This is a genomic window from Bradyrhizobium sp. sBnM-33 (assembly GCF_032917945.1).
In the GTDB taxonomy this organism is placed as follows: Bacteria; Pseudomonadota; Alphaproteobacteria; order Rhizobiales; family Xanthobacteraceae; genus Bradyrhizobium.
In genome coordinates this window covers 8,267,873-8,325,543 of record NZ_CP136624.1, presented here as the reverse complement: position 1 = coordinate 8,325,543, position 57,671 = coordinate 8,267,873, and the positions used below count along the sequence as shown (strand labels likewise).

The window sequence follows — 57,671 nt, the reverse complement described above, 5'->3', positions numbered from 1 at the left end:
TGCTGCCGTTCTTCTGGATCAGATATCTCGATGCGTTCGGCCGCGGCCGCGCCGCAGCGGATGCCGCCAGTGGCTTCTTCTTTCTCGGGCGCCGGGCCGAACAGGCGATGGATCCGCATGACATGCCGGATTACTACAACCGGCAAAAATGAAGCGGTGGCCGGATGACGCACAAGATCAAGAAAGCCCCTTGATCTTCTTGCATGGCGTGGAGGAGGTCGACGACATCCGTGCGACGTCGGTTACGGAGTGTATGGAAAGCTTTTCCTTGCGGGTGATGAAGCGGAGCACGCCGCGAGGATAGGCGTCGCAGAACTGAGCCAGCGTGGCTGCCGTCGCTGAAACGCTGTCCTGCTTGGGGACCACGGCGATGCCGCCATCCCGCAGAATATACGCATCCTTCACGTTGGGCATGGCTGACGCCGCGACGCAGATCTTGAACAGGTCGTTATAGGCCTGCGGCGTCAGGGACAGGTCCCCGCCGGGCGTTCCCAGGAGATACTCGCGGCTCTTGCGGCAGTTCTCGTTGTCCGCCCGCGCTGCGCCGCTTGCGAGCGTCAGCAGCATCGCGGTCGCGACCAGCAGCTTCATGCCGTTATTCCGATGGCACGGTCTGCAGATGCCGGCTTGCCGGCGTAGGGCAGGCCATAGGTTATCGCCGCGCATCGTTCCCATGAAAGGGCACGGGCATGGGAGGATGCGCCTGCCGCGAGAATGGCGCGCAGATTCCGATCGGCGGCCAACTCTGCGATCGCCCGCGATATGCTCTCGGCCGAAGGCGGCACGAGAATTCCAGTCTCATCGGCGAGCACGGCGTCAGGCACGCCGCCGACGTCGGTCGCGACGCTCGGCAGGCCGGCGGCCCCGGCCTCGAGATACACCAATCCAAATCCCTCCACCCGGCCGGTCGTGTCGGGGAGACCCGTCAGGCAAAAGAAATCCGAGGCGGCGTAGAGATCGCGGATGTCCTCGTTCGATTGCGGGCCGAGGAACCGAATGTCGCAGGCCGCCGCTTCGGCGTCGCGCCGCAGAGCATCGACATACTCGGCTTCTCCGTCCGGGCCGATCACGAGCCACGTGATGCGATTGCGCAGATCGTCCGGAAGCTGCGACAACGCGGCAAGCGTCAGATGATGCCCCTTGCGGCGCGTGATCCGCGCCACAGTGATCATCACGAGCCGATCTTCCGGCAGACGATGGGCCAGGCGAATCTCCCGGCGCGTCCGTCGTCCGCCGAACCAGAACTCCGATACACCGAGATTGATCGCGCTGATCCGGCGCGGATCGACGGCAAACCGCTCGCGGAACAGCATCTCGGTAAACCCGCTGTTGGCGACGACCTCCGTCCGCGGCCCGAACACGCCGGCGCTGCGGATCGCCATGCGCTTCAGCGGGGTCTGCGTTTCGTTGATCTCGGTACCATGTACCGTCATCAATACCCGCGCCTGCGTTCGCCATCTCGAAAGCGCGACCGGAATGAAGAACGGCCAATCGGCGGCGTGGACCACGTCATATCGGTCGCAGCGGACGCCGCGGCGTGCCAGCATGATCTTGCGCGGCATGTCGCGCATGGAGTGGAGGCCGCCGCTGTAGCGAACGACCTCGAAGGGCAGGATGCGGTCGTCGTCGGCGGTTTGCCGTCCGTAGTCCGGCGCCACCACAGTGACCTTGGCACCGAGCCGGCTCGCCGCCGCCGCAATTTCGCGCGCGTAAGTCCCAATTCCTCCCATCGCGGGGGCGAACTCGCTGGTCAACAGAAGAATGTTCAACCCGGCGCCCTCAGCAAGTCGGCGCCGCAGCGGCAAGTCCGCGGGCATCCTGAATTTCCTGATGATAGCGGAAGACCCGCGCGAGTTGGGTGCCCGGCGTGAACGCTCGGATGGAGTCGGCGATTTGTACCGGATTCATCGTGCCCGCATCGATGGCGTTCCGGACGTCGACGAACCGCTGAGCGAGCGCATCGGCCATGTCGTCGCGGCTGCCGCTTCGCGCTACCAGATAGCCGCTGACGCCAGAATGGATCACAGGTTCGAGCTGCGGCAGGTGCATGGCGACGACCGGCCGGCCGACCGCAAGTGTCTCGAGCACGCAGCGCGGCATGCCTTCGAATTCGGATGTCAGGATGCCGGCATGCGCGCTTGCCAGCGTCTCCGCCATGCCGGCGGCGTCTTTGAAGCCGTGGCGGACGGTGATGTCTTCGATCGCGGCGAACTCTTCGAACCGGTGCGGGTCGCTGGTGCCGATATAGTGAAACCGTACGTCGCCGTTCAATCGCCGCCGCAGGCGGTCGATCGTGCGAAACATCAGCGGTGGATCCTTGAATTCATCGAGCCTGCCGGCGAACACGACCTGGAACGGCGACGAGTTCAACGGCCAGAGTTGCGGCTTGAAAATATCCGTGTTGACCCATGTCCAGAGCGTGTCGATCTTGTCCTTGCGGCGCGGATAGGTCCGCTGTAACCGCTCGGTGATGAACGGATTGACGCAGAGAAATTTCTCGCTCATGGCGACGGCAAACCGCTCGCCGGTATTGTGAACGAAGGCGTATTTCCGCAACAGCGAATCCATCTGCAATTTCGGCGCGCCCTCGCCGTGAAGCATCTGCACGAACGGCAGCCGCAGGATCGCCGGCAACCAGGAAAATTCCACCCGCCGCAGATCGACCGAGCACCGCCTCGCGCGGATCAGCCTTGCGATCGTGCCGAAGTGACGGAGCAGCGCCATAAAGAATTGCCCGGTCAGCGAGGTGCGGATGCTGCGGGCAGCTTCGCGCGCCTGCTGGTCCGAATAGTGCAGGATCGGAAGGAAGTCGAAGCCGCGGCCTCGGAATGTCATCCGGTGAAGCTTGCCGAGCTCCAGCTCGCCCGTCGAGTCGACGCCGATGAAGAGGATGTCGGTGTCGGTCGGATGGAATGTAATGAAATCGCGAATGTATGTTTCGAGGCCGCCGACTTTCTCGCCGCGCGGATCGAACGGGTGGATCAGGCAGATCTGGTAACGTGGCTTGATCCGGTTGGCGTTTCGCGCCCGTAGCGCCAGGGTCAATGTTGAAGTCATGCCGCTTTCCTCATGCGTGCCTGGACAATTTGCGGAATGGTTCGCGCAACAAGACGCGGAACAATGGTCATGCATTTGATGTAGCGGGGGCCGAGTCGCCGTGGCTCGCGCAACATGCGCCACGCCCATTCGAGGCCGGTTCTGCGCGCGATGGACGGCGCGCGGCTTTGCGTGCCGGCGATGAAATCAAGTGCGGCCCCGATGCACAACACGCCGGTTCCATCCAGCTCGTCGAGGCATCGCGCCGCGAACAGCTCCTGCCGTGGCGCGCCGAGCGCAACGAAGCAGAGTCTGGCGCCCGAGGCGCGAATGCGTTCGATCGCAGCATCCGCTTCGCTGGAATAGGGATCGAACCCCGGTCCCGGCGCGAAGCATCCCGCGATCTGCAATCCCTTGAAGCGTTCCGACAAACGCCGTGCCGTTAGCTTGAGCGTAAGATCGTTCGCCCCTAGCAGAAAGACCGGGAGTCCTTTCTTGCGGGCTTCCGCGCAAACCGGCTCGACGAGATCGGCACCGGTCGTGCGTTCGATTCGCACGCCCATGAGGCGGCTCAGCACGACAATGGGGAACCCGTCGGCGGTGACGAATCGGGCACGACGATAGGCCGCGCGAAAATTGGCGTGGTGTTGAAGCTGGACAACGTGGTCGAGATTGAGTGTGCAGACGCTGAAGTTGTCGCCATGTTGCGCGGCTGACACGATTGACGACACAGCTTCCGGAAGTGAGGGAACATTGATCGTTATCCCATCCACAGTGAGGCTTGGCTGCAACTGCGCTGGTGGTTCCAACATGTCGACTCCTGCTGCTGATGATGTATCGAGAGACGCACTCGTGGGGACTATCGACAGGCGCGTTGCTTCGCGACGGGAACTGCGTGCCGAAAATTTTCTCGACCGACATTCGTCACGAAATCGAACTAATGCGACGCAACGATGGCGATGCCGCGTTGCGAAGGACGAGACATCGCGGCGAATCATTCACATGATGGAGATCAGCTATGCAGGAGTGGTCGAGGCGAGATGCGCTCGCTCTCATCGCAGGAGCAAGCGTTGCTTCGTGCGGGAAGGAAGTATTCGCCGCACAGCCTGCGCAGAGTCTCGGCGTCATCGCCGCTCGTAACGGAATCGTGTTCGGCGCGGCTGCAGGGCCGGTGATTGACAAGGACCTTGCGTATCGCGAGCTGTATCAGACGCAGGTGCGCATCGTCACAACGGACGTTGCAATGAAGATGGGCACCATCGCGCCGCAACCGGGACCGAAGCGATTCGAGAGCGCAGATCGTCTGCTGCAATTTTGTGCGAGCCACAACATTCCGATGCGCGGCCATTGCCTGATCTGGAACGAATGGGTTCCGCAATGGATCAAGAGCATGAGCGGTGCCGAGCGTGAGAGGTTTTTCGATTCCTATATCGACGAAGTGGCTGCCCGCTATGTAGGCAAGTTGCATTCATGGGATGTCGTTAACGAGCCGTTCTGGCCCGGGCACAAGGCGCCCGGCGGCTACCGGCTCGGTCCGTGGTACGACACGTTCGGTACCGGCTATGTGCGCCGCGCCTTCGAGCGCGTGGCGATGATAGACCGCAAGACAAAACTGGTTCTCAACGAGGCGCAGAGCGAACGCGACGACGATGTCGGCCTGGCCGTTCGCCGTGGCCTGCTGCAGCTTGTCGACGAATTGAAGCATGCCGGCGTGCCGCTGCATGCCGTCGGCTTGCAAAGTCACCTGCAGCCGCGCTACCCGCACGACCCCGGGCGCTTCTCCGAATTCCTTCATGCGCTCGCCGGACGTGGTGTCGATATCTATCTGACCGAGTTCGACGTGCGCGACGACACGTTTCCGGACGACATCGCAGCGCGTGATGCCATGATCGCTGAGACGGCGGAGAAGTTCCTGACCAACGCGCTTCGCGTGCCGGCCGTCAAGGTGGTGATCGCGTGGGAGCTTGCCGATAACTACTCGTTCTATACCGATGCGGCGAAGAAGAAGGATCCCGTCGCGCAACGGCTGCCTCGGCCTCTTCCGTTCGATTCGTCGATGCAGAAGAAGCCGCTTTGGTTCGCGATGGCGCGCGCGTTCGAGAATGCCAGAAAATCGTAAGCGCCGATCGTTTCGAATGCGCTCACGCCCCTGAATGTTGGGGGCGTGGCCGAAGTATCCGCACCAGCGACGGTGCATAGAGTAGGGCAAGCGCTCCGAAATAAGTGGCTGCGCCTGCCGCAATGTGGCCCGCCAGAATCGTGATCGTCCGGGCCTCCGGAAATATCCGCAGCACGGCCGCCATGGCGATGGTGGCCAATACGATGCGCACGAGATGACCGACCGGAAGCCGCAGGCCAAACCGTGTAAACCCGATTGAAAAACTCACGGTGGCGGCGGCCAGTGCCGCCAGAACCGTGGCGCCGGCGACGCCGGGCAGTCCCCATCGCGGCAGGAACAAGGCGCTCAACACCACGGTCATCGACGCGTCGATTGCGGCAATGGCCATCATCCAGCGCGTGCGGTTTTGCAGTAGAAATACCTGGTCGCCGAAATGGGCGCGCAGGTTGCGGATTGAGCCGGCGAGCGTTGAGAGCGGCAGGATGGCGAGCGTCACCGCTTGGAACGGCGCTGCGATCAGGAGATGCACGATCTCCGTTCTCAGTAGGATGATGCCGGCGAGGCTTGGCGCCAGGACTGCGACTAGGAGAGCGCTGTTGTTGGCGAGCTGGCGCATCCCGGCCTGGTCGCCGTGTTGCTCGATGCTTTTCACCGCCAGCGGAAACGCCGCCGCCGTGACCAGCATGGCTGCGACCGCCGCGGCCCGCTGGCCGAGGCCGTAGCCAACGGCGAACAGCCCGGCGGCGGCCACTCCGGACATTTCGTTGACGATGAAGCGCGAAGCGTTGAGGCCGACCCAGCCGAGCGCGCCGCCGACAATCAGCGGAAGGCCGTAGCGCAGGGCGTGGACTACGATCTCCCGGTCGATCGGCCACAGGCGGTGACCCCAGCCGATCCAGGGCAGGACGATGAGCGCGGCCGTCAGTTGCGCGACGGCGTAACCCGCAAGTGGCCAATCCGGGGATTGGCCAAGCAGTTTGATTAACACCAGGCCAACAACGAATCCGACGGATGGCCCGAACACCTGCTGGATCGTGTAGACCCGGATCTGCTGCCGCGCGCGGGCACGTTCACCGATATAGAGGTTGAGCGACCGGGTCATCACATAGGCGACGGCGGCCAGCAAAAGTCCCGTTCCGGCGCCCGGCGCGATGACCAGATGCAGAATTCCGATGACGGCCGCGCTTTGCAAGGCAAGAGATGCCAGCAAGACCGCGTTTTCGGTGCGATAGAACCGAGGCGCGTCGTTGACGTCTTGATATCGTCCGAGGAAACGCAACGCAAATTGCGACCACCAGGCGAGAAAGCCGATCTGCAGCAATTCGTGCGTGGCCGTAATCAGCGTGATGACGCCGAGCGTGTGCTCGTCGACGACATGCGTCCATACGATCATCGCCAGAAGCTGGAACAACGGTCCGACGAATTGCGCGGGCAGATAGAGCAGCGTGTGCTTCAGGAGCATGGCTCAAGCCCCCAGCCAGCGGCAGATTCGGGGCGAGGCAAGTTGCCGTACGGCGAGCAGCGCGGCGGTAGAGACGAGGGCGGTCACGCCGCAGAAAACGGCAAAGCTGGCTATACCGCCGAGCTGGCGCAGCCCGGCGTGATCGCGCAGCGCCATGACGATGAAAATGTGCCAGAGATAGATGAAGTAGCTCCCTGAGCCGATCCACCCGAGTAGCGGCGATTTCGGCTGGATCGCGAACAGTGAAATGCAGAACAGGGCCGCGTAGACAAAGAAGGCAGTCGAATCGTAAGTGGCGGCATCGCCGAGGTGGAAAATGCGCACGGCGGCATAGAACAAATAGGCGGCCAGCACGGCGCCAAAGAGCGCACGGCGCATATCCTGTTCGAGCAGGTCTCTGAACATCGCGGTCAGCGCGCCAAGCGCGGCGAACGAGAACCAGAACGGAATGTCGCGCATGCGGATTTCGTCGAGCAGTCCTTCCGACGCTCCGAGCCTGGACATGGCTGGGTCGAGATAACTACCGGAAAGCAAGCCGCAGCCGATCGAGAGCAGCAGCAGATTGGTGATCCGTTGCCTTGTTTGCTGGCCGTCCCCGCCAGCTGCAAAGACGAGCCACAGGCCGAGCGTGCAGCAGACATACACAAAGACGTAATAGTAGACGAACACATATCCCAGCCCGAACCGGGCGAGCGTCGTGCCGATGCGATGGTCCATCGCCGGATTGTGCAGGGCCATGTAGATGTAGGCGGCGGTGAACGCGATCGCGTAAGGGACCAGGGCTGCCTTTAATCGCTTTGCCAGCGGCACGCGGCCGGAAAGCGACGTGAGATATCCGGAAGCGAACAGGAACACCGGCACGCAGGGCCGCAGCGCTGCATCGAGCGAATTTGCCCAGATGGCGTCGAGCGGCTGCGGCAGCGAATGGATGCCGATCACCATCAGAATGGCGATGCCGCGCATGGTGTCGACGACGCCATCGCGGCTTTGGGCCGTTGCGCGCGAGACGCTCAGAGACGGCGGGTTTACTGATAGGCGTTCGACGACCGTCATCATGTGCTCTCCTGCCGCGAGATCGCTGGAGACGGCATATGTTTGAAGGCGCGGCGGTCGTAAGCTTCGGTCAGATATCGCCGCAGCGGCGTTTCGAACGTGCGCAGCGAGACGACGCTCGCGAATGCAAGAACGATGATCGCCAGCGGCGCCAGAATCAGTCGTTCATGCTCCGATAAGGAGAACAGGCGCGATCCAAGGGTGATGACGACGGTCGCAACCGGAATGTGCAGCATGTAACAGGAGTAGGTCAGCGCCGACCAGCGATCGAAACCGAGCCGCGACAGCAGCGTCTCACGCCCGGTGCAGTCGGCCTGAATCGCAAGCATCGCGATGGCGTAGATCGCAAGCAGCGCGGTCATCGTTGGCAGCAGGGAGCCGAGCACGATAAAGGCCGCTAGCGACGCTGCCAGCGCGCCGGGCATCGCGGGCCAGCGCGCGATCCGGTCGCGAAACAGATAGCAGGCGATGCCGAGGTTAAAGGCAGGCAGCGCCCTGAAGGCGCCGCCTTGATTGATCCAGTCGGCCCACGGCGCCGTTCCGGCAGCCGATACCCAAAGGGAATTGGCGAGAGCGGCAAGGACCACAAGCGCAACAACCGCCTCCTTGCGGCGTTGCGCAATCAGCGCGACCAGCGGAAAAAGCAGATAACAAAACATCTCCGCCGAGAGTGACCAGCTCGGGAAGTTGAACGTCAGGCGCTCGCCGACAAATGCATGAAGCAGCAGGAACTGCGCCGGCAGATCGGAAAGCGGGTAACGGGCCGGGTTGTCCGTCCGGGCAGCGCCGAAATGGAGTGCGCCGGCAAGCGCCACATAGAACGCAAGCGTGGCGAGATGTAGCGGGTAGATGCGGGCGAGGCGACGCCACAGGAAGCGGCCGATCGATGCGGCATTGTCGACGCGGTCGAAATACTGACGGGCGATGACAAAGCCGGAGACCACAAAGAACAGGTCCACGAACAGATTGAAATGCCAGGTGCGCGCGACCATGAAACGGCCGATTGGCAGGTCCTTGAAGTAATCGGAATAGTGAAGGATCACCACGGCGCCGGCCGCAATGATCCGCAATCCATCCTGATGCCTGGTGGCGCTGGTGTCATGCAAGGCGGCGGTACTCCGGAGTAGCGCTTCCCTGGAGGTGAGCAAGGCGGGCAATCAGGCTGATGACATTTTCGCGGTCGCCGCGGGCCAGATCGTTCCAGCGCGCCAGATTCCGTATTGCCTGCGCCACGTATCGGGCGCGCCATTCCTCGTTCGAGAGCGCAGCCGCGATCCGCGCGGCCGCCGAAGCAGGATCAGCGGTATCGATGTAGATGCCGGACGCGCCCAGCACCTCGCGAAAGATGGAAGCATCGGGGGCGATGATCGGCAGGCCGGCGTATTGCGCCTCCAGCAGCGGCAATCCCAGACCTTCGTCATGGGAGGTGCAGATGAACAGGTCGGCCGCGTCAAGCAACTGATTGACCCGGTCACTAGACTGATATCCGTGCAACGTAACGCCCGGTTGCCCCTCGAGGGCTTGCCAGTCGTTACCCCATCCCGGCCGTCCGACGATATCCAGCGTAGCGTCCGGAAATCCCTGCATGCGCAACGCGTCGAGGATCTTCGCCGCCGCTGTAAAATTCTTGCGCGGCTCCACCGTGCCGAGCGCGATCAGCCGAAGTAGTCGCGGCTGCGCGCTGCGTTCGCCGCGCTGTTTGGGATCGAGGCCAAACACATTGCGCACCGCCGGCCGATAGAGCGTCACTTCGGCATCGGACCGGCAATGCGCGGCAAGTTTGCGCCTGGTATCGCCGGAGTTGGCTAGAAAGCGCGGATAGTGGCGCAGCGCGAGCTTGAAGGGGCCGGCCATGTAAAGCCGCGCCCGCATGTTGAGCTCGGCGCGCCGCGTGATCAGGAAATCATCGTGGATATAGGGCAGCACCCGCGATGCGAACGGGCGCAGCAGCGGACTGGGCGGAAAGCCGGGACAGAGCAGGATCGAGGACGACGCGGCGAGCCGCATCGGCAGACCCAGGGTCTGCGTCGTCAGCATCTGGCGAAGACCCTTCGCCGTCACCGGCACGACCTCGAGCGGCGCAAGCGCTGCGGCGGAGAACAGCTCCAGCGTAATGCGTTCGAGACCGGTGACGTGGCGTCCAAGGTGGGTGTTGTCGACGTAGATGGCCATACGAAAGTGGATCCTAAAGTTATGCCGGAACGGACCGGTAGGTGACAGGCGCGCGGACTTGCGGGGACGCGGCGATGCGCCGCTGCTCGCGCGGCAGCAGGACCGAAATGAGGATCACGAATTGCGCGAGCTGAATGTTCTTCGACGAGAAGCTCACTGAACTCGCGGCGATGACGATGATCAGCAGCACGGTGGCCCACACGGCGGCGCTCGAACGGCGCAGCAATTCGACGAAGAAGCAGACCAGTCCGATCGTCAGGACGACGGTATGGATGAGTCCGAACTGGACGATGGCGGAAATCCAGAAGTTCTCGATGCCATAGTTGAGGCCGAGTTGCGACTGCAGCGCATTCACCCGGACCGGATTGGGGCCGAGGATCAGTTCGTGCCAATCGAAGTGCGAGAGCAGGTTGAAGGTGGCAAAGCGCGCCAACGCGCTGCCCTTATCGGAAGAGAAGCGCAGCAGCATCTTGTCGAAAATGCCGAGGTCAAGCGCGGCGAATATGATGGCACCTGCAGCGAACAGAACGCAGATGGCCAGGATGGCCGCGGGAAGCTGCGTTCGCTTTCCGCGCATCAGACGGAGCGCCTCGAAGGCTCCGATCAGCCCGAGGACTCCCAGCACCGTGACCAGCGCCGTTCGGCCGCCGAAGGCCATCAGCGATCCCAGGCAGAATGCGATCAAGGGCAGCCGCAGCAGGATCGGTGGACAAATCGCCGGACGGAGCGCCAGCGCCAACACATAGGCGCCGACGATACCGGATGCCGTGAGCGGGTGACCCAGCAGTGCCGCGGAGCGCCATTCGCCCATCACCACGACGTCGCCGAGCGTCAGCGGGATCAGCCGATGGCCGGAGAAATACTCATAATATCCGAGCACGACATTCAGAAGGATCGTCAGGTGAATGGCCCAGGCCAGCGGGCGCCTTTGCGCCGGCGACAACTGCCACGTCACCATCGCGATCAGGATCGGCAGCAGAAACGTGTCGATGATGACCGTGAACGGGCGTTCGAGCACGATGACTTGGACCAGCAGAAACAGCCAGCAGAGCAGATAGGCCAGCAGCAGCTTCGATTCGGAAAACATCCGGTTGATCTCGCCGACCGGTCCGCGGCTGCGCATCAGCAGCAGGGAGAATGCCAGCAACGTGAAATAGGTTGTCGGGTGCAGCTTTTCGTAAAAATTTCCGCCCGCGGTCAAATAGTGGATCTTCCAATTGGTCAGCACGGACGACGACAGCGTGAATGTCGCCATGACGGCCAGCAGCATCAAGCCGGTCGCGATCCGTTCGATGAACGCGTCGGCGTTCGTGACGCGCCCGCCAACAGGGGAAGCTGCCCGCACCGCCGGTGATGCAGGGTGGCGAGGATGCACCCGTGCGACACCGGCCGATCCGTTCAACGGTCCGCGCGCTCTCACCGGGCCGCTCCGGCATGCAGGCTCGCGGTGCCGTATGGCTTCAGGTAGGCCGAGCTGCGGTAATAGTCATAGAATTGCAGGCGGCTGAGATCGACGCGGGTCAGCACCGTTCCCATGATCCGGTCGCTGACGGGGGACAGCAGGTCCATGGCATGGGACAGCACCTCGCGGGGGGTCTGGTCCCAGGCCAGCGCCAGAATGATGCGATCGGCCAGTTCGGCGAGCGCGCGGCCATCGACCAGAGGCACCAGCGGCGGCGAGTCGATCACGATCAATTCGTAGCGGTGGCGGAAATAATCGAGCACGTCGACGATCCGGTCGGAGAACATCAGCTCCGTGATGTATTCGACCTGCTTGATCCTGGTCGACGGCAACACGGAGAGCCCGGTGCTTTGATCCACCAGGACGGCGTGTTCCGGAGCGACCTGGCCGATCGCGACCTCCAGAAGCCCGGCATCAGCGCGCGGACACAGGGATCGGGTCACTTGCGGATTGCGGAGGTCGCCATCGATGAGCAGCGTTCGAATGCCGAGGGTCGCCAGCGACTGCGCCAGGTTGATGGCAAGCGTGGTTTTGCCCTCGCTGTCGAGTGCCGAAGTGACCTGCACCACCTTCACCGGCTGCGACCGCATTGTCCGTTGCAGCGACAGGCGAACCGCGCGGATGGCCTCCGCGAAGAACGTGCCGGGCTCGTCGATGGCGTAACGCGTCAAAGGCGGCTGCAGCGCCGGCGGCAGCAGTTTCGTGGTCTTGGGGTCGTAGCGATCGAGTTCGCTGCGCCCACGCTTGGCGAGGCGGGCCAGCTCTCGCGTGCCGATCAACGGAACCGCGGCAAGGGCCGGCACGCCCGCAATGGCTTCGGCCTGTTCGAGCGTCTTGATGCGGCCGTCGAGATAGTCGGTGAGAAATGCCAGCACGCTGCCGGCCCCGAGCCCGAGCATCACGGCCAGGCCCAGGATCAGCATCGTCTTGGGCGACGATGGCCTGATCGGAATGCTAGCCTTGGTCACGATCCGGGAATCCGGCATCTCCAGGCTCTCTTGCGCGGTGGTTTCCTTGGAGCGCGCCAGATAGGATTCGTAGAGCGTGCGGCTGGCTTCGGCCTCGCGCTGCAGTTCGCGTAAGCGTACCTGGGCCTGGCCGGAGGAAGTGGACACGCCCTGGAGCTGGTCCAGATTCTGCTGCAGAGACACCTCGCGCGAACGCGCGACGTCATAGTCGTGCTTCGTGCTATCCAGTATCCGCCGGATTTCGTCGTTGATCAGCTTCTGGGTGTCGCGCCGCTGCGCCCGCACATTGGCGACGAGGGGATGACGTGCGCCGTATTTGCTCGACAGATCCGCCTCGTTCTTGGCAATGTCGGCATACTGGGTACGCAGCTTGGTGATCATTTCCGAGGAAATGGCCGCGTTGATGCCGCCGGGATCGCCGCCTGATCTCGCGATGTTCTGGACCTGCTCGTACTTTGCCCGCGCCTCCGCCGTTTGCACGCGCGCGGCGATCAGCTTGTTGTTGAGATCGGTGAGCTGCTGGTCGTTGAGGGTTACGCCCTGCGAGACCATCAGGTTGTTGGCCGAACGAAAGTCCTCGACCGCGTTCTCGGACGCGACAACTCGCGACTTCAACTCGTCGATCTGGCCGTTGAGCCAATTCGCGGCAATCCGCGTGGCGTCGTGTTTGGCGCGGACCTGCTCCTCGAAATAGGCGTCCGCAACTGCGTTGGCGATGGTTGCGGCCTTCTGCGGCGATTCCGAACTGACGGCGATGTCGACGAGGAAGGTGGTGCCCTGCCTTGTTACCTTCATCCGTCTCTGAAGGATCTCGACCGACCGCGCCCTGGCGGCGTTTTCGGGGCTCGCGCCGTTACTCGGCCCGCTGCTGCTGAACAGCCGTCTGATCGGATCAAGGAGGCCGGGTTTGGGCTTGAACTCCGCATCCTCCGTCAGCTTCAGCTTGCCGACGACGCGCACCAGGATCGCAACCGACTGAATCAGGAGCGTCTGGCTCTCGATGGTTGCATCGTCCGTGCCGAAATTCGACAGCACGGACTGGTTGGTCTCGACGACATTGGCGCGACGCGGATCGACCAGCACGGTCGACGTCGCGGTATATAAAGTGGTCGTGAGCATCAGGTACGTCAGCGCCAACCCGAGCAGGGCCGCAACCGGAAGCACTACCAGCTTGTAGCGACGGCGCAGGATGCGGCCCATCTCGCGTAGATCGACGGTCGGATACTGCCAGCTTTCCGCAGGGCGAACCGGAGGCTCGTCGGGAATGACGTAGGGTAGGTCAGAATTGCGCTGTAACATTCATTCCTACCAGGTGTTTGTCGAAGGTGAAGACCGGAATGTCGCTATCGCGCTTGGTGTAGCGGTAGTAGGCGGAAACGGCGCCGAAGCGGTTGATGAGATATTTGACCCGAGTGTCGGACGTCAGCACGTTGTCCTTGCGGATCTGGCCGAAGAACCGGTCGTTCTCGTAGCCGCCCGCCACTGACAAAATGATGTTGCGGCGTAGCTCGTAGTCGACGCCGAGTTGAACCGCATTCGCAAGCACGCCGGTGGCGCTGGTGTCGGTGGTCTGCGTGACGAGCTGTTCGGCATTGAAATGCACGTCGAGCAGGCGCGTGGGCCGCCACGTCAGCCGCGCGCGATAGGAAGGACCTTCGATCATCCCGATCGACGGATCGTCGAAACGTTGCTGAACGTAACCGGCACCGAACTCGCCGGTGACAAGGTTGCTCAGCCCGACGGTGATGCCGGAAAGCGCGCGATAGCCTTGCGAATCCAGGGTGTGGCCCGGCGTTCCCCTGATGTCGCGCTGATTGCCTTCCACGCCGCCGAACCAGCCGAGGGTGGAAGAGATCGCATAATCGATGCGGCCGTGCAGTGAATAGATCTGCCCGTCGCGGGCATCCTGGTTGATGACGTTGCCGTCCTGCGCGCGCGTCGATTGGTAGTCGTAGGAATCGGTGCGGAAGCCGATCGAGGTCGTCAGCCGGTTGAACTCCCTGCGCAGCGTGACGTCGCCGGACATCAGGTTATACGGCGTTGGCGATATGGCGTTGCTGGGCGAGCTGAGCGTGCCGACGCCTTCGTTCAGATGCGCGACCTGAAAGCTGCCGAGCAGCATCGTGTCTTTCGTAATGTCGAGCCAGCCGTTGCCCTTCAGGCTGGCATTGGTCTGGTTCAGGCTCGAATTCTGGTTATAGACGGTCTGCTGCGCATTCAGCTTCAGATCAACGCCATGCCGTCCCCATAATGAGTGCGCGCGAAGGGTGGGCTCGATCACCGCCGCGATGTCGGAACGCTGGGTGGTGTTCGACGCAAAGACGTTGCTGTCGTAAAAAGTGCCGGCAGTCAGCGACGGGTTGAACATCCAGGAGCCGGCGCGAATACCGACGGGTTCATAGCCAGGCTGTTGTCGCTGTTTCACCGGCATGTCCTCAGGCGGTATCTCTTCGCGGTTGTCCGGATCAGCCCTGTCCGGCAGCGACGACGCTTCAAAGATTTTCTGCGCGTTCCAGGGTGAAGCGAACTCTCCGCTGGTCCACGGAATGGCTTGTGCATGCGCTGACGATCCGAGACCGAGCAGGATGGCCGCCGCCGGAGCGGGCAACAGGTTGAAGCGGCATCGGCCGGGCACGCCTATGGAACGTGATCGCTCTCCACTTCCCTCAGACGTATTCAGCGATGCAGACTCGAATCTCATCACCCATCCCTTGCGGGAACGCGAAGGCGGCGAACACTTACCGGGCGAGGCCCATCGCTCAAATAATGATCGTCGACTGCGCATAATAACGGCAGGCCTCATACTCGGTACGCGGGCGCAAGGTTTTTGAGTTGTGAGATTGAAGTGATGCGCACGCTTGCAACGCGCCTTGCCGGAAAAAGTTTTCCTCGCGTCGCAAAATATTTCGCATGTGCAAAATGCGAACTGTGATAACAGCGCAACACGCGCCATCATCCGCTCACGAGCGGCATCACCTCATCTGCAATTCCGAAGCGCTAGAAGTAGCGCTCCGGAATCCGAATGTTGTCGCCGGGATAGACCGGAACGGGAGCATCGAGAGGGTAGGTCTCTTCCACACCGGCGCCTGCGCGGCGGAGAAAGACCTTGTTTTCGTTGGCGCGGTAGGTGAATCCGCCGGCGCTCGCGACCGCGTCCATCACCGTCAATCCATTGCGGTAGGGATACTCGCCGCTCTTCTTCACTTCGCCGAGAATGTAATACGGGCGATACTGCGCGATCTCGACGTTGACGCGCGGATCGCGCACGATTCCCTTTGCAAGCGCGGATGCGATCGATTTTTCAAGCTGCCGCGTCGTGGCGCCTGCAGCCTTGATGTGACCGGCGAGCGGAATCGAAACCTGACCGCCATTGTCGATTTCATACTCGCCGGTGATGTCAGGTTCGCCGTAGACCTTCAGCCTGATTCGGTCGTTCGGGCCGAGAACGTAACGTTCCGCGGACGATGCGGGCGGTGGCGTCTGTGCTGAAGCACGAATTGAAAATCCGGCACTGATGCCGGCGATTACAAGGACGAAGAGAAGAGAGGGAAGCGTTGGGCCGGCGCTGGACGACCGTTGCTGCATAGCTGCATCTCCATGAATGCACGTAACAGCCGCGGATCATATGGAAGTAAAAACGGCGAAAGAATGTGATGACGAAGTTCCATGTGCCCAATGTGCGCGCACGCGTTAACGAAACGTTGCATGCGAGTCACAGCAAGAGAATCGCCCGAGTCACAGAAAGAGAATCGTCGACTCTTCAATCGCAACGCAGGTCAACGTTCCCGTCCGCCACGCAGCAGTATCGATGTTGATTCGGTTGTGCCTGATATCCGGATGCGGCACCGGCGTATGGCCGTGCACGATGAATTGTTCGTGATCCCGCGTAGAATCCAGGAACGCATCGCGAATCCAAATCAGATCGTTGGGATCCTGATGCTCGATCGGGACATCCGGACGAATGCCGGCGTGCACGAACAGGAAATCGCCGCAACTGAATTGATTGCGTAAACACTGCATGAACAGTTGGTGAGTGCGCGGAAACGCTTCGAGAAAGCGGCGATGCAGATCGTTTGCCGTCTCGGTTCCATCCTGCAGCTCGACTCCATATGATGCAAGCGTCTGCATGCCGCCCAATTGCAGCCAGTATTGCAGGATGGCCGGATCCTGCAGGAATCCTTCCATCACCGCTTCGTGGTTGCCGCGCAGACACACCGCGTGATGGGCAACGAGTCGGACTGTGAGCAGATCGATCACGGTCCTGGAGTGTGGCCCGCGATCAATATAATCGCCGAGATAGACTTCGACCGTGTGCGCGATCGGTCTCCGCCTTATGTCCTCGTCGATACGTGCAATGATCTCGCTCAGCAGATCGGCACAGCCGTGGATGTCGCCGACCGCATAGATGCGTGTATCGGCAGGCGTTGAAGCGTTAACGGCGCGTAAAAGTCCCGCAGACGTTCGGTGCATGGTGTGCGATGTCGATCATGGAACCGCGCGGCGGTCAATCCATGACACCATGTGCCGAGATGCAGCCACAAGTAATAGATTAGAAGAAGAGCAGGCAGATCAGCAGCACGATCGCAATCCACGCAATCGCGTTCGCGATGAGGATGCGGTTCCTCAGTTTGCGGTCGGGCGACAATGTGCCGTGCGGCACCAGCGCACGGCTCTCCAGACGTTCGGCCATCATGAGCGCCTCCCTGGAAGCGTTCCGCAAAGTGGACGGCTCGCGAATCGCTGCCGTCTCTGTTTTCCCGAAGCTGCGACCATCGTGCTCACAGCCGTTCGTCAGGCTGCGGCCAATCGCTTTAGCTTCGATGAACAATCTCGTTCAAATCAACGACGTGACGGCCATTTGTTGCCCGCGCAGTGACGCTGCACTGTTCGATTGGACGTCGAGAATCGAATAACGGATTTTGTTCCGCGCTTTTCGAATGTGCATAGCAGTGTCGAACGACGCGCAGCCCATTAACCAGGCAAATCGAGTCTAAGCGTCTCCGAACAAATCGGAATATCGCGTCGCACAAATCTCGTTAACGATTCAGTTCCGTCGTGATCCGACATCGCTTTCGCAGTCGCGCCAAATTTCGCTCAAGATTCTGGAAAGTGTTAGCGACCGCGAAGTGCGGACGTTCGCTGCTGCGAAATCGTTACGCTCGTGTCGAGCAACCGAGCTGCTCGACTCAGATAGTCCGGTTCCCCCAGAGAGGAGAGTCATGACCTCCATCGTGACAGCCAGCTTCGATCGGAACAGCGTTGCGCCGATTCGAAGAGAGCGAACTGAGATCTCAGTCCGTCCTGTCGAATTTGCCGGCGGTGGTACGCATGGCGCGTATCGAGCCCGCCGGCGGTCGCGCCGAAGGGCGCGAACTGAGCCGTCCTCGTCGATCGCAAAGCGCATCTTTGATGTCACGGCGGCCAGCGGCGCGTTGCTGTTCTTCGCGCCTCTCCTTATCGTTATCGCAGTTGCGATAAAGCTGACATCGCCAGGCCCGGTGCTGTTCTTTCAGTACCGGTATGGCTACCGAAATCGCCGCTTCAAGATCTACAAATTCCGCACCATGCGCGCGGATGCGGGCGATGTGCGCGGCGTAAGGCAGACGGTGCAGGGTGACGCGCGCGTGACGCCGGTGGGGCGAATTCTGCGCAAGACCAGCCTCGACGAAATTCCGCAACTGATCAACGTGATCAAGGGCGACATGTCGCTGGTCGGGCCGCGGCCGCACGTGCCGGGGATGCTGGCAGCGGATCTGCCCTACGAACACCTCGTGCCTTATTATTTTCAGCGGCATACGGCGCGGCCGGGCATTACCGGGCTCGCGCAGGTCAGCGGGTGCAGGGGAAGCACGGCCGAATTCGGTCCCGCGGTTTCGCGGATCGATTACGATCTCGATTACATCGAGAGATGGTCGCTGCGCATGGACATCATGATCATCATCCGCACGATCCGCAAAGAATTCCTGTCGGGAAGCGGATTCTGACCGATCTCAAAGTCGCAACATCGAAGGACCATGCAATGCCGATGATCGAGCCGCGCGGCCGTATCGTACCCGTTCTCCTGTCCGGCGGCGCCGGCTCGCGGCTGTGGCCGCTTTCGCGCGAAACCTATCCCAAGCAACTGCTCTCGCTGCTCGGCGAGAACACCCTGCTGCAGCAAACGGCGCTGCGGGTCGACGATCGGTCGCTGTTTACCGATCCGATGGTGATCGCAAATGCCGAGCATCGTTTTGCGATCGGCGAGCAGTTGCGCGCGGTCGGCGTCGATCGCCCGACCATCGTGCTCGAGCCGTTCGGACGAAACACCGCTCCTGCGGTTGCGGTTGCAGCGTTGCTTGCCAGCGAGGCCGATCCCGACGCCGTGATTCTGGCAATGCCGGTCGACCACTGGGTGCACGACCACGCTGCGTTCCGCGCCGCCATATCGACGGGCATCACGGCCGCGCGTTACGGCCGATTCGTCCTGTTCGGCGTGCGGCCTTCCTCGGCCGCGACCGGCTTTGGCTATATCCGGATGGGCGACGAGCTGGAAGCCGCTTCTCCCATTCGTAACGTCGCCAGCTTCGTCGAGAAGCCGGATCTGGTGACGGTCGAGCGCCTCTTGGCCTGCGACGAACACGTCTGGAACAGCGGGATATTTCTGCTGCCGGCGCGCCGGTTCATCGACGAACTGGCGCTTCGCGCGCCGGAGGTCCTGGCCGCCTGTCGCAAGGCGTTAACGGGCGCCAGCCGCGATCTCGATTTTCTTCGTCTCGAGGAAGGCGCGTTCGAAGCATGTCCATCGATTTCGATGGACTACGCGATCATGGAGAAGACCGATAACGCCGTGGTCGTTCCCGCCACGTTCGACTGGAGCGATGTCGGAAGCTGGTCGGCCCTGTGGTCGATGGCGGAGAAGGATTCGTCCGGCAATGTCGTGATCGGCGATGCGGTAGTGCAGGACGCTTCGGGTTGCTACGTGCGGGGCGACGGGCAACTGGTCGCGGCGCTCGGAGTCGAAGATCTCGTCATCGCCACGTCGCCGGACGTCGTGCTGGTGACCAGCCGGAAGCGCGACCAGGATGTCGGAAAACTGGTCGAGCGCCTGAAGGCAAACGGCCATCGCTCGGCAACCCAGACCCACAGCGTCCATCGTCCCTGGGGTTATTATCAGTCGATCCACGCCGGGGAGCGGTTTCAGGTCAAGCGCATCACCGTCAATCCCGGCGCCAAGTTGTCGTTGCAGAAACATTATCATCGCGCCGAACATTGGGTCGTGGTGAACGGCACCGCGATCGTCACGCGCGACGACGAGGAAATCCTGTTGCGCGAGAACGAGTCGATTTTCGTACCGCTGGGATGCATGCATCGGCTGGAGAATCCCGGCAAGGTTCCCCTCAACCTGATCGAGGTCCAGTCGGGCAGCTATCTCGGGGAGGACGACATCGTACGCGTGCAAGATATCTATGACCGCGTTTGAGGTGTGGTGGGGTGGGAGGCAGCATCCTCATCGAGGACGACGCACGCCGCAACGAGGCGTTCGCGCGCGACACCAAGGGAGGCAGCGATGAACACAAAGCAACACGTCAAGGAGCTGGTGAAGGATGCGTTTCCTTCGATATGGCTGCAATGGCACTTCATGAAGCGCCCCAAATCGGCGGAGCGGGAACTGTCCTATCTCGACAAGGTCATTCCCGACGACGCCGTGACGGTGGACGTCGGCGCAAACTGCGGCCTCTACACGCGGCGGCTGGCGCGCCTTTCCCGGCAGGTTCATGCCTTCGAGCCCTCGCAGCAGATGGCGAGGTTGTTGCGCCGAACCTCGGCGCGCAATGTGAGCGTCCACGAGATCGCGCTGTCGGATCATGACGGCGATGCCGAGTTGTTCATCCCGCAAGGCGAAGACGGTTTGGTGTACGGCCTTGCCTCGCTCGAGGCGCGAGCCGATTCACCGGCGAGGGTCGTTTCAGCCCATGTGCCGATCGCGCGGCTCGACGCTGTCATCGACCAGGATGTGGCGTTCGTGAAAATCGATGTCGAAGGCCACGAATTAAATGTGCTGAACGGCGCCGTCGAACTACTGGACCGCTGCCAGCCGGTATTCCTGGTCGAGGCGGAGGACCGCCATCGCGCCGAGGCGACGCGCTTGGTGTTCGAATTCTTCCGGAATAAATCCTATCGGGGGTTCTTCCTGAAGGATAACGAGGTGATCGGAGTGGAACAGTTCGATTCCCGCAGGCTTCAGGATGCCGACGCGCTGCGGCCGGACGGCGGGCGCAAGGATGGACAGTTCTACGTCAACAACTTCTTTTTCTTTCCCCGTCATCTCGACGGCGAATCGATATTGAGCAGCTAGCTCGTCGTTTCACCGCCTTTCCGCCGGCGCGGCCTTTGGGCCGCGCGGCTTCTCAGACAGGAACCGTAATGCATATAGCGATGATTGGCGCCGGCTATGTCGGGCTGGTGTCAGGGGCGTGCTTTTCCGATTTTGGCCATCAGGTCGTCTGTATCGACAGCAATGCGGAGAAAGTTGCGAGCCTCAACAACGGAGAGATGCCGATCCATGAGCCCGGACTGGCCGAACTGGTGGCGCGAAATGTTGGCCAAGGCCGCCTTTCATTTTCGAGCGACCTGAAATCTGCAGTCGGAGATGCGGAAGTGGTGTTCATCGCGGTCGGCACGCCGTCGCGCCGCGGCGACGGCCATGCCGATCTTTCCTATGTCTACGCGGCGGCGCGCGAGATCGCGGGTGTGCTGCCCGAGCACGCGGTGGTGGTCACCAAATCGACGGTTCCGGTCGGGACCGGCGACGAGGTCGAGCGCATCATCCGCGAAGAGAATCCCGACGCCGAAGTTGCCGTCGTTTCCAATCCCGAATTCCTCCGCGAAGGGGCGGCGATCCGCGACTTCAAGCATCCCGACCGGATCGTGATCGGAACGGATGATGCGCGCGCCCGCAGCGTGATGGCTGAGGTGTACCGGCCGCTTCACCTCAACGCCTCGCCGATCCTCTATACCGACCGCCGCACCGCGGAGCTGACGAAATACGCCGCAAACTCCTTTCTCGCCACCAAGATCGCCTTTATCAACGAGATCGCGGATCTTGCCGAGAAGGTCGGCGCCAATGTGCAGGAGGTCGCGCGCGGAATCGGGCTCGACAACCGGATCGGGCAGAAATTCCTGCATGCGGGGCCGGGCTTCGGCGGCTCCTGTTTTCCAAAGGACGCGATGGCGCTGATCAAGACCGGTCAGGACAATGAAGCGCCGGTGCGCATCGTGGAAACGGTGGTCGCGGTCAACGACCAGCGCAAGCGGGCGATGGCGCGCAAGGTGGCGAATGCGTTCGGCGGCAACATCCGGGGTAAATCCATTGCGGTGCTCGGTGTAACGTTTAAGCCGGATACCGACGATATGCGCGATGCGCCGTCGATTCCGCTGATCACGGCACTGCAGGACATGGGGGCCGAGGTGCGAATTTTCGATCCCGTCGGCATGGAGCAGGCGAAGAAGGTGTTCGAGAACGTCACCTTTTGCGACAATGCATACCGATGCGCCAAGGGATGCCACGCGCTCGTCATCGTCACGGAATGGGAGCAGTTCCGGGCACTCGATCTCAAGGAAATGTCCACCATCATGGCCTGTCCTGTGATCGTCGATCTGCGCAACATCTACTCTCCGGAGGAGGTGGAGCGGAACGGCTTTCTGTACTGCGGCGTGGGGCGGCCGAAATCGGTGGCGTACTGACAAGCATGAGCCGTCATGACATCGGCTGGTGGAGGGTGCACGCATGATGCCGGATCAGGCAATTCTGGTAACCGGAGCCGCGGGCTTCATCGGATTCCACGTGGCGCAGCGGTTGCTGCAGTCGGGCCATCGCGTAGTCGGGCTCGACAACCTTAATTCATATTACGATCCGCAACTGAAGGCGGCCCGGCTCGCGATCCTGCGCAACGAACCGCGTTTTCAGTTTGAAGAGCTGGACGTGGCGGATCGCGTCGCGATACCGGCGCTGTTTGCGCGCCATCGATTTCCCGTCGTCATCCATCTGGCTGCGCAAGCAGGCGTGCGGTATTCGCTGCAGGATCCGCATGCCTATGTCGACGCTAATCTGGTCGGCTTCACTAATGTTCTGGAGGGATGCCGGCACTACGGCTGCCGCCATTTGTTGTTCGCATCCTCGTCGTCTGTGTACGGGGCCAACAGGAAGTTGCCCTTCTCGGTGCATGACAATGTGGATCATCCGATCAGTCTTTATGCCGCAAGCAAGAAGGCCAACGAACTGATGGCCCACTCGTACAGCCATCTTTACGGAATCCCGTGCACCGGCTTGCGGTTCTTCACGGTGTACGGCCCATGGTATCGGCCCGACATGGCGCTGTTCGTGTTTGCGGACGCGATCGTTCGCGGCAATCCAGTCAAGTTGTTCAACGCTGGGCGGATGCTTCGCGACTTCACCTATATCGACGACGTGACCGAAGCGCTGGTCCGCCTGATCGATCGCCCGCCGCAGGTCGGGCAGCCCGGGCCTGGGCTGGACGGAATTCAGGACCCGGGATCGAGCATCGCGCCTTGGCGCATCTACAATGTTGGCAACAACAAGCCGCAGGAATTGATGCTCGTGCTCGACATCCTCGAGCGTGAGTTGGGGCGCAAGGCTAACAAGGAATTGCTGCCAATGCAGCCGGGCGACGTGCCGACCACCTATGCCGATGTCGATGACCTCGTGCGCGACGTTGGCTTTCGCCCGGCAACCCCGATCGAGGACGGCATCCAGAGGTTCGCAGCCTGGTATCGCAGCTATCACGAAACAAGCCAAGCGATGGCCGCATCCTAGAACCGAACCGGCACGCTTGCGCGAAAATCCCGCGGCGTGATGCCATGCTTGTTCCTGAACGCGCGCGCGGCATGGGCGGCATCGGCGAAGCCGCACTGATGGGCAAGGCTGGCGATCGAAACGGTTGCCAGCGAAGGCTGCCGCAGCAGGTCTTTGAACAGCTCGGCACGCAGATGCAGGACATGTCGTTCGAACGTGGTCTCGCGGTCGGCGAAGATGCGATGGAAGGTTCGCTCCGAGATGCCGAATTCGGCGGCGAGCGCCGGCACTGGTCGGACAGCGGCGATATTGGCTCTGAGATAGGTGTCAATCAGGCGGAACAGGTTGGGACGGGTGAGTTGATGGCTGGCGCCTGCGGCGAGACGCAGCAGGGCCGACAAACAGGCGACGATATCGGGTTCGTCTTGTCGTGCCGGTGCGTCGGATAAGGAAATCGCGTCGCGGACCATCGCGGCAATCGAACGCGCAACCGTCCCGGATAGCGGCACCGGCCTGGCGCATAATCGCTCCGCGCTGGGAATGGACCGCAACAGCGATGCGGCGGGGACGGTTGCGATCAGCAGTTCTGCGCGCTGTTCGGGACCGAACAGCCGATCCTCGAATGGGCGCCGTGCATCGTAGAGCACGCCATATCCGGGATCGATCGTGCCTTCGTTGCCGGCCTGCACCATCGAGCTTCGCCCGCGCCGCTGGAAGTCGAACATGAATTCGTCCGAGCCGGCCCGGCTCACCAGCCTGGCATCGCGGGTGTAGCATTGCGGGCTGCTGTCGAAGCGGACGAGCTTGGCATCGCCGATCTCGACGAACTCGAAGTGGCCGCTGATGACGACGGAGCCGAGCGGCTTGGTCTCGATATTGGCGAAAGACCGGCAGATCGCCTCGGTCCAGAAGGCCTGACGCTCCGTCGGACGGATCGGGTCGGTGGAGACGCTGATCGGCATCGCGTGACGACATCCGGTTGATGAACCCCCAGCGTCGCGCAGGATTGGTGGCTCTGGCAAGGCCCGAACCAGGGCCGGACGTGGCAGGTTCATTCAAGACGCGCCGTCTCGGACCGCCGTAACCTGCGGCCCGTCCATGGAAGTTCGGTCCGATATGATACCTACAAGCACAGATGCCGATCATCCGCTCGACCCGCTCAGCGAGGCCGAAGTCGCACTGGCGTCCGAAATATTGAAGAAAGAAAAGAGACTCGGTCCGCATGCGCGATTTACCCATGTGCAACTCGAAGAGCCCGCCAAGTCCGACGTCCTCGGATGGACGCCAGGGGCCGGACTGCCACGCCGGGCCGCCGCCACCCTGTTCGACTGCAAGACCGGCGCGACCCATGTCGCCACCGTGGACCTTGAATCAAAGTCCGTGACAGCGTGGCGCGAGTATTCGACCAAGGCCCATCCTTACGGCCAGCCGCCGATCACGATCGAGGAGGTGTTCAAGGTGGGCGACATCGTCAAGGCCGACGCGGACTGGCGGCGCGCGATGAAGCGGCGCGGCCTCGATGACAAGGATATCGAGCTGGTTCAGGTCGATCCGTTCTCGGCCGGCTATTTCGACCGCGAGGTGGAGAAGGGCCGCAGGCTGGTCAGCGCGGTGTCCTATTGGCGCAAGAATATCAAGGACAACGGCTATGCGCACCCGATCGAGGGCGTAGTCGCGCTGGTCGACCTGATCGAGAACAGGATCGTCCATCTGGTCGACGAGCCTGACGTTATCCCGATCCCGAAAAAGTCGCGCAACTATGACCGGGCGTCGATTCCGCAAACGCGCAAGGACGTCAAACCGCTCGACGTCGTGCAGAAGGAAGGCCCGAGCTTTACGGTCGAGGGCTGGAAAGTCGCTTGGCAGAACTGGTCGTTCCGCGTTGGCTGGACCGCGCGCGAGGGCCTTGTGCTGCACCAGATATCGTTCCGCAACGGTGCGCTCGAACGGCCGATCATCTACCGTGCCAGCGTCACCGACATGATCGTGCCCTATGCCGATCCGACCGCGAACCACTTCTGGAAATGCGCTTTCGATGCCGGCGAGTATGGGCTGGGCAAGCTCGCCAACGCGCTCGAACTCGGCTGCGACTGCCTCGGCCATATCCATTATTTCGACGTGCCGGTCGCCGACGATTACGGCAAGCCCGGCATCATGAAGAACGCGATCTGCCTGCACGAAGAGGATTACGGGATCCTCTGGAAGCATTACGAATTCCGCAACGAGACGTTTGAGGTGCGGCGGTCGCGCCGCCTCGCCATCTCCTTCTTCACCACTGTTGGAAACTACGACTACGGCTTCTTCTGGTATTTTTATCAGGACGGCACCATCCAGCTCGAAGTTAAACTGACCGGCATTATCCAGACCGCGGCGATCGCCGCAGGCAAGGACTACCCGTGGGGCGGCATGGTTGCCGAGAATCTCGGCGGCCCAACCCATCAGCACTTCTTCAATGCCCGCCTGCACATGATGCTCGACGGCGAAGGCAACACCGTCACCGAACACGAATTCCGCCCGCGGCCGTGGGGCACGGACAACCCATACGGCAACGTCTTCGATGTCACAGCCCGAACGCTCTCGCGCGAGCGCGATGCGGCCCGAGAAGCCGACGGGCGGACCGGGCGCTACTGGAAGATCAGCAACCCCAACCGAAAGAATAGCGTCGGCGGTCCGACGGCGTATAAGCTGATCGTGCACAGTGCGCCCGCGATGCTGGCGCAGGAGGGCTGCTACATGACCTCGCGCGGCGGCTTTGCGACCAAGCACGTCTGGGTGACGCGCTATGCGCCCGACGAGCGCTACGCGAGCGGCGAGTTTCCGAACCAGCATGCCGGCGGCGATGGTCTGCCGAAATATATCGCCCAGAACCGAGGAATCGAGAACCAGGATATCGTGGTCTGGCACAGTTTTGGGGCGACACATGTCTGCAGACCCGAGGATTTTCCGGTGATGCCGGTCGAATATGTCGGCTTCACCCTGAAGCCGAACGGCTTCTTTGCCGAGAACCCGGCGATGGACCTGCCGCCCGACCGCAACGCTGCGAGCCGGGACAACCGCGACAAGAGTTCATGCTGCGGCTGACGATCGGCGGATTGCTTTTTCTTTCATCAAGCAAGGAGACTGATCATGAATCGCAGGAAGCTCCTCACGGCAGCCGGCGTCGCTGTCACCTCCACCGCCGTCGCCGCGCCCGCCATCGCTCAATCAATGCCCGTCTTGCGCTGGCGTCTCGCCACCTCAGGTCTGCGAGGCCACCTACGACAATTGTTTGATCAGGCGGATTCGCACCGGACGGACGCCTGACCGCTCGGTATCTTCGGGGGAGTGAATTGGACATTCGTACCGGGCGGCCGGTCACGCTGGCGTCAAACGGCATGGTGACGTCGCCGCACTCGCTGGCGTCCGCGGCCGGCCTCGACGTGCTTCGCGCCGGCGGCTCCGCCATCGATGCCGCGATTGCGACGAGTGCCGTGCTCGCGGTCGTCTATCCGCACATGACCGGGCTCGGCGGCGACGCGTTCTGGCTCATTCACGACGGCGCCAGCGGCGAAATCCGCTACCTCAATGGCGGCGGCAAGGCGGCTGCCGCTGCAACGCTTTTGTCGATCGAGCAGCGAGGGTTGAAGGAAATCCCGCTGCGGGGAATCGTGCCGGCGACGCTGACCGTGCCCGGTGCGGTGGCGAGCTGGATCGAGGTTCACAACGTCCATGGGCGATTGCCACTGCAGCGCGTGCTCGATAGCGCCATAGGCTATGCCCGCGACGGCTTTCCGGTCACCGGCCGCCTCGCAAGCTTCATCGAGATGATGCGCGACGATCTGCTTGGGGATCGCGAAGCCGCCGCGCTGTTCTTTCCGCAAGGCACGGCCGCACAGCCAGGCGCGAAGCTCACCAATGCATACCTTTCCCGCACGCTTCAGTCGATCGCGGACGATGGATGGTCCGGCTTCTATCAAGGGGAAGTCGCTGCTGAAATCGCCCGCTTCTCGGACGAAAACGGCGGCCTGTTTCGATTGGCCGATTTCGGCCAGCAAAAGGCGGTCTGGGGCGAGCCGCTGGTTGGCCGCTACCGCGACGTCACCGTCTTCAACACGCCGCCGCCGACGCAAGGCTTTACCGTGCTCGAAATGCTCAACCTCATCGAGCCGCACGAACTGCACCGAAAGGATTTCCTCGGGCCCGATCATGTCCATCTCCTGGTACAGGCCAAGCAGATTGCCTATCATGACCGCGATCAGATGCTCGCCGATCCCTCGTTTGCCGAGGTGCCGGTCGAGCGGCTGATATCGAAGGAATACGCGGACCTGCGCGGCCGGCTGATCGACCGGAGGTCGGCATTGAAGTGGGACAGGGTCCCGTCCTTCGGCAGCCTCGCCGGCGATACGGTCTATATCGCCGCCATCGATCGTCACGGCAATGCGGCATCGCTGATCCAGAGCCTGTATGGTGCATTTGGCTCTTGCGTGGTTGCGGGAAACACCGGCGTGATCCTGCAAAATCGCGGCGCGTACTTCTCGCTGGATCGCAACCATCCCAATCGCCTCGAGCCCGGCAAGATCCCGCTGCATACGCTGATCGCCTCGATGGCCAAACGCCACGGCAAGCTCTGGAGCGTGCTCGGCTGCATGGGCGCAGATGGCCAGCCGCAAATCCAGCTCCAGCTCTATGCGGCCATGATCGATTTCGGTCTCGACATTCAGGAGGCGATCGAGACGCCGCGATTCCTGTCCGGTCGCTTCGCACTCGGCGAGGCACGCGACACGCTGCATATGGAGGGACGGTTCCCTGCCGAAACGATCGATGCGCTCGCACAACGCGGCCACACCATCAACCGCTGGGACGCCTGGAACGAAATGGCCGGCCATGCGCATGGCATCACGATTGACCGGCGGAACGGCATGCTGAGCGGCGGTTCCGACCCGCGCAGCGATGGCGCGGCGATCGGTTACTAATTGTTGATCCGCGTCTCGCATTGGCCGGCCCTCCCATTTTGCGTTACGACTCCTTCCGACAGGAGTGATGCCGATGCCGCTATGGACCTGCGAACAATGTGGTGCCCAGTTTCCTGATAGCCACCAGCCGCCACAGGCGTGCCCGGTGTGCGAGGACGAGCGGCAATATGTGAACTGGAACGGACAGGCGTGGCTCACGCGCGAGGAATTGGCACAGCGCCACAAGCTTGTCTGGCGTGACGATCTCGGCATTCCCGGCATCGGGCTCAAGCCGAGTTTTGCGATCGGACAGCGCGCGCTGCTCGTGCGGGAGGCGGATGGTTGCGTGATGTGGGATTGCGTGCCGTTAGCCACGCCCGAGGCGATTGACTACGTCCGCTCGCTCGGCGGCCTGAAGGCGATTGCCGTTTCGCACCCGCATTACTACGGCGCGGTCGCCGACTGGAGCGATGCGTTCGGCGGCGTGCCGGTCTACCTGCATGGGGACGACAGCACTTTCGTCACGCGGCCGCATCCGGCCATCGTGCCGTGGACCGGCGACAGCCACCGGATCTCGGACGATATCCTGCTGGTGCGAACCGGCGGACATTTTGCCGGCGCCACGGTGATGCATTGGCGCGCGGGTGCGCAAGGGCAGGGCGCATTGCTCACCGGGGACGTGGCGATGGTCGCGATGGACCGCCGCTCGCTCAGCTTCATGTATAGCTATCCGAATTACATCCCGCTCAATGCCGCAGCGGTCCGCCGGATCGCGCGCGCGGTCGAACCGCTGGCCTTCGACCGCATCTACGGCGCATGGTGGGGCCGTAACATCAGCGAGAACGCAAAGGCGGCGTTCGAAATGTCAGTCCAGCGGTATATCGCAGCGATCAGCTAGCGGTTACCCGCGCCAACTGCAGATACGCCGCGGGGCATCGGCGCTGCGCGTTGCGCCGGCTGCAACGGGATCGATCCTGTTTTGGGCTCGCTGAGCCAGCCGGTGAGGCGCGACATCAGGCCTGCCTGTTCGGCCGTCCTCGGCTCCTGCACGAAGGGATCGGTGTAGCATCGAGCGCCGCCGGCCTTTGCAATCCGCGCCACGGCATCGGTCATCGCCGGCGCGCCCGCGGTATAGACCACGTCATCAGGCGTGAGTTTTGGCAAATGATCGGTCGGCCGGCCGCTGCGAACAGCATGCGAGATGTTTTGCGGCTCCGACACCATCGGAATCAGCGTGACGTTGGGAAACAGCGCCAGCCGGCACAGCGCTGCGTGCATGTAGAGCGAGCGGATGCTCCGTGCCGCCACCACGAAGACCATATCGCGCTGCGGCTGCTCCATAATCGCGGCGACCGCGACCGACCACATCGGGGCGAAACCGGTGCCGCTGGCGACGAGAACGATGCGCCCGGCATGGCCTTGCCTGAAAAAGGCGCGGCCGTACGGTCCGGTCAGCTTGACGCGGTGCCCGGGGCGAATGTCGTGGCCGAGCGCCGAGGATACCAGACCATCCGCGACCTTTCGGATGTGAAAGTGCAGGATGCGATCGTGGGGACGGCCTTCCAGCGGATAGGTCGGGCTGTAGGATCTTGCCGGGAATCCCTGAAATTGCAACTTGCAGTACTGGCCCGGAAGATAATTCAGCGGCTTCGGCAGCTCGATGTCGACACCCACCACGTCAGGTGCGAGCTGAACGGTCTGCGCCACTTCGGCCGACAGCGCCACCGGCTCGGGAGCCGGCTCGATCGCAATTTCGAGATCGGAAACGATTCTGGCCTGGCAGGCATGGATCATGTCGTCGCCCCGGCTATGGCCGCCGAATACCTGGCCATCGACGAGCCGCACGCGGCAGGCGCCGCAAATTCCGGAACGGCAATCATGCGGAAGATCGACCCCGTTCATCAACGCCCAATCGAGCAGAAGCTCGCCGCGATTGGCCAAAAACGGCTCGTTGTTGATCGTGACTTTGCAAATCCTTGACATTTATTCCACCTCGATACGGATAGGACGGACGTGCCGCGTATGTCTGATCTGGCTGTGATCGAAAGCGGCGACCCGCATGAAGATGCCGGTCTTGATCGGCACGTCGAACTGGCTTGTGGTGTCGAGCCGACGCTTCACCTCGAGCGCCCAATGGCCGGAAGCCCAGCGGGCTGCGCATCTGATATCTGCGCGGTCACCTGAAAATTCGCCGCCCAGGATGACGCCCGGGATCACCGTCCCCGTTGGGATGCGGGCGTCGAGGTTGGTCGAATACGGCACGGAATCCTGCTCGGTCATGAACCATCGCGCGCCGTCGCTTTCGCCGTGATTGGGATCGAGGTCGATATCTCCCATCGCGTTCGTCGTGTCGGCGACGACTTTGGGCAGGCGCAGCGGAGCGATTAGCCGGCTGCGGCGCGGACCGCCTGACGTGTCCGCCTCGACGGTGAAATTGTCCCGGTAGTTTGCCGTGCCCGGGTCGGGCGCGAAGCCGCCCTTGTACGGAACGACGTTTGCCGTCTGCATCGGCGTCGGATCCAGCGGCGGCCCGAAATGGGTATCGTCCATCCATCCGGTCGCGCCGCTCGTGGCCTTCCACTGCCAGACATCGGCATAGCCGGATGCCGTGTAATGCAGTCCGCGGCCGCTCATGGTGGCCGGCGCGCCGGCGACCGGCTGCGGCCCGGGATGAAAGGTTCGCCCGCCCGCCAGCGTGACGTCCGACGTGGTCAGCAGCACCGAAAACTTGTCTTCGTTGTACCGATGCTCGTCGCCGGCCTGAAAGCCGGAATGAAGCAGGTGCCATCCATCGGCCTGCTTGACGAGCGGCAGGTGTTTTAGCGAGCGCGTGGAATCTTCCCAGGTGAAGAGGAAATACGCATAGGTGCCGTCATGCACCGCGCGAATGCCGATTCTGGTTTCGCCCTTGCCGTCAAAATTTCCGCCTTCTCCGGTCAATAGCGAGAACGGCTTGACCCCGCGCCAGGCCCGATCGGACGTGTCGCCGTCGAGGACCGGCGCGTCGGCGGGATTGATGCGGCGGATCTGCACACCATCCACCGCCAGACGATCGGTCGCCACGAGGAGCGAAGCGCCGGTGATCGCAGCGGCGGCTGCCACAAGGAACGGATTGGCCTGCAGGGTCGCGTTTCGCGATCTCGAAGGCCCGGGATGGGATCCCGGCGTCTGATCCGGCTCACGCGTTCGATCGCGGCGCGCCTCTGCGCGAGGCTGCAGTGGGTGCGCTGAAACCTCGGGCGGCGCTTTCGGGTCTTCGGATTCCGGCAGGCGTGCCGATTGCTTGGCGAGCATGCCCAAAAGCTCGACGGCATCGAGCCGTGGCGGCGGCGCCGGCAGCGGGGCGGGACGAAAGATGCGCAGCAGCTGCGAGACGCCGCCGCTCTTGTACTGGGTAAGGACATGAAGGACGACAAAGGCGAGAATCACCCAGGTCCCCACCCAATGCAGCATCGCCACGTCGTACCCGGAGTAGAAGCCGAAATAGAGCGCGCCGCCGCTGACCAGCAAACCGAACATCGTAACGAAGAAAATCCAGTACATCAGGGCGATCACGGCGCTCAACCTGGCCTGTCCGCGGCCGAACAATCCGCGCAGGCGAACCTTGTCGAGCTGGACGCGGCGCCCGAGGCCGGAGCGGAGCATGTAGACGACGTAGCCGATCGCCACCGCGACCAGGACGACGGCCGCCTGCATGTGGGCGACCCATACGCTGTCGCGCGGCAGCACGGCATCGAACCAGTTGATCCAGGTCCGGTCGGGCGTCTCAGTCGCAATACGCAAACCGGTGACCAGCGCAACGGCGAAGGCTGCCACGAACGTCCAGTGTAGAATGATGGTCCCATAGTCCGTCTTACGCTGCCTCACACATATGCCCCGCTACTTCACTTCCCGAACAGCAACCGATGGCAATGATTCCCGCCAACCGCCGATGTCGCTGCCGTACTAGTGATGGTCCTCAAAGCCGTCGGTGAGGCCATCGTCCAAGGTCGTTCTTTGCGGGCACTGGCCGGTGAAGAGCTCTTTTGCGCCCGCCGCGTGCGCCGGATCGGCGAACGCGTTTCTTGCTTTTGATGTATCGGCCTCCAGCGTCCCCGACGTGTCGAGGGCGCCGGAGGTCGCGCCGCGCGCCGCTATCCCCACATGTGATGCAAATGGTGTGTCAATTCGGGCATGTCCGAATGTGCTTGGTCCGCGCCTCCGATGGCGACGTCGGCAGTCGCAACCATCACCGGCCCGTCGCTGATGGTGGGGGCTGCGACTTGTTGCTCGTCGGAGGCAGCCGCCGTGGCCAACGCCGCCGGCGTCCCCAGCACCTCGGCGACCGTCAAGCCGTCCGGATTGTAAGTGCCGCCGGTAACAGGGATGTTGTTGCCACCGACATCGGCCGCATTGCCGTGCATCTGGTCCGCGGCAGCGACGACCAGCGTCGCGTTGCCAGTCTGCAATCCCTTGATCATCGCGGCAATCTCGGCGCCGAGGATGCCGCCCTGGTCCGCGTCGAAATCGGTGACGCTCTTCTCGAATGCCCTGAGATCGCCGATCAGCGCGGCGATCGCCTCCGTGTCCTGGCTGCCCACGAGGTCGACGGCTTGCTTTCCAAGCGAATTGGACTGCGCAATGAAATTGGCCACGAACGCCGTCTGCACATCATTGTCGGGATGTTTCGGCTCCGGACCAGTGGCATCCGGAAGCGGCGAAAAGCCGCTGATGCCGTCTTGCGTTGTCATATCAGCCAGATTGGCATCGCTCTGGATGATGTCGATAATGTCGAGGATGTTGTCCACGCTGGCCTGTGCCGCCGTGGGGCTTATAGCGGGGTCGTTGATATAGACGAGCTCGAGTTGGAGTTGCTGCACGATCTCATCGGCATGGACGCCGGTCAGCCCGTCGAACAGTTCGGGGTTGGCGGTCATCAGCGCCTGCATGTCCGATATCACAGCATTGATGTCATCGGTGATCTGCGCCCGGTTATCGTCATTGACCCCGCCGAGGATCTGACTGGCCACGTCGTCGAAGATCGCGCCGATCTCCGCGAGATTGTGAGGCGCGGTGGCCGTGGTGCCGGCGGGCAGCGGCGCGGCCGGCGCCGGATTAGCCAGCACGGGATCGGTACTGACGGCGTTGATGACGCTGAGTTGGCTGGCGCGAAGCGTTTGTTCTGCGCCGGCGGCGTTGCCGAACGAGCCTGCCGAGATCGCCGAGGCGTTGGCCGCCGAAATGGCGCTGGTGATGTCGGACAGGATCGCCTGAACGTGGCCGAGCGCGGCGCCAGAAAACTGGCCTGTAGTGAGTTCGGCCAGCAGATTGTTCTGCACCGCGGTGAGATCGTTGGTGTGGTGTACAATGCTGCCGGCTGCCTGGCCGCCATTGCCGATTGCGCTTTGCTGCGGGGCATCCACCGGCGCCCGAGCCATGCCGTTGAAAGTTGAGCCGAGGTCGGAGAAATTCGAACCGACAGGCCGTGACGTCGCTTGGCTGGCCGGCGGTGTTTCATCCGGCGGTGTCGTGGACTGCAAAGCCGGAGCGACTGGCGGGCTGGCGGCTTCATCGATCGGAAGATCGAGATCAGCGTCGGGCTGATCCCCGTGAGCCAAGCGAGCCATTGTTCGTCCCCTGTTGTCCAATCGAATCCGTGATGCATAGGCGCGGCCATCCGCCAGGGGCGGGACGTCGTGCACAGTGAAGGATCATTTAGCTTCGTGGCGTCTTTCGGCCGACACAGCGACCAATGAGCGCCGAAGCAAGGTGATAGACGGACGAATCCGTGACGCGCGCCGCGCCGAAAAGCGGCGAATGGAGCGTGCGCAAGCAGCACATCGCGGCCCTTGTCTGGCGCGTCGGACCTTCGGTGCCGGAATCTCAGCCGGAAGCGTGCACGCCGTATCGGCGACAAACGCCTTTGCCATCGTTCTACCCACGAGCGAACTTGAACAATCGGCATTCGTCGCATTCTCGCCGAAAAATGGTCCGCATCGCGCGTCAAGGAGACCTGCAAGGGAGACCCGATGGGGCGGGTCGAAGGGCAGTTCAATGAGTATCGCTCAGGGCCAGACACAGGACCGAGCGCGGGCCGCGTCGGCGCTCCGCGCTGTTTCCGGCCTGCGTTCGACGCTGGCCGGCGATGATCCCGTCACCAACGCGCTGCGCGCCAGTGCGCGCCGCATGATCGGCGTCGCTGTATTCAGTGGCGTCATCAACATCCTGATGTTGTCGGGCCCACTCTATATGTTGCAGGTGTACGATCGGGTGATTCCGAGCCGTAACCTCGCGACCCTGTTCGGCCTGTCGCTGATGGTGCTATTCGCCTATCTGGTACAGGGATATTTCGACGCGATGCGGTCGCGGATGCTGTGCCGGATCGCAACGCTGTTCGATGCCGGCTTGCAGGGCTCGATTCATTCGGCGCTCGCCACCTTGCCGCTGCGCGGCGTCAAGCCGGTCCTGATGCAGCAGCCGTTGCGCGATCTCGACCAGGTACGCACTTTCATGTCGGGCATGGGCCCGACGGCATTTCTGGACATGCCGTGGATCCCGGTCTTTCTGATCGGACTGTTTCTGTTTCACCCTGCGATCGGCTTCACGGCGCTGCTTGGTACGGCGGCGATCATTGCGATGACCTTGCTGACCGAGCGGATCTCGCGCAATTCGACCAAGGCGGCGATGGACATGAACGCGCAGCGCCAGGTGCTGGCGGATGCGACGCAGCGCAACGCGGAAATCGTCCGCGCGCTCGGCATGACGGACCGATTGACGGCGCGCTGGTCGCAAGCCAACGAGCGCTACCTGCAGGAAAACATCCGCGCCACCGACGTCTATGCCAATCTCGGCTCGGCCGCGAAGGTGCTGCGTTACATTCTGCAGTCGGGAATGCTCGGAATCGGTGCCTATCTTGTCGTGGTCGACAAGGCGTCCGGCGGCGTCATGATCGCGTCATCGATCCTGATGGGACGCGCGCTTGCACCCGTCGAAATCGCGCTCGGCACCTGGAAGCAACTGGCCGCCGCCCGCCAGGGCCTCGCCCGTCTGCGCGACATCTGCAAGGCGACCGCGCCGCCGCCGGCGCCGCCGGTCATGCTGCCGCGTCCCTGCCGCGAATTGTCGGTGCAGAACCTCGCGGTGGCAGCCCCCGGTTTCGACATGCCGATCGTGTCTGGTGTCACATTTTCGCTCAAGGCCGGCGCGGGGCTGGCGCTGCTGGGCGCCAGCGCGTCGGGCAAGACTTCGCTTTCCAAGGCGCTGGTTGGAATCTGGCCGGCGCATCGTGGCGCGGTGCGGCTTGACGGCGCCTCGCTCGATCAATGGCGCAACGAGGATCTCGGCCGGCACGTGGGCTATCTGCCGCAGGACGTCGGCCTGTTTGACGGCACCGTCGCGGAGAACATCTGCCGTTTCGACGAACACGCAACTTCCGACGCCATCCTCAAGGCCGCCCAGATCGCCGGCGTCCATGACATCATCCTGCGCCTGCCGGAGGGTTATGCGACGCGAATAGGGGCGGGCGGCATCTCGCTCTCGGCTGGACAGAAGCAGCGCGTTGGCCTGGCGCGGGCGGTGTTCGGTGATCCTTTTCTGATCGTTCTCGACGAGCCCAACGCCAATCTGGATGCCGACGGTGAGAACGCCCTAACCCGCGCCATCGCCATCATGCGCCAGAACAAATCCATCGTCGTCGTCATCTCGCACCGCCCGAGCGCGCTTTCCGCGCTTGATATGACGATGGTGCTCTATGAGGGCAAGGCGATCGCGTTCGGCCCGCGCGAAGAAGTCTTCGCGCGCGTCCGCAACGCGAACGGCAAGGGGGCGCCAGGGGCGCCGCCAGCCCCACCGCAGGCAAAGGCGGATCAGCGCGCATCACTTGCCGAGAGTGTTCCATCATGAAGAATTTCGATCACGTGCATACCGATGAAAGAATTGCGCGACGCCGGGTCGGCGGAACGGATGAGGACGTCGTGGCGCCGCAGGGCCAGGCGCTGATCCTCGAGCTCCAGCGATTGCGGCAGGCTTTCGAGCAGGACAATCTGCAAGGACAGCGGCCGCCGCTTCGCCGTCCGGCGAATGACGAAAGTCCGGCTCCGCGGCGGTCGCGTCCGGCCCGGCCGAAGCGGCCGAAAAAAAAGAGCAAGATGGGCAGGGTGCTGGATTGGCTCGGCCCCTTTGGATCCCAGTCCGACGATTTTGACGGCGAGCCGCCGCCGCGCCGTGGCCGCGTCGCGCGTGAGCCGCAACTCATGGCCCCGCCACCGGCGGCAAGCGTGCGCGGCAATTCACGACTGAACGAACGACACGCGCGCGGTCCGATCATCGCGCCCGACGATCCGTCGCTGATGTACGTGCCGACGTTCAGGCCGGAGCTTTTGCAGATCGACGACAGGCGGGAGCCGCCTCGCATCGAGGCGCCCCAATTGGCGCCGCCGAGCCCGGCAGGGCCGGTGCCACGCGAGCGCTCCGTAACGCAGGTTGTCCGCAATGGCTTGACCGCAGGGGTCGCATTCCTTGCCAACCGCGATGCATCGGCGGATGTGGCGGGCGCGCCGGGCGAGAGCATCGTGCTGCGGGCAGGGCGCGCCTTCGAGCGCGAATTGCGCACGGGCTTGCGGGCGCTGCTCGTCGTCGGCGGGTTGGCCGGCGGTTGGATGGTATTCGTGCCGTTGTCGGGCGCGGTCGTGGTGCCGGGCAATCTGGTGGTGCAGTCCAACGTCAAGACTATCCAGCATCCGACCGGCGGCGTGGTCGCGCAGATTCCGGTCCACAATGGCATGCGGGTCAACGCCGGCGATCTGTTGCTGCGGCTGGATTCGACGCAGGCGCAAGCCAGCCTGCAGGTGGTGAGTAAGCAGCTCGATGAAATGCGGGCGAAGATCGCGCGGCTGGTCGCCGAGCGCGACGGTCTGCCCCGGCCCGCGATACCGGCCGAGATGTCGGCGCGGCTTGATGATCCCGGCGTCAAAACGCTGCTGGCCTCGGAGGCTTCGCTGTTCAGGGCGCGGGTGACGGCGCGCGAGAGCCAGAGGGAGCTGTTGCAGAGCAAGGTAACGCAGCTTGGTGACGAGATCGTCGGCCTCGACGCGCAGGTCGCGTCCAAGGCCAAGCAGCTGGAACTGATCACCGGCGAACTCACCGGCGTTCAGGACCTCTTCGACAAGCGTCTGGTACCGCTGGCGCGGCTCACGACCCTGCAGCGCGAGAGCGCGAGAATCGAAGGCGAACGCGGCCAGCTGCTCTCCACGATCGCCGAGACCAAAAACAAGATCGACGAGGCGAAGCTTCAGATGGTCAGGCTCGACCAGGATGTCCGCACCGAAGTCGTCAAGGAACTCGGCGAGGCGCAGGGCAAGGAAGCTGAACTCAGCGAGCGAAGCATCGCGGCGCGCGACGTGCTCGAGCGCATCGAGATGCGCGCGCCGACGTCGGGCGTGATTCATCAGCTCACCGCACACACCATCGGCGGCGTCATTCGCGGCGGCGACACCGTCATGGAAGTGGTGCCGGATTCCGACGATCTGCAGATCGAGGCGCGGTTGCAGCCGAACGATATCGATCAGGTGCGCAAGGGCCAGCAGGCTTTTGTCCGCTTCTCGGCCTTCAACCAGCGGGTGACGCCGCAATTGATCGGTCAGGTGTCGTACGTCTCGCCCGACACCACCCGCGACCAGCAGACCGGCACGTCCTATTTCACGGTCCGGATCATGCTGCCGGAAGAGGAGCGCCGCCGGCTGGCCGGGCTGCAGCTCAGCTCGGGCATGCCGGCGGAAGTCTTCATGCAGACCGGCAGCCGGACCATGCTCAGCTACCTGTTCAAGCCGATTCTGGATCAGTTCCAGCGCGCTTTCGTCGAACGGTGAGGGGGCAACAGGCTTTTGGCGCGTCGTCGCAAATCTTGCCACTCCAGATGGCATCGTTATATCAGGGCTTTCCCACCCACCTGTTTCCGGTGAGCCCCTGCATGACGACCACCACTGCCCCCGAATCCCAGCCGTTCCAGGCCGAGGTCGCCGAGCTTCTGAATCTGATGGTGCACTCGGTCTATTCGGAGACCGACATCTTCCTGCGCGAGCTGATCTCGAATGCGTCTGACGCCTGCGACAAGCTTCGCTATGAGGCGATCTCAGCGCCCGAGCTGATCGCCGACGGCGCGCCGCCCAAGATCCGCATCGCGCCGGACAAAAAGGCCAATACGCTTAGCGTCATCGACAGCGGCATCGGCATGGACCGCCAGGAGCTGATCGACAATCTCGGCACCATCGCGCGCTCCGGCACCAAGTCGTTTCTCTCCCGCCTCACCGAGGCCAAAGACGGCGCCAATCTGATCGGCCAGTTCGGCGTCGGCTTCTATTCGGCCTTCATGGTTGCCGAGCGCATCGTCGTCACCAGCCGTCGCGCCGGTTCCGATCAGGTCTTCGTCTGGTCGTCTTCCGGCGGCCGCGGATTTGAAATCGCTGCTGCCAGCGACGAGGACGCCGAGCGCGTCACGCGCGGCACCGAGATCGTCCTGCACCTGAAGAAGGACGCATCAAAATATCTCGAGACCTACGAGATCGAACGTGTCGTCCGCGCCTGGTCCGACAACATCCAGTTTCCGATCGAACTGGTGCCGGAGGAGGGCGAGCCGCGCCAGATCAATTCGGCCAGCGCGCTATGGCAGCGGCCGAAATCGGAGCTCAAGCCGGAGGACTACAAACAGGCCTATCAGCAGGTCGCCGGCGCATTCGACGAACCGGCGATGACGCTGCATTATCGTGCAGAGGGCCGGCAGTCCTACGCGGTGCTGCTGTTTGCGCCGTCGACAAAGCCGTTCGACCTGTTCGACCAGGCACGCAAGGGCAAGGTCAAGCTTTATGTCCGCCGCGTCTTCATCGCCGACGACGCTGATGTCTTGCCGGCCTATCTGCGCTTCATCCGCGGCGTGATCGACAGCGAGGATTTGCCGCTCAACATCTCGCGCGAGATGCTGCAGAACAATCCGCAGCTCGCGCAAATTCGAAAAGCCGTCACCGGCCGCGTGATATCGGAGCTGGAAAGCCTCGGTGAAAAGGAGCCGGAAGCGTTCGCCAAGATCTGGGACGCGTTCGGCCCTGTGATCAAGGAAGGCATCTGGGAGGACTTTGAGCGCCGCGAGAAGCTGCTCGCATTGTCGCGCTTCACGACGACGAAAGGCGAGAAGCGTTCGCTCAAGCACTATGTCGACGACCTCAGGCCGAACCAGACCGACATCTATTATCTCACCGGCGAGAGCGTCGAACGGCTGAAGTCGAATCCGAAGCTTGAATCTGCAACGGCCCGCGGCATCGAGGTACTGCTGCTGACCGATCCGGTCGACGCGTTCTGGACCTCCGCGTCGCTCGATTTCGGCGGCAAGCCGCTGAAGTCCTTAAGCCAGGGCGATATCGATTTCGGGCTGATCCCGCTTTTGGATGAAAAGGCTGAGGACAAGAAGGACGAAGCCGGCGCCGATGAAGCCACGACGATCGCGCTGATCAAAGACGCGCTCGGCGAACGCGTCTCCGACGTGCGCGCCTCCCAGCGCCTGACCTCGAGCGCGTCGTGCCTCGTCGCCGGCGGCGGCGCACAGGACCGCATGCTCGAGCGGCTGCTGGCAATGCAGAACAAGGGGCCGACCACCAAGCCGATCCTCGAGATCAACATGCGCCATCCCCTGGTCACGGCAATCGCCGGCGACAAGGACGCGGCCAGGGACCTGTCGTTCCTGCTGTTGGAGCAGGCGCAGATCCTCGACGGCGAGTTGCCGGAAGACCCGGCGGCGTTTGCCAACCGGCTCAACCAGTTGGTGCTGCGCGGGATCGCGAAAGGGTAGGACGTTCTGCCGCGCGCCTGAACCGGATTCCAAAACTGGCCGTATCTGCTAGGAAAGGCGCGAACGCGGAGTAGCCCAGATCGCCATGACGACGTCTGACGGCACCGACATTTTCTACGGCGCGATCCCGGTCTTTCGCGGCTTCGGCAGCCTGATGGACCCGGCGCTGTATACGCCGTTGCCTGATGATTGGTCCGTCGGTGTCGCCGACATCGTCGAGTCGACCAAGGCGATTGCCAATCAGCGCTACAAGGCGGTCAACATGGCTGGCGCCGCCGTGATTGCGGCCGTGACCAATGCGCTTGATGGCCGCGAGTTTCCGTTCGTGTTCGGCGGCGATGGTGCGAGCTTTGCGGTGTCGCCGGCCGATCTTGCGCCCGCCCGCGAGGCGCTGGCGGCGACCGCGGCCTGGGTCAAGGCTGATCTCGATCTGATGATGCGGGTGGCGCTGGTGCCGGTGAAGGATATCCGCGCGCAGGGCCTCGATATCAAAGTCGCCCGCTTCGGGCCGTCGTCCAATCTGTCCTATGCGATGTTTTCCGGCGGCGGGCTGGGATGGGCGGATGCCGCGATGAAGCGGGGCGAATTCGCCGTTCCGCCGGCGAAGCCGGGAACGCAGCCCGATCTGTCCGGGCTGTCGTGCCGGTTCGAGGAAATTCCCTCCTCTCGCGGGCTCATTCTGTCGGTGCTGGTAGTGCCGGCCAAGGGCGCCGATCCACACGCCTTCCGCAAGGTGATCGAGGATGTCATCAAGCTGGTCGAGCAGAGCCCGGATGCGGGCCGGCCGGTGCCACCAGATGGGCCGCCGCTGCGCTGGCCGCCGGCCGGCGTTGAATATGAGGCGCGCGCCGCGCGCGGCGGGCCCCTGTTGAAGCGACGCACCGTCGTGCTTGCCTTCACGCTGTGGGCTTATGTGGTGATGCGATTCGGCATCAAGGTAGGCAATTTCGTGCCGAAGAACTACGTGAAGCAGGTGGTGGAGAATTCCGACTTCCGCAAATATGACGACGGCCTGCGGATGATCCTCGATTGCACGGAAGAGCTGGAGCAGGCGCTGACGGAGCTTCTGGCAGAGGCGGCTTCAGCCAAGATCGTCCGCTACGGCCTGCACCGGCAGGACGCAGCGATGATGACCTGCTTCGCGCCCTCGGTGATGCGCAGCGATCACGTCCACTTCATCGACGGCGCCCGCGGCGGCTACGCGTCGGCGGCGTCAGCGCTGAAAGCGATGGCGGCGTAGAAGAACCGCGCGAGAATTTGCGGATCCATCTGCCGATCGAATATGCGGCGGCACCCCCACCCCAGCCCTCCCCCGCAAGCGGGAGAGGGAGTCTAGCCGTTGCTTGGAGAGAGCCGTCGCCGCGAGCGAGATGCGTTCCCTCTCCCGCACTTGCGGGGAGGGCTAGGGTGGGGGCTCGCGCCGCATCGGCAGTATCAACGTATCCAGTTCACCGCCCCACGCGCGTCCAGTTTTCGCCGCCGCAGAGCGCGCCGACGCAACCTTCGACCTTTAGCGTGTCTGCGCCTGTTACCGAGACGCTGCTGGCGTAGGTGCCGCCGTCATCGGCGTTGTAGATCTGGCCCGACCATTTGTTGGGACCGCTGAGGCTCATGCCGCTGAACAGGGGAAGGCCGATCATCGGCCGCTTCTTTAGCGCCGGGTTCGGATTCTTGTCGTCGACCTGAGGCTTGCCGGTGGCCGGGTCGATCGGCTCCTTCAGCCCGACGATCACGCCGCAAATTCCACCCCCGCATTTGCTGATCTTCACCCTGGCATCGCCCGCCTGCGTCAGCCAGACGCCGGTCGGTTCGCCTGCGCCTTGCGCGAAGGCGGATGGCGCGGCCAGCAATGCCGCCGAGATCGCGATGATGAAAGCCGTTTTGCAAGCCATGAATCATTCCTTCGAAAAAGGAGGCCTGCATAGCAACAAATCAGATTTGTGCAACGTCGGATTGAGTGCAACTTGTCGTTATCATTTGCCCCAGCGGGTCAGACGGATCGACAGCGCCGTGCCGACGCCGTAAACGACCATCGCTGCGCCGACCAGTGCGAACAAGGCTGATGCCGGCGCGCCCATGGAGGCCAACCACCAGCCGCCGCCTCCGACCATCAGCAATCTTGCGGTGCCGGCCATCACGGGACCGCCGACCTTTGCGGCACCCTGCGAAGAGAAATAGAGGCACACGCCAAGGCCGAAGAAGGCGAACGCCGGGCCTGCCCAGGTAAAATAGGCGTGGGCTGCGGCCGTAACGCCGGGATCGCTGGTGAACATCGAAATCCAGAGCGACGGTTTTGCCGCGACGATCAACCCAATGGCGCCCACGGTGATACCGGCCGCAGCGCCGGCGATCCAGGCCACCTGGCGCGCGCGCGTCACGAGGCCCGCGCCCATGGCCATGCCGACCATCGGCACCGAGGCGACGCCGAACGCGAATGCGATCGGCGTGAGCAAGAATTCCAGCCGCGAGCCCATGCCGTAACCGGCCAACGTCTCGGCACCGTAACTGGCCAGGATTTTGGTGAAGATCAGCACCGTCAGCACGGTTTGCAGCGGCGCCAGGCAGGACACCGCGCCGACCTTGAGAATGTCGAAGAACATGGCGCGCTGGAATTTGAAGCCCGCGAAGTTCAGCGTCAGCCGGCTGCGGCCGCTGACGAGATACCAGGCAAGAAACATCGCGCCGAGCGTGAAAGCGGTGAGCTGGCCCGCGGCGACGCCGCCCATGCCGAATTTCGGCAGGCCGAACAGCCCGAGGCCCAGCGCGCCGCCGACGGCAATCTGCACCAGCGCGGTGCCGATCAGTGTCACCGACGGAATCCGCATGTCGCCAGTGCCACGCACCACCGAAGCCAGCGTGTTGACCAGCCAGATCGCGATCGCGCCGGAGAACAGCACGTGCGAATATTGCATGGCCTGTTCGAGCACGCCGCCGCTGCCGCCGAGCAGCGTGTAAAATGCGCGGCCGAAGGCCAGCATCATCACTGTGAAAAAGATTCCGGCGCAGGCGCCGATCATCGCCGCATGCAGCGCCAGCGTCGCCGCGCGGTCGCGGTCGCCTGCGCCGATCGCGCGGCTGATGGCGGAGGAAACGCCGCCGCCCATCGCGCCCGCCGACATCATCTGCGTCAGCATGACGAACGGAAACACCAGCGCTATCCCGGCGAGCGGCTCGGTGCCGAGCCGGCCGATATAGGCGGTCTCGGCGACCGCCACCAGCGTCGTGCCGACCATGGCGATCGCATTGGGAAGCGCGAGCTTCAATAGCGTCGGCAGGATCGGCGAGGTGAGCAGCGCGTTGGTCAGCGCGGGCGGAACGGCGGCAGTGGGACGCATGTCGAGCGGGGCGTCAATGGTCATGCGTCACCGGTGATCCAAATCGAATTAGATTACGGATGACATGTTATTGGCCTTGACTGGCGCAAGCCACCCGCGCTGGTGCACGGGTCACCATGGCAGGCCGCATAGGTCGATTATTCCGTCGCGCGGCTTGCGGGTGAAATCGAACACGTATGGTGCCATGGCCTCGAAGCGAATTCTTCCCTCCGGCTGCTCGGCATAGACCTCGCCGTTGAACGCATGCCAGCCGCGCGCCTGATAGAATGCTTCATTGTGGGGCTCGCAAAACAACATCGCGAACCGCACCGCTTCGTGATCGCGCAGGGTCCTGATCGCGGCGTTGAGCGCGAGCGTGGCATAGCCGCGTCCCCGGCAATCCTCCCGCGTCGAGACGCCGCCGATGCCGCCGATCTGGACCTTGTGCCCATCCCAGGTCGCGGTGCGGAAATAGATGCCGACATGGCAGGCCAGACCCGGCCTCTCCGTATCCTCGGGTGCGTCAATCAGCACGCGCAGATCGGCGTCGGCCCATTTGACGTGGCCCCAGGACAATTTTTCGACGACTTCGCGAGGCCATACCGCCTGCATCAGCGGTTCAGCCCGTGGCCATGAGGAGTCCCCGTTCAGGACGTCGATCTCGATGCTCATTTCATCACCATACAGCGCTGACGCTTGCGGCTGCCATGCCCGTCATACGCGGGACGCGGAACGCTTTACCGGAAGCCCTGCCGTTCTTGCCAAATTGCGGTGTTTATGCGCAATGGAACCTTCTATAAGAGTTCCCGTTAGACCAGACCACGTCTCCCATCAGTTCGGACATCACCCCATGACCTTCACGCTGCCCAATCTGCCCTATTCCCACGACGCCCTTGCGCCTCACATGTCCAAGGAAACGCTGGAATACCACCACGACAAGCATCACCAAGCTTACGTGACCAACGGAAACAACGCGATCAAGGGGACTGAATTCGAAGGCAAGTCCCTGGAGGAGATCGTCAAGGGTTCGTTCGGCAAGAATCCGGCCGTGTTCAACAATGCCGGCCAGCACTACAATCACCTGCATTTCTGGAACTGGATGAAGCCGAATGGCGGCGGCAGCAAGCTGCCCGGCCGCCTGGAGAAGAAGATCAACGAGGACCTCGGCGGTCTCGACAAGTTCAAGGCTGATTTCGCCGCCGCCGGCGTCGGCCAGTTCGGCTCCGGCTGGTGCTGGCTGTCGGTCAAGAACGGCAAGCTCGAAATCTCCAAGACCGCGAACGGCGAGAGCCCGCTGGTCTATGGCGCGACGCCGATTCTCGGCTGCGACGTCTGGGAGCACTCCTACTACATCGACTATCGCAATCGCCGTCCCGATTATCTGAAGGCGTTCTGCGATAATTTGATCAACTGGGACTACGTCGACGAGCTGTTCGGCAAGGCCGGAGCCTGAAGTCTAACATCGTCATTCCGGGTTCGATGTTGACGCGTCGCCCCGGAATGACCGCGGAGTGACTATCCATGGGGCGGTAGTGCGGCTACCGCCCCTTTTCGTTGGCGCAGTACCTTCGAACCTTGCAGGGAGGGCTCCCGTGCGGCACAAGCATTTTGCCGGGATGTCGCCGATCATGGAAAATTGCTGAGATGAGCTATCTCTTGGTCTTTTTTGGCGGCGGCCTTGGCGCGACGCTGCGCCACCTCATCAATATCACCTGCGCCCGCTGCCTTGGCACCGGATTTCCCTGGGGCACCTTCATCATCAACATCAGCGGCTCGACCGCGATGGGGCTGATCGCGGGCTATCTCGCCTTCAAGGGCGAGGCCTCGCAGCCCTGGCGGCTGTTTTTGATGACCGGCGTCCTCGGCGGCTACACCACGTTCTCGGCCTATTCGCTCGATGCCGCGCTGCTCTACGAGCGCGGCGAGCTTGGGCTCGCGGCGCTTTACGTGGCTGGCTCCGTCGTGCTCTCGATTGCCGGGCTGTTCGGCGGTCTTGCACTGGTGCGGCAGTTCGCCTGAACCAATCGCCCGTACGAACACGGGCTGCGTGACGTCCTCGCATGGGCGTCCTTGAGAAGCGCATGGGTATCGCGCGAGCTTCCGTTTGCTTCGCCACACGTGCGGGACTAAGCAGAATGGATCTGCTTCACCCGCCAAACCCACAGCCTTGTCAGAACCTCCGCTAAAGGACCCGGCGCCAGCCGACGACGCCGAGCCGAAGCCACGGCGTGCCCGCAAGCCGGTCGGCTGGTCGATGATCGTGATCGGCGCGCTCGTCGCGATCTGCGCCGTACTGGTATGGCGGCGCGACGGCATCGATGGCGTGCTCAATATCCTCACCCATGACCTCTGGCTGTTCGGCGAAATCATCCCGCGCGTGCTGGCCGGCTGCCTGCTCGGTGGATTCATTGCGGAAATTCTGCCGCACGACAAAGTCTCGCGTTCGCTCGGTCCGGAATCGGGCTTGAAGGGACTTTTGATCGGAACGGCGTTCGGCGCGATCCTGCCGGGCGGCCCCTTCACCGCCTATCCGGTGGCGGCGGCATTGCTCACCGTCGGCGCCGATTTCGGCGCCACCATCGCGATGGTGGTGAGCTGGACGCTGATCGGTTACGGCCGCGCGGTCGCCTGGGAGCTGCCGATTCTCGGCACCGACTTCACGCTGTGGCGCATTGTGATCTCGCTGCCGATCCCGGTACTGGCCGGCTGGCTCGGCCGCGTCGTCTTCGTGCGGATGTACCCGAAGGGCGAGCCGTCCGAATGACCGCCTCGGCGCTGATCATCGACATCACCCTGTGGGGCTCGGTTGCCATTCTCGGTTTTATGGCGTGGCGGCGCGGCCGCGTCGTGCTGGTGTCGTCGGTGCGCGAAGGCTCGATGGACTTCATCAACATCGTGCCGCGCATTGCGCTCGGCGTGATTGGTTCGGGCTACATCGCCGCCGTCATCCCGCCGGAAGTCATCACCGGCTGGCTCGGCCCGGACAGCGGCTGGCTCGGCGTCCTGACCGCCGTCATCGCGGGCGCGGCGACGCCCGGAGGCCCGGTGGTCGGCTTTTCGATCGGCGCGGTGGCCCTGAAAGTCGGCGGCGGCCCGCCGCAGGTGATCGCCTATGTCGTCGCCTGGGCGCTGTTCGCCTTTCAGCGCATGATCCTCTGGGAAATCCCCTTCATGCCGGCCCGCTTCGTCTGGTTTCGTGCCGCGGTGTCAGTGCCGTTCCCGTTTCTCGCCGCCGCGATCGCGATGGTGATCGGCAAACCGTGATGTGCACGCTCAAGGTGTTATCGATATAACCATAAACCATAGACCGGCAGAACCCCCGCAATTCACCGGATGATGAACTGGTTCTGTCCGTGAATATCGGCTAAGACTGACCCCGCTGGGGCGGATCAGCCAATCTAGGGGTGTACATGAAGAAGGGCGACGTGACCTGCTCCAACTGCGGGGCCGGATTCAGGCGGCTTGAGCTTTCGTCACAACGAGGGACCAAGGGCGAGTATCGCTGTCCCGTCTGCGATATGGCGCTGGAGGCAACAGACGGCCGCACGCTCGTTGCCTATCGCCTCACGATCCAGCCTTCCACTCGAAGCTTGAGGGCTTAGCGGGACCGCCTGCCTTGCTCTGAAATTCAGACGGCCCCTGCCGGCCACATTAATCGTCCTGCCCCAGGACAGCGGCCATAGCCGGCCAGCGAAAACACAAGCAAACCTATTTAAAGACCTTATGACAGGGGTCGCCTCGGTTGGCGGCCTCTTTGTAGGTCAGCTCGATTGCTGGGCGCGCCCCGCGGCATGACAAACGGTGCCCTTTGAGAACACCGGTTTGCGGCCACGCCCCTCGTGGACTCCCGTAATGTTATATTATAACGTCGATCCATGCCTCACGCTCACTCTCACGACCACGCGCATCACGCTCACGCCCACAGCCACGGTCCGGCGACGCCGCATCCGGCGCAGGCCGCGCCCTGGTCGATCCTGCGGATGACCGTGTCAGCCCGCCTTGCGGCAGCGTTCGCCGTCAGCGTCGGTCTGTGGGCCGTTGTCCTGGTGGCGATGAGGTGAGCATGACCGTGCAGATCAAATTCCGAAACGTCACGCTCGGCTACGATCGCCACCCGGCGGTGCACCACCTCAATGGCGAGGTGATGGAAGGTGCGCTGCTGGCGGTGATCGGGCCGAACGGCGCCGGCAAGTCGACGCTGTTCCGGGGAGTGGCCGGCATCCTCAAGCCGCTGTCCGGCGCGATTGATCTCGGCGGTCTCGATAGCAGGGACATCGCCTATCTGCCGCAGAGCGTCGACATCGACCGCAGCTTTCCGATCTCGGTGTTCGATTTCGTTGGCAGCGGCCTGTGGCGTTCGACGGGCCCGTTCGGCGGCATCGGCAAGGTCGCGCGCGAGAAAATCCTGGCGGCGCTCGCCGCGGTCGGGCTCAACGGTTTTGAAAACCGCTCGATCGGCACGCTGTCCGGCGGCCAGATGCAGCGCATGCTGTTTGCGCGGGTGCTACTGCAGGATTCGCGCCTCATCGTTTTGGATGAGCCGTTCAACGCCATCGACGCCAAGACGTCGGCGGACCTGATCGCGCTGGTCAGACGCTGGCATGGCGAGGGGCGCACCGTGCTGGCGGCGCTGCACGATCTGGAGATGGTGCGAAGCCACTTCCCCGAAACCCTGCTGCTGGCGCGGGGGCCGGTTGCATGGGGGCCGACCGCCGACGTGCTGACACCGGAAAACCTGCTGGTGGCGATGAAGATGTGCGAAGCCTTCGACGACAGCGCCGCAGCCTGCGCCGCCGATATGCCATCACGGGCGGCCTGATGCTGTACGACGCGCTGTTCGCGCCCTTCATCGAATTCGAGTTCATGCGCCGCGCGCTCGCCGCCGTGATCGCGCTCGCGCTCGGCGCCGCGCCGATCGGCGTGTTCCTGATGCTGCGGCGGATGAGCCTGGTCGGTGACGCCATGGCGCACGCGATCCTGCCGGGAGCTGCGATCGGCTTCCTGGTCTCGGGGCTGAACCTGTTCGCGATGACGACGGGCGGATTGATTGCGGGCTTTACGGTCGCACTGCTCGCCGGCCTCGTCGCGCGCAACACCGAGCTGAAGGAAGACGCCTCGCTCGCGACCTTCTATCTGGTGTCGCTCGCGCTCGGCGTTACCATCGTTTCCATCAAGGGCACCAATATCGACTTGCTGCACGTGCTGTTCGGCAACATCCTCGCGATGGATGATCAGACGCTGCTGGTGATCGCCTTCAACGCCACGATTACACTCTTGGTGATGGCGGTAATCTACCGTCCCCTCGTGATCGAATGCGTCGATCCGCTATTCCTGCGCACTGTCTCTCGCGCCGGCGCGCCCGCGCATCTGGCGTTCCTGGCGCTCGTCGTCATCAACCTGGTCAACGGCTTTCACGCCCTCGGCACCTTGCTCGGCGTTGGCCTGATGATCCTGCCCGCCGGCATCGCCCGGTTCTGGTCGCGCGACATCACTGGCATGATCTGCATCGCGGTCGCAAGCGCGATTGTCTCGGGCTATGCCGGACTGGTGCTGTCGTTTCAGACCAAAATTCCCTCAGGACCCGCGGTCATTCTGATCGCCGCGGCGCTGTATGTGGTCTCGCTGTTGTTCGGTCCCGTCAGCGGCCTGGTCCGGCAGATGTTTCCCGGCCGGCATCTCGAGGCGTAGTCATGATCCGGCTCTTGTTCATCGCTCTCGCCGTGCTCGCGCTCGTCGGCCCGGCCCGCGCCGCGGATCGCCTCAATGTCGTCGCGAGCTTCTCGATCATCGGCGATTTCGTCCGCCAGGTCGGCGGCGATCGCGTCGAGGTCACCACACTGGTCGGGCCCGACAGCGATGCGCATGTTTATGTGCCGGCGCCCTCGGACGCCAAACGGGTTGCGGGTGCAAAGCTAGTGTTCGTCAATGGTCTTGGGTTCGAGGGCTGGTTATCGCGGCTCGTCAAATCCGCCGGCGGAAAGGCGACCGTCGTAACTACGACTACCGGTGTTACGCCGCTCAAGCTCGGCTCGGAAGCTGATCCGCATGCCTGGCAATCTGTCGCCAACGCCAAGATCTACGTCGCCAATATCCGCGACGCGCTGGTGGCCGCCGATTCCGCCAGTGCCGAAATCTTCAAGTCCAACGCCAGCGCCTATCTGGCGCAACTCGACGCATTGGACCGCGAGGTGCGCGAGGCGATCGCCAAGATTCCAGAAGGGCGCCGCAAGGTGATCTCGACCCACGGCGCGTTCGGTTATTTCGCCGCCGCCTATGGCATCGAATTCATTGCGCCGGTCGGTGTATCGACCGAATCCGAGGCCAGTGCCCGCGATGTCGCAAAGATCATCACCCAGATCAGGGCGGCCAGAATACCGGCAGTTTTTCTCGAAAATATCAGCGATCCCCGCCTGATGAGCCGGATATCGGCCGAGACCGGCGCCAAGGTCGGCGGAACGCTCTATTCCGACAGCTTGACCGGCGAAAAGGGCGATTCTCCCACTTACATTGCGATGGTCAGGCACAATATAAAGGCCCTGACCAGCGCGCTGAGCCCATAGGGCAGGGGCCTCCCTGCTGCCGGTGCGCAAAACCATTTCCGCTCCGGAGCCATTAATGTCTGAACTTTCGTCCCAGAAAATTCCAGTGACCGTGCTGACGGGTTATCTCGGCGCCGGCAAGACCACGCTGCTCAACCGCATCCTGTCGGAAAACCACGGCAAGAAGTACGCCGTCATTGTTAACGAATTCGGCGAGATCGGCATCGACAACGATCTCATCATCGGCGCCGACGAAGAAGTGTTCGAAATGAACAATGGCTGCGTCTGCTGCACCGTGCGCGGCGACCTCGTCCGCATCATGGACGGCCTGATGAAGCGCAAGGGCAAGTTCGACGCCATCATCGTCGAGACCACCGGCCTGGCCGATCCGGCACCGGTAGCGCAGACCTTCTTCGTCGACGAAGATGTGCAGAGGAACGCGCGGCTCGATGCGGTGGTGACGGTGGCCGACGCCAAATGGCTGAGCGATCGTCTCAAGGATGCGCCGGAAGCCAAGAACCAGATCGCCTTCGCCGACGTCATCGTGCTGAACAAGACCGATCTCGTCTCCAAGCCGGAGCTTGCCGAGGTCGAGGCGCGGATCCGCGGCATCAATCCATATGCAAAGCTGCACCGCACCGAGCGATGCAAGGTCGCGCTATCAGACGTGCTGGAACGCGGTGCGTTCGATCTCGATCGCATTCTGGAGATTGAGCCGGAATTCCTCGATGCCGGCGACGATCATCACCATCATGATCATGATCACCATCATGGCCATGATCACCATCACGGCCACAGCCATGGCGGATTGAAGCACTACCACGACGAGGATATGCAATCGCTGTCGCTGCGGTCGGACAAGCCGCTCGACCCGACCAAATTCATGCCGTGGCTGCAAAACCTCGTCGCCACCGAGGGCCAGAAGATCCTACGCTCGAAGGGCATCCTCTCCTTCACCGACGACGACGACCGTTATGTGTTCCAGGGTGTGCACATGATGCTGGAAGGCGATCATCAGCGGAAGTGGAAGGAAGGCGAGCCACGCGAAAGCCGCGTCGTCTTCATCGGCCGCGAATTGCCGGAAAAGACAATCCGCGAAGGTTTCGAAAGCTGCATTGCTGCGTGAGACGGAAAACATGTCTTCCGAACAGCTCACCATTGCATCCCTGACCGATCGCGTGAAATCCGTCGCGGTCGGTGCACCCGTCTCCGCCGTGCATTTTCTCGGCGAGCGCGCCGCCTTCGTCTGTGCCGAGGAAAAAATCGCGATGGCCGATGCCACCGGCGAAACCTCCCGTCTGGACGTGCACGGCGGCGCCATCCTCTGCACCGCGTCCGATCGCAAGCGCGTCGTCACCGGTGGCGACGACGGCAAACTCGTTGCATTGAACGCAAAGGGTGAGACGTCGGTGCTTGCGACCGATGCAAAGCGGCGCTGGATCGACAATGTCGCGCTGCATTCCGATGGCGCGTTTGCTTGGTCGGCTGGCAAGACGGCGTTCGTCCGCAGCGACAAGGGCGAGGAGAAGACTTTTGACGCGCCGTCGACCGTCGGCGGGCTGGCGTTTGCGCCGAAGGGTCTGCGCGTGGCGGTCGCTCATTACAACGGCGTGACGCTGTGGTTTCCCAACATGGCCGCGAAGCCGGAATTTTTGGAATGGGCCGGCTCGCATCTTGCCGTCACCTTCAGCCCCGACAACAGATTCCTGGTCACCGCCATGCATGAGCCGGCGCTGCATGGCTGGCGGCTTGCCGATAACAGGCACATGCGGATGAGCGGCTATCCCGGCCGCGTCCGCTCGATGTCGTGGAGCGTGGGCGGCAAGGGGCTCGCTACCTCCGGCGCCGATACCGTGATCATCTGGCCGTTCGCCAGCAAGGACGGTCCGATGGGCAAGGAGCCGGCGATGCTGGCGCCGCTGCAGGCGCGCGTTTCCGTGGTCGCCTGTCATCCGAAGCAGGACATCATGGCTGCAGGCTATAGCGACGGCACCGTGCTGATCGTGCGGCTCGAGGACGGCGCGGAAATTCTGGTGCGCCGCAACGGCAGCGAGCCGGTCTCGGCTCTGGCCTGGAACGCGAAGGGCACGCTGCTGGCCTTCGGCACTGAGGACGGCGACGCCGGGATGCTGGAATTCTAGGCGTCCCGGCCAGGCTACGAAGCAGGTTCCCCGCGGAACTATGCGTCTTGCCGGCCGTTGAGCCCACGAACCATTTTGTGGGTCCAACGATATGCCTGCCGATGCCCGTCAACGCAAATACCGAAGGGAAATGCTGGCCGCGTCCACGCTGATCGCGGTCGGGCTAATCATTTCGGCGTTGTCGCTGAGCGAGATCGTGGCGCGCGATTCTTTGCACGTCGCGCAGGCGACGCCGCCGACGCAATCGACGCCAGACGCGGAAACGAAGCCGCCCGCGCCGCCCGAACCGGGCACGACCGGGCAAAGGCCATCAGACATTCCGCCGCAGCCGGCCCGCCCCGACCCCGATGCGCAGAAGGCAGGCGCTCAGCCCGCACTGCCGCCGGCGCCACCGGAGAAGGTTGCGCCACCGATGCGCGAAAAATGATCCCACTGCCGTTGCGCCATTTGTGCAATCGCAAAATCGTGGGCTGAAGCCCGCCGCGTTCGTTTTGACGCGAGAATGTGCGGGCCATGTGACCCTAGGCGCCCGTATCAATTCGTAGGAGAGGGCGCAGGCCTCGCCTTCGAACGCCTTGTGTTGATCCCCAACAAGCGGTTAGGCTTGCTGCAAAACAGCCGGCAGGTCGAATAACTGCCGGCAGCTCAGGGAGTGACGCATGCGTGAGTTAACGCCGGAAACGATCACGGACGCCGTGCTCGACCAGATGGCGACGACGCCCGACCCTCGCCTGAAGGAGATCATGGCGTCGGCGGTAAAACACCTCCATGCCTTCGCCCGCGAGGTCAACCTGACGCCCGCGGAATGGATCAAGGGCATCGAATTCATGACCGCCGCCGGCAAGATGTGCTCGCCGGAACGACAGGAATTCATCCTGCTATCCGATACCCTCGGTCTCTCGGCGCTCGTCAACGGGCTGCATGACGCGACCGCGCTTGAGGAAGCCACCCACACCAGCCTGCTCGGCCCGTTCTACCGCGAGGCCACGCCGACGCTTGCAGCCGGCAGTTCGATCGCCAAGAACCCGAAGCCCGGCAGCGAATGCGTGCTGTACGGCCGCGTCACCGATGCCGCGGGCAAGCCTGTCGCCAACGCCACCGTCTCGATCTGGCAGACCGGCGCCGACGGCCTCTACGACATCCAGGCCAGCGCGACCTCGGTCGACTACCGCGGCGTGTTCACAACCGATGCCAATGGCCTCTATGTGCTGCGCACCGTGAAGCCGCTCGGCTATTCGATCCCGATGGATGGCCCGGTCGGCGCCATGGTGAAGGCGCAGGCGCGGCATGGCATGCGGCCGGCGCATATTCACTTCCTGGTCGGTGCAGCCGGCTATCGCGAACTGGTCACGGCGCTCTATCTGCGTGACGATCCCCATCTCGCCGATGATGTCGTGTTCGGCTCGTCGGGCGATCTTGCCGTCGACGTGGTCGCAAACGATCCCGACTGCCCGATCAAGGGTATGCCGAGCATCCGCTTCGACATGCGGCTGTCGCGCGAAAGCGCCGCCGACAAGACCAGCGGGCGCGTCGGCGCCGATCCGTCGGCGATCATGAAACAAGCCAAAAGCGAACCTGCCCCGGCGGGTGCCGGCGGCTAGCCCGAGCCTGATACGATCCACTTCACCGCAGCCGGGCGAAGATCCGGCGCACGCAGAAACACAACGACATAGGGGGAATCGATGAAACGCAGAACATTCCTGGGCGGCGCAATGGCTGTTGCGGTGGTTGGGCACGGGTCGAGCGTTCTTGCCCAGCAGCCGCCGATCAAGATCGGCATGTCGATGCCGCAGACCGGCGGCCTCGCTGGCGGCGGCAAGGCGTCGCTGCTCGGCATCGAGATCTGGCGCGACGACGTCAATGCCAAGGGAGGGCTGCTCGGCCGCAAGGTCGAACTGGTCGTCTATGACGACAAGTCGAGCGCATCGGAGACGCCGGCGATCTACGCCAAGCTGGTCGACGTCGACAAGGTCGATCTCCTGTTCGCGCCCTATGCAACTGTGCCGACCGCGCCGATCATGCCGTTCGTCAAGCAGCGCGGCCTGCTGCTGATGGGCAATTTCTCGTTCCAGGTGAACAGCAAGGTCGGCCACGACATGTGGTTCAACAACGCGCCGTGGGGGCCGGCCGATAGTTGGGCGGCCTCGTTCCTCGATCTGGCGCAAAAGGCCGGCGGCAAGAACATGGCGCTGTTAACGGCGGATCAGGAATTCGCCCAGAACCTCGCGCTCACCGCGCGGGACGTCGCCAAGAAGCGCAATATCCCGATCGTTTTCGATCAGGTCTACCCGCCGAACACCGTTGAATTTTCGTCGATCATTCGCGCGCTGAAGGCGGCCAAGCCCGACATCGTCTATGTCGCATCCTATCCGCCGGATTCGGCCGGCATCCTGCGCGCCGTGAACGAGATCGGGATCGGCGACAGCGTCAAGATTTTCGGCGGCGGCATGGTCGGCCTGCAATTTGCAGCCGTGATGGCGAACCTCGGCTCGCTGCTCAACGGCGTCGTGAACTACAATACCTGGCTGCCGGAAAAGAGCATGTATTTCGACGGCACCAAGGAATTTTTCGACAAGTACACCAAGCGTGCCATCGAAGCCAAGGTCGATCCGCTCGGCTATTATCTGGCGCCGTTCGGCTATGCGATGGGCCAGATGATCGAGGCGGCGGTCGGCGCGACCAAGTCGCTCGATCAGAAGGCTATTGCCAAATACCTGCGCGAGAACGAGCACAAGACCATCGTCGGGCCGATCGCTTTTTCAGCCGATGGCGAGCGCAAGGAAACGGCGACGCTGCAGGCCCAGTTCCGCGGTGTGAAGGATAAGGATATCGAACAGTTCCGCTCCTCCGGCAAGCAGGTGATTCTCTTCCCTGATAAATTGAGAACCGGAGAACTCATCAGTCCCTTCGAGGCGGCACGCAACTAGGCCTCGTGGCTTTTCCGGCTCGGAGCCGAGGGGGATCTAAATTTGTTTTCGATGGACCTGCTGCTTGGCGCAGTGGTGCTCGGGGTGCTGCTCGGCTGCTTCTATGCAGCCGTCAGCGTCGGCTTGTCCGTCTCATTCGGACTTCTCGACGTTCCCCATGTCGCGCATCCGGCGTTCCTGGTGCTGGCCTCCTACGGCGTGTACCAACTCAACGAGAGCTACGAAATCGACCCGCTGCTCGCGGGGCTCGCGCTCACGCCGCTGTTTTTCGTGTTCGGCCTGCTGGCCTACCGCGTCTACTACGAAACCTTCGAGCGGCGCGGCAGTGATGCGGCCGTCCGCGGCATCGCCTTCTTCTTCGGCATCGCCTTCATCATCGAGGTGTTGATCATCCTGCAATTCGGCGTCGACCAGCGCTCGGTTTCCGCGACCTATATCGGCAAGTCGTGGCGGTTTGGCGAGTTTCGGATACCGATCCGGCAACTGGTCGCTTTCGCGGTGGCGTTGGCGCTGACGGTGCTACTTGCCGTGTATCTGTCGAAAACCTTCATGGGCCGTGCGATCCGCGCGGTTGCGCAGGACGAGGAAGCGCTGCGGCTGATGGGCGCCAATCCGGTCCGCATCAAGCAATTTGCCTTCGGCATCGCCACCGCCGTGCTCGGCATCGCCGGCGCGCTCTTGATCATCGTGGCGCCGGTCGAGCCGACGCTCGATCGCGCCTATATCGGGCGGACCTTCTGCGTCGTCGTCATGGCCGGGCTCGGCAGCATCAGCGGCACGCTGATCGCCGCCATCATCCTTGGCGTCGCCGAATCCATCGTGCTGACCTTGTTCGGCGCCTCCTGGGCGCCGGCGATCTCGTTCGCAATGCTGCTCGGCGTGCTCGCCGTCCGGCCGCAAGGTCTGCTCGGCCGATGAACAAGCGCAGCCACAGCATCGCATTCTGGGCCGCCGTCGCCGTCTTCCTGGTCGCCGTGTTGGCGATGACGCAGATCGTCCGCAACGAGTATCCGTTCTTTGCCGGCTACGTCATCCTGCAGTTCATCGCGCTTGCGGTTGCCTGGAGCATTCTGGGCGGCTACGCCGGTTACGTCAATTTCGGCACTAACGCGTTTTTCGGCGTCGGCGTCTACACGGCGGTAGCCTTGTTCAAGGCGACGGGCGCGCCGCTCGTGGTGCAGATCGCCGCCGCCGCCGTCGTCGGCATGACGCTCGGCTTTGGCGTTGGTCTCCTCACCTTGCGGATGCGCGGCATCTTCTTCTCGATCGCGACGATTGCGCTCGCGATCATCATCGAGACTTTTGTGATGAATTGGCGGTTCGTCGGCGGCGCGGCCGGCATCCAGATCCAGCGGCCGCCGGTGATGGCGCCGTTCGACAGCTACGTGAAGATGCTGTTCTTCGTGCAGGCCATCCTGGCGGTCATCGCCGTTGCGATCGCGCGCTACATCCAGAATTCCCGGATCGGCCGCGGCCTGCAGGCGCTCAGGGACGACGAGCTTGCGGCCGAATGCACGGGCGTGCCGACCTTGAAGCTGAAACTGATCGCCTGCATGATCTCGGGCGGGCTGATCTCCGCGGCCGGCGCGCCCGCCGCCATGTACCTGCAATATGCCGATCCATCCTCGGCGTTCAACCTGAGCTACTCGGTGTCGGCGTTGGCAATGGCGCTGATCGGCGGCACCGCGCACTGGATCGGCCCGGTGCTCGGCGCCATCCTGCTCGGCTCGACGCAGCAGCTTCTCGCCGTGACCATCTCCTCTGAGGTCAACGTGCTGGTGCTCGGCATCATGCTGGTGCTGTTCGTGGTCAGCGCGCCGAAGGGCATCATTGGGCTGTTGCGGCCGCGCTATCGTCTGCGCGCGGGAGGCAAGCAATGAATACAGCAGCCGCCGATGCACCCCTGCTGCAAGTGGGAACCCTAACAAAGACCTTCGGCGGCTTCACCGCGCTCGACAATATCAGCGTCGACATCAGCAAGGGCGAACGGTTCGGCCTGATCGGCCCGAACGGCTCGGGCAAGACCACGCTGATCAACTGCATCTCCGGGGCGTTGAAGCCTCAGGCCGGCAGCGTGGTGTTCTGCGGCGAGGACATCACGCAATTGCCGCCGCACTTGCGCGCGCGCCGCGGCATCGCCCGCAGCTTCCAGATTCCGCGGCCGTTCCGGAGCATGACCGTGCTGGAAAACCTCATGGTCGGGCTCGACTTCGCTTCGATCGATTCGCGCTTGCCGGAGGAAGACGTCGCGATGTCGATCCTGACGCGGATGGGACTCGCCTCGAAGGCGGCGGCGCCAAGCAATACGCTGAGCCAGGTGGAGCTGCGCAAGATGGAGCTCGCCCGCGCGATGGCGGTTCGCCCGAAGCTTCTGATTTCGGACGAGGCAATGGCCGGGCTGTCGTCCTCCGAGGTCGACGAGGTGCTGGATCTCTTGATCAGCCTTGGCGAGGAAGACATCACCATCATCATGATCGAGCACATCATGCAGGCGGTGATGCGTTTCTCCGAACGGGTGATGTGTCTCGACGCCGGAAAGATCATCGCGCTCGGCTCGCCCGGCGAGGTGATGGCCAACAAGCGGGTGCAGGAGGCCTACCTTGGCACTTAGCCTTGCCATCGAAGGCCTCGATGCCGGCTACGGGGCCGTCAAGGCGCTGCGCGGCGTCACACTGCATGTCGAGGCCGGCGAGACCGTGGCTTTGCTCGGCACCAACGGCAACGGCAAGAGCACGCTGATGAAGTGCGTCATGGGCCTGGTGCGCCCGGACAGCGGCCGGCTTGCGCTCTCGATCGACGGCGTGGCGCATGACCTGACAAGACTTTCGCCCGAGGCGATCGTCGATCTCGGCGTGGCGCTGGTGCCGGAGGGGCGGCGGCTGTTTCCCAAGCTGACGGTGACGGAAAACCTGATGCTCGGCGCGTTCAGGAGAATGGCCC

The 57,671-nt window shown here is 63.0% G+C and carries 52 protein-coding genes (2 of these 52 running past the window's edge); 31 read left to right on the top strand and 21 right to left on the bottom strand.

Annotated features, from left to right (window positions below; genetic code table 11):
- Positions 1-152, top strand: partial view of a class I SAM-dependent methyltransferase gene (locus RX328_RS39065; RefSeq protein ID WP_213246918.1) — the 3' end only. It extends 670 nt beyond the left edge of the window; 152 of the gene's 822 nt are visible here — the last part of the coding sequence; its start codon lies beyond the left edge, outside the window; it ends in the stop codon at positions 150-152.
- Positions 153-177: 25 nt separating this feature from the next.
- Here the strand turns inward: RX328_RS39065 and RX328_RS39060 are convergent, their stop codons facing one another.
- From RX328_RS39060 to RX328_RS39045, 4 genes are read right to left on the bottom strand one after another with little or no spacing between them, the layout of a single operon-like run.
- Positions 178-591: a hypothetical protein gene (locus tag RX328_RS39060; protein WP_249726038.1), complete on the bottom strand. Its 414-nt coding sequence runs from the start codon at positions 589-591 to the stop codon at positions 178-180.
- A complete protein-coding gene (locus tag RX328_RS39055) occupies positions 588-1,817 on the bottom strand; it encodes a glycosyltransferase family 4 protein (protein ID WP_249726039.1) in 1,230 nt (409 codons plus the stop codon). The genes RX328_RS39060 and RX328_RS39055 overlap by 4 nt, the downstream gene beginning before the upstream one ends.
- A complete protein-coding gene (locus RX328_RS39050) occupies positions 1,780-3,057 on the bottom strand; it encodes a glycosyltransferase (RefSeq protein ID WP_213246920.1) in 1,278 nt (425 codons plus the stop codon). The genes RX328_RS39055 and RX328_RS39050 overlap by 38 nt, the downstream gene beginning before the upstream one ends.
- Positions 3,054-4,034, bottom strand: a complete 981-nt coding sequence (locus RX328_RS39045; protein WP_249726040.1) for a WecB/TagA/CpsF family glycosyltransferase — start codon at positions 4,032-4,034, stop codon at positions 3,054-3,056. The genes RX328_RS39050 and RX328_RS39045 overlap by 4 nt, the downstream gene beginning before the upstream one ends.
- 20 nt (positions 4,035-4,054) lie before the next feature.
- On the opposite strand from RX328_RS39045, the gene RX328_RS39040 reads away from it, so the two are divergent.
- The gene (locus RX328_RS39040) at positions 4,055-5,155 is read left to right on the top strand and encodes an endo-1,4-beta-xylanase (protein WP_213246922.1); all 1,101 of its coding nucleotides are present in this window, start codon (positions 4,055-4,057) and stop codon (positions 5,153-5,155) included.
- Positions 5,156-5,177: 22 nt separating this feature from the next.
- On the opposite strand, the gene RX328_RS39035 is transcribed toward RX328_RS39040, so the two are convergent.
- The 10 genes from RX328_RS39035 to RX328_RS38990 form a co-directional block, all read right to left on the bottom strand.
- Complete coding sequence (locus RX328_RS39035; protein ID WP_213246924.1) at positions 5,178-6,617, bottom strand: lipopolysaccharide biosynthesis protein; 1,440 nt, start codon at positions 6,615-6,617, stop codon at positions 5,178-5,180.
- A 3-nt stretch (positions 6,618-6,620) separates the two neighbouring features.
- Entirely contained in the window at positions 6,621-7,670 is a 1,050-nt protein-coding gene (locus tag RX328_RS39030; RefSeq protein ID WP_317258581.1) for an acyltransferase, read from the bottom strand.
- Positions 7,670-8,776, bottom strand: coding sequence for an acyltransferase family protein (locus RX328_RS39025; protein WP_213246926.1), 1,107 nt, complete (start codon positions 8,774-8,776; stop codon positions 7,670-7,672). The genes RX328_RS39030 and RX328_RS39025 overlap by 1 nt, the downstream gene beginning before the upstream one ends.
- Complete coding sequence (locus RX328_RS39020) at positions 8,769-9,842, bottom strand: glycosyltransferase (RefSeq protein WP_213246928.1); 1,074 nt, start codon at positions 9,840-9,842, stop codon at positions 8,769-8,771. The genes RX328_RS39025 and RX328_RS39020 overlap by 8 nt, the downstream gene beginning before the upstream one ends.
- 19 nt (positions 9,843-9,861) lie before the next feature.
- On the bottom strand, positions 9,862-11,262 hold the full coding sequence (locus tag RX328_RS39015) for a VpsF family polysaccharide biosynthesis protein (protein ID WP_312017941.1): 1,401 nt from the start codon (positions 11,260-11,262) through the stop codon (positions 9,862-9,864).
- Positions 11,259-13,571 carry an AAA family ATPase gene (locus tag RX328_RS39010; RefSeq protein ID WP_213246930.1) on the bottom strand — a complete coding sequence of 771 codons (2,313 nt, stop codon included), beginning with the start codon at positions 13,569-13,571 and terminating at the stop codon, positions 11,259-11,261. The genes RX328_RS39015 and RX328_RS39010 overlap by 4 nt, the downstream gene beginning before the upstream one ends.
- Positions 13,552-15,225, bottom strand: a complete 1,674-nt coding sequence (locus RX328_RS39005) for an outer membrane beta-barrel protein (RefSeq protein ID WP_249726042.1) — start codon at positions 15,223-15,225, stop codon at positions 13,552-13,554. The genes RX328_RS39010 and RX328_RS39005 overlap by 20 nt, the downstream gene beginning before the upstream one ends.
- 44 nt (positions 15,226-15,269) lie before the next feature.
- A complete protein-coding gene (locus tag RX328_RS39000; RefSeq protein ID WP_213246933.1) occupies positions 15,270-15,857 on the bottom strand; it encodes a polysaccharide biosynthesis/export family protein in 588 nt (195 codons plus the stop codon).
- A 150-nt stretch (positions 15,858-16,007) separates the two neighbouring features.
- Positions 16,008-16,742 carry a metallophosphoesterase family protein gene (locus tag RX328_RS38995; RefSeq protein ID WP_213246935.1) on the bottom strand — a complete coding sequence of 245 codons (735 nt, stop codon included), beginning with the start codon at positions 16,740-16,742 and terminating at the stop codon, positions 16,008-16,010.
- A 79-nt stretch (positions 16,743-16,821) separates the two neighbouring features.
- The gene (locus tag RX328_RS38990) at positions 16,822-17,100 is read right to left on the bottom strand and encodes a hypothetical protein (RefSeq protein WP_213246937.1); all 279 of its coding nucleotides are present in this window, start codon (positions 17,098-17,100) and stop codon (positions 16,822-16,824) included.
- A gap of 391 nt (positions 17,101-17,491) precedes the next feature.
- On the opposite strand from RX328_RS38990, the gene RX328_RS38985 reads away from it, so the two are divergent.
- The 5 genes from RX328_RS38985 to RX328_RS38965 all read left to right on the top strand — a co-directional run bounded on the left by RX328_RS38985 (position 17,492) and on the right by RX328_RS38965 (position 23,085).
- On the top strand, positions 17,492-18,256 hold the full coding sequence (locus tag RX328_RS38985; protein ID WP_213246939.1) for a sugar transferase: 765 nt from the start codon (positions 17,492-17,494) through the stop codon (positions 18,254-18,256).
- 41 nt (positions 18,257-18,297) lie between these two features.
- The gene (locus RX328_RS38980; protein ID WP_213247116.1) at positions 18,298-19,731 is read left to right on the top strand and encodes a mannose-1-phosphate guanylyltransferase/mannose-6-phosphate isomerase; all 1,434 of its coding nucleotides are present in this window, start codon (positions 18,298-18,300) and stop codon (positions 19,729-19,731) included.
- Positions 19,732-19,818: 87 nt separating this feature from the next.
- Positions 19,819-20,607: an FkbM family methyltransferase gene (locus tag RX328_RS38975; RefSeq protein ID WP_213246941.1), complete on the top strand. Its 789-nt coding sequence runs from the start codon at positions 19,819-19,821 to the stop codon at positions 20,605-20,607.
- Positions 20,608-20,675: 68 nt separating this feature from the next.
- Complete coding sequence (locus tag RX328_RS38970; protein ID WP_213246943.1) at positions 20,676-21,995, top strand: UDP-glucose dehydrogenase family protein; 1,320 nt, start codon at positions 20,676-20,678, stop codon at positions 21,993-21,995.
- A 46-nt stretch (positions 21,996-22,041) separates the two neighbouring features.
- On the top strand, positions 22,042-23,085 hold the full coding sequence (locus RX328_RS38965; protein ID WP_213247118.1) for an NAD-dependent epimerase: 1,044 nt from the start codon (positions 22,042-22,044) through the stop codon (positions 23,083-23,085).
- Here RX328_RS38965 and RX328_RS38960 read toward each other — a convergent pair.
- Positions 23,082-24,026: an AraC family transcriptional regulator gene (locus RX328_RS38960; RefSeq protein ID WP_213246945.1), complete on the bottom strand. Its 945-nt coding sequence runs from the start codon at positions 24,024-24,026 to the stop codon at positions 23,082-23,084. The genes RX328_RS38965 and RX328_RS38960 overlap by 4 nt on opposite strands.
- Positions 24,027-24,180: 154 nt before the next feature.
- On the opposite strand from RX328_RS38960, the gene RX328_RS38955 reads away from it, so the two are divergent.
- The 3 genes from RX328_RS38955 (at position 24,181) to RX328_RS38940 (ending at position 28,893) form a co-directional block, all read left to right on the top strand.
- On the top strand, positions 24,181-26,145 hold the full coding sequence (locus RX328_RS38955; RefSeq protein ID WP_249726043.1) for a primary-amine oxidase: 1,965 nt from the start codon (positions 24,181-24,183) through the stop codon (positions 26,143-26,145).
- A gap of 248 nt (positions 26,146-26,393) precedes the next feature.
- Complete coding sequence (gene ggt / locus RX328_RS38945; RefSeq protein ID WP_213246949.1) at positions 26,394-28,016, top strand: gamma-glutamyltransferase; 1,623 nt, start codon at positions 26,394-26,396, stop codon at positions 28,014-28,016.
- Between the two features lie 73 nt (positions 28,017-28,089).
- On the top strand, positions 28,090-28,893 hold the full coding sequence (locus RX328_RS38940; RefSeq protein WP_213246951.1) for an MBL fold metallo-hydrolase: 804 nt from the start codon (positions 28,090-28,092) through the stop codon (positions 28,891-28,893).
- Here the strand turns inward: RX328_RS38940 and RX328_RS38935 are convergent.
- The 3 genes from RX328_RS38935 to RX328_RS38925 all read right to left on the bottom strand — a co-directional run bounded on the left by RX328_RS38935 (position 28,890) and on the right by RX328_RS38925 (position 33,601).
- Positions 28,890-29,978, bottom strand: coding sequence for a 2Fe-2S iron-sulfur cluster-binding protein (locus tag RX328_RS38935; protein ID WP_213246953.1), 1,089 nt, complete (start codon positions 29,976-29,978; stop codon positions 28,890-28,892). The two genes, RX328_RS38940 and RX328_RS38935, sit on opposite strands and share 4 nt — an antisense overlap.
- Positions 29,979-31,862 carry an ethylbenzene dehydrogenase-related protein gene (locus tag RX328_RS38930; protein ID WP_213246955.1) on the bottom strand — a complete coding sequence of 628 codons (1,884 nt, stop codon included), beginning with the start codon at positions 31,860-31,862 and terminating at the stop codon, positions 29,979-29,981.
- Between the two features lie 266 nt (positions 31,863-32,128).
- Positions 32,129-33,601 (bottom strand): hypothetical protein, encoded by a 1,473-nt coding sequence (locus tag RX328_RS38925; protein WP_213246957.1) that lies wholly within the window; start codon positions 33,599-33,601, stop codon positions 32,129-32,131.
- Between the two features lie 559 nt (positions 33,602-34,160).
- On the opposite strand from RX328_RS38925, the gene RX328_RS38920 reads away from it, so the two are divergent.
- From RX328_RS38920 to RX328_RS38905, 4 genes are all read left to right on the top strand, one after another.
- Complete coding sequence (locus RX328_RS38920; protein WP_213247120.1) at positions 34,161-35,876, top strand: type I secretion system permease/ATPase; 1,716 nt, start codon at positions 34,161-34,163, stop codon at positions 35,874-35,876.
- Complete coding sequence (locus RX328_RS38915; RefSeq protein WP_213246959.1) at positions 35,873-37,840, top strand: HlyD family type I secretion periplasmic adaptor subunit; 1,968 nt, start codon at positions 35,873-35,875, stop codon at positions 37,838-37,840. The genes RX328_RS38920 and RX328_RS38915 overlap by 4 nt, the downstream gene beginning before the upstream one ends.
- 101 nt (positions 37,841-37,941) lie before the next feature.
- A complete protein-coding gene (gene htpG, locus RX328_RS38910) occupies positions 37,942-39,810 on the top strand; it encodes a molecular chaperone HtpG (RefSeq protein ID WP_213246961.1) in 1,869 nt (622 codons plus the stop codon).
- A gap of 85 nt (positions 39,811-39,895) precedes the next feature.
- On the top strand, positions 39,896-41,050 hold the full coding sequence (locus RX328_RS38905; protein ID WP_213246963.1) for a DUF3095 domain-containing protein: 1,155 nt from the start codon (positions 39,896-39,898) through the stop codon (positions 41,048-41,050).
- Positions 41,051-41,258: 208 nt separating this feature from the next.
- Here RX328_RS38905 and RX328_RS38900 read toward each other — a convergent pair whose 3' ends face one another.
- The 3 genes from RX328_RS38900 to RX328_RS38890 form a co-directional block, all read right to left on the bottom strand.
- On the bottom strand, positions 41,259-41,702 hold the full coding sequence (locus RX328_RS38900; protein ID WP_213246965.1) for a DUF2147 domain-containing protein: 444 nt from the start codon (positions 41,700-41,702) through the stop codon (positions 41,259-41,261).
- 81 nt (positions 41,703-41,783) lie between these two features.
- On the bottom strand, positions 41,784-43,169 hold the full coding sequence (locus RX328_RS38895; protein WP_213246967.1) for an MATE family efflux transporter: 1,386 nt from the start codon (positions 43,167-43,169) through the stop codon (positions 41,784-41,786).
- Positions 43,170-43,256: 87 nt separating this feature from the next.
- The gene (locus RX328_RS38890; RefSeq protein ID WP_213246969.1) at positions 43,257-43,796 is read right to left on the bottom strand and encodes a GNAT family N-acetyltransferase; all 540 of its coding nucleotides are present in this window, start codon (positions 43,794-43,796) and stop codon (positions 43,257-43,259) included.
- Between the two features lie 178 nt (positions 43,797-43,974).
- On the opposite strand from RX328_RS38890, the gene RX328_RS38885 reads away from it, so the two are divergent.
- The 17 genes from RX328_RS38885 to RX328_RS38805 form a co-directional block, all read left to right on the top strand.
- The gene (locus RX328_RS38885; RefSeq protein ID WP_213246971.1) at positions 43,975-44,577 is read left to right on the top strand and encodes a superoxide dismutase; all 603 of its coding nucleotides are present in this window, start codon (positions 43,975-43,977) and stop codon (positions 44,575-44,577) included.
- A 191-nt stretch (positions 44,578-44,768) separates the two neighbouring features.
- Complete coding sequence (gene crcB, locus RX328_RS38880; protein ID WP_213246973.1) at positions 44,769-45,143, top strand: fluoride efflux transporter CrcB; 375 nt, start codon at positions 44,769-44,771, stop codon at positions 45,141-45,143.
- Positions 45,144-45,291: 148 nt separating this feature from the next.
- A complete protein-coding gene (locus RX328_RS38875) occupies positions 45,292-45,888 on the top strand; it encodes a permease (RefSeq protein WP_213246975.1) in 597 nt (198 codons plus the stop codon).
- Positions 45,885-46,388, top strand: coding sequence for a hypothetical protein (locus RX328_RS38870; RefSeq protein WP_213246977.1), 504 nt, complete (start codon positions 45,885-45,887; stop codon positions 46,386-46,388). Before RX328_RS38875 ends, RX328_RS38870 begins: the two co-directional genes overlap by 4 nt.
- A gap of 611 nt (positions 46,389-46,999) precedes the next feature.
- Positions 47,000-47,185 (top strand): hypothetical protein, encoded by a 186-nt coding sequence (locus RX328_RS38865; protein ID WP_249726045.1) that lies wholly within the window; start codon positions 47,000-47,002, stop codon positions 47,183-47,185.
- A gap of 2 nt (positions 47,186-47,187) precedes the next feature.
- On the top strand, positions 47,188-47,943 hold the full coding sequence (locus RX328_RS38860; protein ID WP_213246979.1) for a metal ABC transporter ATP-binding protein: 756 nt from the start codon (positions 47,188-47,190) through the stop codon (positions 47,941-47,943).
- A complete protein-coding gene (locus tag RX328_RS38855; protein WP_213246981.1) occupies positions 47,943-48,812 on the top strand; it encodes a metal ABC transporter permease in 870 nt (289 codons plus the stop codon). Before RX328_RS38860 ends, RX328_RS38855 begins: the two co-directional genes overlap by 1 nt.
- Before the next feature lie 2 nt (positions 48,813-48,814).
- A complete protein-coding gene (locus tag RX328_RS38850) occupies positions 48,815-49,684 on the top strand; it encodes a metal ABC transporter substrate-binding protein (protein ID WP_213246983.1) in 870 nt (289 codons plus the stop codon).
- A gap of 55 nt (positions 49,685-49,739) precedes the next feature.
- Positions 49,740-50,789: a CobW family GTP-binding protein gene (locus RX328_RS38845; protein WP_213246985.1), complete on the top strand. Its 1,050-nt coding sequence runs from the start codon at positions 49,740-49,742 to the stop codon at positions 50,787-50,789.
- Positions 50,790-50,799: 10 nt separating this feature from the next.
- On the top strand, positions 50,800-51,804 hold the full coding sequence (locus RX328_RS38840) for a WD40 repeat domain-containing protein (protein ID WP_213246986.1): 1,005 nt from the start codon (positions 50,800-50,802) through the stop codon (positions 51,802-51,804).
- Between the two features lie 130 nt (positions 51,805-51,934).
- Complete coding sequence (locus RX328_RS38835; RefSeq protein ID WP_247510414.1) at positions 51,935-52,231, top strand: hypothetical protein; 297 nt, start codon at positions 51,935-51,937, stop codon at positions 52,229-52,231.
- Between the two features lie 232 nt (positions 52,232-52,463).
- Positions 52,464-53,405, top strand: a complete 942-nt coding sequence (locus tag RX328_RS38830; protein WP_213247013.1) for a dioxygenase — start codon at positions 52,464-52,466, stop codon at positions 53,403-53,405.
- An 81-nt stretch (positions 53,406-53,486) separates the two neighbouring features.
- Positions 53,487-54,731 carry an amino acid ABC transporter substrate-binding protein gene (locus tag RX328_RS38825; protein ID WP_213247015.1) on the top strand — a complete coding sequence of 415 codons (1,245 nt, stop codon included), beginning with the start codon at positions 53,487-53,489 and terminating at the stop codon, positions 54,729-54,731.
- A gap of 51 nt (positions 54,732-54,782) precedes the next feature.
- Positions 54,783-55,649, top strand: coding sequence for a branched-chain amino acid ABC transporter permease (locus tag RX328_RS38820; protein WP_249726072.1), 867 nt, complete (start codon positions 54,783-54,785; stop codon positions 55,647-55,649).
- Positions 55,646-56,611 carry a branched-chain amino acid ABC transporter permease gene (locus RX328_RS38815; protein WP_213247018.1) on the top strand — a complete coding sequence of 322 codons (966 nt, stop codon included), beginning with the start codon at positions 55,646-55,648 and terminating at the stop codon, positions 56,609-56,611. The genes RX328_RS38820 and RX328_RS38815 overlap by 4 nt, the downstream gene beginning before the upstream one ends.
- Entirely contained in the window at positions 56,608-57,342 is a 735-nt protein-coding gene (locus tag RX328_RS38810) for an ABC transporter ATP-binding protein (protein ID WP_213247020.1), read from the top strand. Before RX328_RS38815 ends, RX328_RS38810 begins: the two co-directional genes overlap by 4 nt.
- Positions 57,332-57,671: the 5' portion of an ABC transporter ATP-binding protein gene (locus RX328_RS38805; RefSeq protein ID WP_213247022.1), read on the top strand. It continues 398 nt past the right edge of the window; the window shows 340 of its 738 coding nt (coding positions 1-340); its start codon is at positions 57,332-57,334; the stop codon falls past the right edge of the window. Before RX328_RS38810 ends, RX328_RS38805 begins: the two co-directional genes overlap by 11 nt.

Bases quoted from the DNA above. Each gene is read 5' to 3' on its own strand.
- RX328_RS39060 (WP_249726038.1), bottom strand. From the start codon at position 591: ATGAAGCTGCTGGTCGCGACCGCGATGCTGCTGACGCTCGCAAGCGGC.
- RX328_RS39055 (WP_249726039.1), bottom strand. From the start codon at position 1,817: ATGCCCGCGGACTTGCCGCTGCGGCGCCGACTTGCTGAGGGCGCCGGG.
- RX328_RS38920 (WP_213247120.1), top strand. From the start codon at position 34,161: ATGATCGGCGTCGCTGTATTCAGTGGCGTCATCAACATCCTGATGTTG.
- RX328_RS38980 (WP_213247116.1), top strand. From the start codon at position 18,298: ATGATCGAGCCGCGCGGCCGTATCGTACCCGTTCTCCTGTCCGGCGGC.
- RX328_RS38985 (WP_213246939.1), top strand. From the start codon at position 17,492: ATGACCTCCATCGTGACAGCCAGCTTCGATCGGAACAGCGTTGCGCCG.
- RX328_RS38940 (WP_213246951.1), top strand. From the start codon at position 28,090: ATGCCGCTATGGACCTGCGAACAATGTGGTGCCCAGTTTCCTGATAGC.
- RX328_RS38905 (WP_213246963.1), top strand. From the start codon at position 39,896: ATGACGACGTCTGACGGCACCGACATTTTCTACGGCGCGATCCCGGTC.
- RX328_RS38885 (WP_213246971.1), top strand. From the start codon at position 43,975: ATGACCTTCACGCTGCCCAATCTGCCCTATTCCCACGACGCCCTTGCG.
- RX328_RS38995 (WP_213246935.1), bottom strand. From the start codon at position 16,742: ATGCACCGAACGTCTGCGGGACTTTTACGCGCCGTTAACGCTTCAACG.
- RX328_RS38870 (WP_213246977.1), top strand. From the start codon at position 45,885: ATGACCGCCTCGGCGCTGATCATCGACATCACCCTGTGGGGCTCGGTT.
- RX328_RS39000 (WP_213246933.1), bottom strand. From the start codon at position 15,857: ATGCAGCAACGGTCGTCCAGCGCCGGCCCAACGCTTCCCTCTCTTCTC.
- RX328_RS38965 (WP_213247118.1), top strand. From the start codon at position 22,042: ATGCCGGATCAGGCAATTCTGGTAACCGGAGCCGCGGGCTTCATCGGA.
- RX328_RS38860 (WP_213246979.1), top strand. From the start codon at position 47,188: ATGACCGTGCAGATCAAATTCCGAAACGTCACGCTCGGCTACGATCGC.
- RX328_RS38825 (WP_213247015.1), top strand. From the start codon at position 53,487: ATGAAACGCAGAACATTCCTGGGCGGCGCAATGGCTGTTGCGGTGGTT.
- RX328_RS38815 (WP_213247018.1), top strand. From the start codon at position 55,646: ATGAACAAGCGCAGCCACAGCATCGCATTCTGGGCCGCCGTCGCCGTC.
- RX328_RS38835 (WP_247510414.1), top strand. From the start codon at position 51,935: ATGCTGGCCGCGTCCACGCTGATCGCGGTCGGGCTAATCATTTCGGCG.
- RX328_RS39050 (WP_213246920.1), bottom strand. From the start codon at position 3,057: ATGACTTCAACATTGACCCTGGCGCTACGGGCGCGAAACGCCAACCGG.
- RX328_RS38970 (WP_213246943.1), top strand. From the start codon at position 20,676: ATGCATATAGCGATGATTGGCGCCGGCTATGTCGGGCTGGTGTCAGGG.
- RX328_RS38850 (WP_213246983.1), top strand. From the start codon at position 48,815: ATGATCCGGCTCTTGTTCATCGCTCTCGCCGTGCTCGCGCTCGTCGGC.
- RX328_RS38895 (WP_213246967.1), bottom strand. From the start codon at position 43,169: ATGACCATTGACGCCCCGCTCGACATGCGTCCCACTGCCGCCGTTCCG.
- RX328_RS39010 (WP_213246930.1), bottom strand. From the start codon at position 13,571: ATGTTACAGCGCAATTCTGACCTACCCTACGTCATTCCCGACGAGCCT.
- RX328_RS39045 (WP_249726040.1), bottom strand. From the start codon at position 4,034: ATGATTCGCCGCGATGTCTCGTCCTTCGCAACGCGGCATCGCCATCGT.
- RX328_RS38865 (WP_249726045.1), top strand. From the start codon at position 47,000: ATGCCTCACGCTCACTCTCACGACCACGCGCATCACGCTCACGCCCAC.
- RX328_RS38960 (WP_213246945.1), bottom strand. From the start codon at position 24,026: ATGCCGATCAGCGTCTCCACCGACCCGATCCGTCCGACGGAGCGTCAG.
- RX328_RS38830 (WP_213247013.1), top strand. From the start codon at position 52,464: ATGCGTGAGTTAACGCCGGAAACGATCACGGACGCCGTGCTCGACCAG.
- RX328_RS38820 (WP_249726072.1), top strand. From the start codon at position 54,783: ATGGACCTGCTGCTTGGCGCAGTGGTGCTCGGGGTGCTGCTCGGCTGC.
- RX328_RS39005 (WP_249726042.1), bottom strand. From the start codon at position 15,225: ATGGCGCGTGTTGCGCTGTTATCACAGTTCGCATTTTGCACATGCGAA.
- RX328_RS38915 (WP_213246959.1), top strand. From the start codon at position 35,873: ATGAAGAATTTCGATCACGTGCATACCGATGAAAGAATTGCGCGACGC.
- htpG (WP_213246961.1), top strand. From the start codon at position 37,942: ATGACGACCACCACTGCCCCCGAATCCCAGCCGTTCCAGGCCGAGGTC.
- RX328_RS39020 (WP_213246928.1), bottom strand. From the start codon at position 9,842: ATGGCCATCTACGTCGACAACACCCACCTTGGACGCCACGTCACCGGT.
- crcB (WP_213246973.1), top strand. From the start codon at position 44,769: ATGAGCTATCTCTTGGTCTTTTTTGGCGGCGGCCTTGGCGCGACGCTG.
- RX328_RS38955 (WP_249726043.1), top strand. From the start codon at position 24,181: ATGATACCTACAAGCACAGATGCCGATCATCCGCTCGACCCGCTCAGC.
- RX328_RS39030 (WP_317258581.1), bottom strand. From the start codon at position 7,670: ATGACGGTCGTCGAACGCCTATCAGTAAACCCGCCGTCTCTGAGCGTC.
- RX328_RS38845 (WP_213246985.1), top strand. From the start codon at position 49,740: ATGTCTGAACTTTCGTCCCAGAAAATTCCAGTGACCGTGCTGACGGGT.
- RX328_RS39035 (WP_213246924.1), bottom strand. From the start codon at position 6,617: ATGCTCCTGAAGCACACGCTGCTCTATCTGCCCGCGCAATTCGTCGGA.
- RX328_RS38900 (WP_213246965.1), bottom strand. From the start codon at position 41,702: ATGGCTTGCAAAACGGCTTTCATCATCGCGATCTCGGCGGCATTGCTG.
- RX328_RS38855 (WP_213246981.1), top strand. From the start codon at position 47,943: ATGCTGTACGACGCGCTGTTCGCGCCCTTCATCGAATTCGAGTTCATG.
- RX328_RS39040 (WP_213246922.1), top strand. From the start codon at position 4,055: ATGCAGGAGTGGTCGAGGCGAGATGCGCTCGCTCTCATCGCAGGAGCA.
- RX328_RS38840 (WP_213246986.1), top strand. From the start codon at position 50,800: ATGTCTTCCGAACAGCTCACCATTGCATCCCTGACCGATCGCGTGAAA.
- RX328_RS38810 (WP_213247020.1), top strand. From the start codon at position 56,608: ATGAATACAGCAGCCGCCGATGCACCCCTGCTGCAAGTGGGAACCCTA.
- RX328_RS38890 (WP_213246969.1), bottom strand. From the start codon at position 43,796: ATGAGCATCGAGATCGACGTCCTGAACGGGGACTCCTCATGGCCACGG.
- RX328_RS38975 (WP_213246941.1), top strand. From the start codon at position 19,819: ATGAACACAAAGCAACACGTCAAGGAGCTGGTGAAGGATGCGTTTCCT.
- RX328_RS38925 (WP_213246957.1), bottom strand. From the start codon at position 33,601: ATGGCTCGCTTGGCTCACGGGGATCAGCCCGACGCTGATCTCGATCTT.
- RX328_RS38935 (WP_213246953.1), bottom strand. From the start codon at position 29,978: ATGTCAAGGATTTGCAAAGTCACGATCAACAACGAGCCGTTTTTGGCC.